The sequence below is a fragment of the Shewanella sp. YLB-07 genome, assembly GCF_009377275.1.
In genome coordinates this window covers 57672-115342 of the sequence record NZ_VOQB01000002.1, presented here as the reverse complement: position 1 = coordinate 115342, position 57671 = coordinate 57672, and the positions used below count along the sequence as shown (strand labels likewise).

At 46.2% G+C, this 57671-nt stretch carries 39 protein-coding genes (1 of these 39 only partly in view); 15 read left to right on the top strand and 24 right to left on the bottom strand.

From position 1 onward, the window contains the following. The first annotated feature begins 31 nt into the window (after positions 1–31). Complete coding sequence (locus FS373_RS04490; protein WP_144047604.1) at positions 32–700, top strand: glutathione S-transferase family protein; 669 nt, start codon at positions 32–34, stop codon at positions 698–700. A 26-nt stretch (positions 701–726) separates the two neighbouring features. Here FS373_RS04490 and yqfB read toward each other — a convergent pair whose 3' ends face one another. The 4 genes from yqfB to FS373_RS04470 all read right to left on the bottom strand — a co-directional run bounded on the left by yqfB (position 727) and on the right by FS373_RS04470 (position 4330). After that, positions 727–1044 (bottom strand): N(4)-acetylcytidine aminohydrolase, encoded by a 318-nt coding sequence (gene yqfB, locus FS373_RS04485; protein ID WP_144047605.1) that lies wholly within the window; start codon positions 1042–1044, stop codon positions 727–729. A 170-nt stretch (positions 1045–1214) separates the two neighbouring features. Next, positions 1215–3263, bottom strand: a complete 2049-nt coding sequence (locus tag FS373_RS04480) for a methyl-accepting chemotaxis protein (protein ID WP_194165800.1) — start codon at positions 3261–3263, stop codon at positions 1215–1217. A gap of 272 nt (positions 3264–3535) precedes the next feature. After that, complete coding sequence (locus tag FS373_RS04475; RefSeq protein ID WP_144047607.1) at positions 3536–4024, bottom strand: DM13 domain-containing protein; 489 nt, start codon at positions 4022–4024, stop codon at positions 3536–3538. 87 nt (positions 4025–4111) lie between these two features. Then, positions 4112–4330: a DUF3955 domain-containing protein gene (locus tag FS373_RS04470; RefSeq protein ID WP_229380965.1), complete on the bottom strand. Its 219-nt coding sequence runs from the start codon at positions 4328–4330 to the stop codon at positions 4112–4114. A gap of 366 nt (positions 4331–4696) precedes the next feature. On the opposite strand from FS373_RS04470, the gene FS373_RS04465 reads away from it, so the two are divergent. The 3 genes from FS373_RS04465 (at position 4697) to FS373_RS04460 (ending at position 9914) form a co-directional block, all read left to right on the top strand. Then, complete coding sequence (locus FS373_RS04465; RefSeq protein WP_322619442.1) at positions 4697–6088, top strand: RsmB/NOP family class I SAM-dependent RNA methyltransferase; 1392 nt, start codon at positions 4697–4699, stop codon at positions 6086–6088. A gap of 250 nt (positions 6089–6338) precedes the next feature. Then, positions 6339–6509: a hypothetical protein gene (locus FS373_RS31405; RefSeq protein ID WP_185976877.1), complete on the top strand. Its 171-nt coding sequence runs from the start codon at positions 6339–6341 to the stop codon at positions 6507–6509. Positions 6510–6761: 252 nt separating this feature from the next. Continuing rightward, positions 6762–9914 (top strand): NAD(P)-binding protein, encoded by a 3153-nt coding sequence (locus FS373_RS04460; protein WP_152828843.1) that lies wholly within the window; start codon positions 6762–6764, stop codon positions 9912–9914. Positions 9915–9989: 75 nt separating this feature from the next. Here FS373_RS04460 and FS373_RS04455 read toward each other — a convergent pair whose 3' ends face one another. Both FS373_RS04455 and FS373_RS04450 read right to left on the bottom strand, forming a co-directional pair. Continuing rightward, positions 9990–11654 (bottom strand): diguanylate cyclase, encoded by a 1665-nt coding sequence (locus FS373_RS04455; RefSeq protein ID WP_144047609.1) that lies wholly within the window; start codon positions 11652–11654, stop codon positions 9990–9992. A gap of 466 nt (positions 11655–12120) precedes the next feature. After that, positions 12121–12660 carry a YfaZ family outer membrane protein gene (locus FS373_RS04450; RefSeq protein WP_144047610.1) on the bottom strand — a complete coding sequence of 180 codons (540 nt, stop codon included), beginning with the start codon at positions 12658–12660 and terminating at the stop codon, positions 12121–12123. 280 nt (positions 12661–12940) lie between these two features. Here FS373_RS04450 and FS373_RS04445 point away from each other — a divergent pair, with 280 nt between their 5' ends. Further along, positions 12941–13423: a glutathione peroxidase gene (locus FS373_RS04445; protein WP_144047611.1), complete on the top strand. Its 483-nt coding sequence runs from the start codon at positions 12941–12943 to the stop codon at positions 13421–13423. 978 nt (positions 13424–14401) lie between these two features. Here FS373_RS04445 and FS373_RS04440 read toward each other — a convergent pair. Then, positions 14402–18619, bottom strand: coding sequence for a collagenase (locus FS373_RS04440; RefSeq protein WP_152828842.1), 4218 nt, complete (start codon positions 18617–18619; stop codon positions 14402–14404). Between the two features lie 484 nt (positions 18620–19103). On the opposite strand from FS373_RS04440, the gene FS373_RS04435 reads away from it, so the two are divergent. Further along, positions 19104–19583, top strand: coding sequence for an aminoacyl-tRNA deacylase (locus tag FS373_RS04435; RefSeq protein ID WP_152828841.1), 480 nt, complete (start codon positions 19104–19106; stop codon positions 19581–19583). 109 nt (positions 19584–19692) lie between these two features. Here the strand turns inward: FS373_RS04435 and FS373_RS04430 are convergent, their stop codons facing one another. The 7 genes from FS373_RS04430 to FS373_RS04400 all read right to left on the bottom strand — a co-directional run bounded on the left by FS373_RS04430 (position 19693) and on the right by FS373_RS04400 (position 34230). Further along, positions 19693–21510 carry a glycogen synthase gene (locus FS373_RS04430; protein ID WP_227992486.1) on the bottom strand — a complete coding sequence of 606 codons (1818 nt, stop codon included), beginning with the start codon at positions 21508–21510 and terminating at the stop codon, positions 19693–19695. Between the two features lie 63 nt (positions 21511–21573). Continuing rightward, the gene (gene glgC, locus FS373_RS04425) at positions 21574–22842 is read right to left on the bottom strand and encodes a glucose-1-phosphate adenylyltransferase (RefSeq protein WP_144047613.1); all 1269 of its coding nucleotides are present in this window, start codon (positions 22840–22842) and stop codon (positions 21574–21576) included. Between the two features lie 102 nt (positions 22843–22944). Further along, the gene (locus tag FS373_RS04420) at positions 22945–25449 is read right to left on the bottom strand and encodes a glycogen/starch/alpha-glucan phosphorylase (protein ID WP_152828840.1); all 2505 of its coding nucleotides are present in this window, start codon (positions 25447–25449) and stop codon (positions 22945–22947) included. Further along, the gene (gene glgX / locus FS373_RS04415; protein ID WP_152828839.1) at positions 25439–27577 is read right to left on the bottom strand and encodes a glycogen debranching protein GlgX; all 2139 of its coding nucleotides are present in this window, start codon (positions 27575–27577) and stop codon (positions 25439–25441) included. Before glgX ends, FS373_RS04420 begins: the two co-directional genes overlap by 11 nt. Beyond that, on the bottom strand, positions 27564–29945 hold the full coding sequence (gene glgB / locus FS373_RS04410; protein ID WP_152828838.1) for a 1,4-alpha-glucan branching protein GlgB: 2382 nt from the start codon (positions 29943–29945) through the stop codon (positions 27564–27566). The genes glgX and glgB overlap by 14 nt, the downstream gene beginning before the upstream one ends. Positions 29946–30058: 113 nt before the next feature. After that, a complete protein-coding gene (gene malQ / locus FS373_RS04405; RefSeq protein WP_152828837.1) occupies positions 30059–32254 on the bottom strand; it encodes a 4-alpha-glucanotransferase in 2196 nt (731 codons plus the stop codon). Positions 32255–33063: 809 nt separating this feature from the next. Continuing rightward, the gene (locus FS373_RS04400) at positions 33064–34230 is read right to left on the bottom strand and encodes a porin (protein WP_144047616.1); all 1167 of its coding nucleotides are present in this window, start codon (positions 34228–34230) and stop codon (positions 33064–33066) included. A gap of 607 nt (positions 34231–34837) precedes the next feature. Here FS373_RS04400 and yiaY point away from each other — a divergent pair. Further along, positions 34838–35986 (top strand): L-threonine dehydrogenase, encoded by a 1149-nt coding sequence (yiaY, locus tag FS373_RS04395; RefSeq protein WP_144047617.1) that lies wholly within the window; start codon positions 34838–34840, stop codon positions 35984–35986. A gap of 312 nt (positions 35987–36298) precedes the next feature. Here yiaY and FS373_RS04390 read toward each other — a convergent pair whose 3' ends face one another. From FS373_RS04390 to FS373_RS04380, 3 genes are all read right to left on the bottom strand, one after another. Then, positions 36299–38350 carry a cation:proton antiporter gene (locus FS373_RS04390; RefSeq protein ID WP_152828836.1) on the bottom strand — a complete coding sequence of 684 codons (2052 nt, stop codon included), beginning with the start codon at positions 38348–38350 and terminating at the stop codon, positions 36299–36301. Between the two features lie 154 nt (positions 38351–38504). Then, positions 38505–41624, bottom strand: coding sequence for an efflux RND transporter permease subunit (locus tag FS373_RS04385; protein WP_144047618.1), 3120 nt, complete (start codon positions 41622–41624; stop codon positions 38505–38507). Between the two features lie 200 nt (positions 41625–41824). Then, positions 41825–43003 (bottom strand): efflux RND transporter periplasmic adaptor subunit, encoded by a 1179-nt coding sequence (locus FS373_RS04380; RefSeq protein WP_144047619.1) that lies wholly within the window; start codon positions 43001–43003, stop codon positions 41825–41827. Between the two features lie 561 nt (positions 43004–43564). On the opposite strand from FS373_RS04380, the gene FS373_RS04375 reads away from it, so the two are divergent. The 3 genes from FS373_RS04375 to FS373_RS04365 all read left to right on the top strand — a co-directional run bounded on the left by FS373_RS04375 (position 43565) and on the right by FS373_RS04365 (position 45243). After that, positions 43565–43927: a cytoplasmic protein gene (locus FS373_RS04375; RefSeq protein ID WP_144047620.1), complete on the top strand. Its 363-nt coding sequence runs from the start codon at positions 43565–43567 to the stop codon at positions 43925–43927. A 222-nt stretch (positions 43928–44149) separates the two neighbouring features. Further along, positions 44150–44368, top strand: a complete 219-nt coding sequence (locus FS373_RS04370; RefSeq protein WP_144047621.1) for a hypothetical protein — start codon at positions 44150–44152, stop codon at positions 44366–44368. A gap of 68 nt (positions 44369–44436) precedes the next feature. Next, positions 44437–45243, top strand: a complete 807-nt coding sequence (locus FS373_RS04365; RefSeq protein ID WP_144047622.1) for a phosphate/phosphite/phosphonate ABC transporter substrate-binding protein — start codon at positions 44437–44439, stop codon at positions 45241–45243. A gap of 173 nt (positions 45244–45416) precedes the next feature. Here FS373_RS04365 and FS373_RS04360 read toward each other — a convergent pair whose 3' ends face one another. Continuing rightward, positions 45417–46889, bottom strand: a complete 1473-nt coding sequence (locus FS373_RS04360) for a BCCT family transporter (protein WP_227992484.1) — start codon at positions 46887–46889, stop codon at positions 45417–45419. A gap of 135 nt (positions 46890–47024) precedes the next feature. Next, positions 47025–47393 carry an acyl-CoA thioesterase gene (locus tag FS373_RS04355; RefSeq protein ID WP_152828835.1) on the bottom strand — a complete coding sequence of 123 codons (369 nt, stop codon included), beginning with the start codon at positions 47391–47393 and terminating at the stop codon, positions 47025–47027. A gap of 387 nt (positions 47394–47780) precedes the next feature. Here FS373_RS04355 and FS373_RS04350 point away from each other — a divergent pair, with 387 nt between their 5' ends. From FS373_RS04350 to FS373_RS04340, 3 genes are all read left to right on the top strand, one after another. Then, positions 47781–49286 carry an alkaline phosphatase gene (locus tag FS373_RS04350; RefSeq protein ID WP_144047624.1) on the top strand — a complete coding sequence of 502 codons (1506 nt, stop codon included), beginning with the start codon at positions 47781–47783 and terminating at the stop codon, positions 49284–49286. 27 nt (positions 49287–49313) lie between these two features. Continuing rightward, positions 49314–50945: an alkaline phosphatase gene (locus FS373_RS04345; protein WP_144047625.1), complete on the top strand. Its 1632-nt coding sequence runs from the start codon at positions 49314–49316 to the stop codon at positions 50943–50945. Positions 50946–51032: 87 nt separating this feature from the next. After that, positions 51033–51857: a hypothetical protein gene (locus FS373_RS04340; protein WP_152828834.1), complete on the top strand. Its 825-nt coding sequence runs from the start codon at positions 51033–51035 to the stop codon at positions 51855–51857. A gap of 124 nt (positions 51858–51981) precedes the next feature. Here the strand turns inward: FS373_RS04340 and ltaE are convergent, their stop codons facing one another. Beyond that, entirely contained in the window at positions 51982–52992 is a 1011-nt protein-coding gene (gene ltaE / locus FS373_RS04335; protein WP_144047627.1) for a low-specificity L-threonine aldolase, read from the bottom strand. Between the two features lie 371 nt (positions 52993–53363). Here ltaE and FS373_RS04330 point away from each other — a divergent pair, with 371 nt between their 5' ends. Next, a complete protein-coding gene (locus FS373_RS04330; RefSeq protein WP_144047628.1) occupies positions 53364–53996 on the top strand; it encodes a trimeric intracellular cation channel family protein in 633 nt (210 codons plus the stop codon). 312 nt (positions 53997–54308) lie between these two features. On the opposite strand, the gene FS373_RS04325 is transcribed toward FS373_RS04330, so the two are convergent. The 3 genes from FS373_RS04325 to FS373_RS04315 all read right to left on the bottom strand — a co-directional run bounded on the left by FS373_RS04325 (position 54309) and on the right by FS373_RS04315 (position 56504). Continuing rightward, on the bottom strand, positions 54309–55151 hold the full coding sequence (locus FS373_RS04325) for a mechanosensitive ion channel family protein (protein ID WP_152828833.1): 843 nt from the start codon (positions 55149–55151) through the stop codon (positions 54309–54311). Positions 55152–55303: 152 nt separating this feature from the next. Further along, entirely contained in the window at positions 55304–55876 is a 573-nt protein-coding gene (locus FS373_RS04320; RefSeq protein ID WP_144047630.1) for an OmpA family protein, read from the bottom strand. Between the two features lie 211 nt (positions 55877–56087). Then, positions 56088–56504: a PACE efflux transporter gene (locus FS373_RS04315; RefSeq protein WP_152828832.1), complete on the bottom strand. Its 417-nt coding sequence runs from the start codon at positions 56502–56504 to the stop codon at positions 56088–56090. Positions 56505–56587: 83 nt separating this feature from the next. Between FS373_RS04315 and FS373_RS04310 the strand changes: the two genes are divergently transcribed. Then, the gene (locus tag FS373_RS04310; RefSeq protein ID WP_152828831.1) at positions 56588–57487 is read left to right on the top strand and encodes a LysR family transcriptional regulator; all 900 of its coding nucleotides are present in this window, start codon (positions 56588–56590) and stop codon (positions 57485–57487) included. 56 nt (positions 57488–57543) lie between these two features. Here FS373_RS04310 and FS373_RS04305 read toward each other — a convergent pair whose 3' ends face one another. Further along, on the bottom strand, positions 57544–57671 hold the final stretch of the coding sequence (locus FS373_RS04305) for a DUF924 family protein (RefSeq protein ID WP_144047633.1). 346 nt of this gene lie beyond the right edge of the window; the window shows 128 of its 474 coding nt (coding positions 347–474); its start codon lies off the right edge, out of view; the stop codon is at positions 57544–57546.

Sequence of the window (57671 nt, the reverse complement as noted above, 5' to 3'; positions counted from 1 at the left end):
GTAAGCTGTTACTCAATCTTCAGGAGTTTTTATGATCGACTTATATACCGCCGCAACCCCCAATGGCCATAAAATATCTATCGCACTAGAAGAGATGGGATTGGAGTATAGTGTCCATCACTTGGATTTGATGCAAGCCGATCAGAAGCAATCTGAATTTATCGCAATTAACCCCAATGGCCGTATCCCCGCCATTATCGATAGAGACAATAATGACTTCGCTGTATTCGAGTCCGGTGCCATTCTTATCTATCTAGCCGAAAAATCTGGAAAACTCTTGCCTGCACATCCTGACAAGCGCTCACAAACATTGCAATGGCTGATGTTCCAGATGTCCGCTGTAGGTCCTATGATGGGTCAAGCTAATGTCTTCCACCGTTACCTGCCAGAGAAGATCCCAACGGCCATCGAGCGCTATCAAAACGAGAGCCGTCGATTATTTGAAGTCATGAATCATCAGCTATCCGATAACCGCTACCTGTCAGGGGATGACTACACCATAGCCGACATAGCCACCTGGCCCTGGGTACGTATCTTTGAGTGGAGCGGCGTCGATATCTCGGGACTCGGGCACCTGGAACGCTGGTTGAATGAGATAGCCAAACGACCAGCAGTTCAGATAGGCATAGTGACACCGCCGTCATCGGACTTAAGCGATGAGGAGCTGGCTGAGCAGATTAGAAAGATGGTGTCTAAATAACCTATATTATCCTTGCCTCCGCCTCGCTAAACCAACTTGTAGGAGATGACGTAGAGTTGTTCTGTATTTGGATAAACCTTACTGATTATCTCCTTTAGCTTTGGTAGCTCAAGGTATTCTTGCTGGGCGTGAAACTCGTTAATCTCGCTGAAGAGTATCGGCTCTACCGACTCAATTTTTATGTCACAAACCTTAATATTAGTTTCTAAGGTATACACCTCGACCTGGGTCCCTGGCACATAATGACACTCAGACTCATCCCTGATGGTGATGGTCTTTTTCCCTGATGCAACAAAGGGGGTGAGCATTTCAAAAAAGCTGATTTTAGTTGGTACATCTTTCATTAATAAATCCAAGTTATCCATCTGGTTATTTAAGCTAGCCTAGCCTGTAAAATTGCAGCTAGACCAGTTATTTTAAGGAACCAATTCTGTGCTCATTCCTCAGAACGATGCCTAAGCCATCATCTCAAATCAGTTGCCAACACTAAAGCTGTATTTCCCGCTTCTATGAGCTACTTAGTTTTAAATTTATTTAACTCGACTCGAAGATCCCCAGCACTCCCCTCCAGTTCAACGCTTGTGGTAACCGCAGAAGTCATGCTATCCATCACATCAATTGCCGTATCATTAATCACCACTACGTTACGATTAATCTCTTCAGCTACGGCGCTTTGCTCCTCTGCCGCTGAAGCGATTTGATTATTCATGTCATTTATAACTTCAATCGCCTGATTGATCTCTGCAAGTGCTTGCTGAGCAGCTTGCGTTTCCTCTTTCGTTCCTATGGCCTGCTGTTGACTTTCTTGCATCAAATCAACGATAGACTGGGTTTCAGTTTCCAAACGTGCAAGCATTTTACGGATCTCTTCGGTCGAACTCTGAGTCCGGGTTGCCAGATTACGAACTTCATCGGCAACGACAGCGAAACCCCGCCCCGCTTCGCCCGCTCTCGCAGCTTCAATAGCTGCATTGAGTGCGAGTAAATTAGTTTGATCTGCAATCCCGCCTATTTCCGATAAAATCCCCTGAATCGCAGCACTGGACTTTGCTAGATTTCGAGTTTGTCCCTGAGCACTGTTGATCTTTAATGCTAAATCACTCACTGCCGATACCGTGTTGCTCATCTGTTTCATGCCACTTACACTATTGGATTGCACCTGGCTTGCTGCCGCAGCCGCTTGAACAGCCGAACTGGCAATCTCCTGCGCCGTTGCGCTCATCTCATTGATAGCTGTGGCCAGAGAGTTAACTTCGTTAACTTGGCCAAGCAGCTTCTGCTTTGAATCTTCTGCTTGTAACTTACCCTTAGCAGAACTCAGTTCAACCTGTTCAGCCGTCTGCATGACAGTACCTAATGTCTCCTGTAAACGGATTAAGAAGGTATTAAACCAATGTGCTAGCTGCGCCGTTTCATCCTTACCACTTTTTTCAATCCGATAAGTTAAATCACCGTCTCCCTCGGCGACATCTTTAAAACGTTCAACCAGATTAGTGAGTATTCTTCCCAGAGAGTTACCTATCATGGTCATGGCGACAATACCGAGTATGACAGCGAAGAGACCTGCTAAAACCCCTTGTTTAATCGCACTCTCATTCTGTATATCACTCCAGGTTTCAAACTCTGTTATCCCTTGGATCAGTTTACTTCTGGGAACAGAGACCATCACGATCCAATGAGAGTCAGAGGTATTGACTGAGGTGATCGCATATTCTTGGGAACCTATGGACATCAATCCACTTTCTGCTTGACGGGCTAATGCTTGAATATCGGACCATTGAGAAGATAATTGCCTGGAAACTTTTTTACCGACTTGTGATGGTGCGCCGCTGTTGGCCAGCACCGCTCCTTTCCAGGATGAAATAATAATATTACTCTCACCATCAAATAATTTATACGCCAGCTTCTCACTCTGCCCCTGAAGCTCTGACAGGGATAAATCGAAACCCAAGGTACCAATAATGTGGCCGTTCACTTTTATGGGTTGGCTAATGGTAGTGATCAATTCATCTCTGCCACGAACCGGATAGATATAGGGCTCCATAACGAAGGTACGACCGGTTTCAAACGGCATTAAGTGCCAGTCATCAGTCCGTTCACCATTACTATTGAGCGCTGTGTTGTTGAAACTCTCCATCGCAACGGAATCGAAGCTATTATTGGAATTAGGAGAAAAGAAAGGAGCTAGATAGCCCTTACTATTGATTGCTTCTGCAACTTGAACTTCCGATTCTGTGGGCCAAGTTTTTTGATCCCATACCATATAGCCTGCAAATACTGCCTTGTCCTGAACCTCTAACGCGGCGATAAATTGTTTAACTATGGTATCGGCACCGACCGAATTTACACCGCTCAACTCTATGATTGATCGAACTTGATTTAAATTGGCAAGCACCGGAAACAGTTGAGTCTCTATTATTTTCCCCTGTTCCGATGCAGTGGATTTCAAATGGAAATTAATCGCATCGCTCAACTGAACCTTAACCTTATCGGTCACCTGCTGACTCACTGTCGTATACGCGTTAGTAGTCATACCCATAGCAATGAGTAACGTAAACGTCATTGCTATTCCTGCGCTTACAGCAATTCGAGTTTTGATGGTTTTAAACACAAAAAATCCTTCTTTATTAGTATTATGACTGGATTGAGAGTCTCCTTGAAAAGATGACCCTAAACCCATAATTATAATTTAAGAATATGAATAGAATGCATCAGAATATGAACGAGATGTGAACAGGCGTGTAAACTTTGTAAACCCGCGTAAAGTAAAAAAATGAAGGCAGGCAATAAGAGAAATAAAGAGAAGAGAAGAAAAAGAAGAAAGCGGAGCGAGTGCTAGTTGACTCTCCGCTCGTATTTAGCTGAGGTAATGTATTGCCCGAATGTTTCACACCAGACGATAACGGTATTATATTGAGAAGGGTCAATACTGACACTCATAGGCAGGATAAAATTCTCAAACGTCTTCACTTCACCGACTTGCACCATAGACGACTTCAATCGATTAAAGTCTGCTTCCGTTTCCACAAACTCAGGAGACAGATAAAGTTTATAATCCGGTCCGGGAGAGAGACTCCCAGAAAAAGAGACAGAATCGGGACCAATTGATACTTCCCCTTCCCCCCAATGCAAAGCATCGCTATCTTCTCTATCCCGAGAAAATTCAGCGACAAATAAACGGTTCTCTGCAGCCAATGCCAATACTTGGCTATCGGGCGCGGCGGGCGCTATCAGTATAGGCAAGTAATATATCCCCAAAACAAACCCACCGAACACAGCCAGAACATGAGAGAGTGCAAAAGATAAAACCAACCGTTTTTTCATGTTATTTCCTAACTCATCTATGCTGGTGAATCCTAAAGATACCTGACCAGTATGTAGTGATCATAACTCCATGTTGAAATTACCATACTATTTCTTAGTAAAGAATCGACTAATAAAGACCAGCAGCATGATGATTAACCCCAGGCATACACTGAAAAAGCCCAAGGGCATAAACAAGCTTTCATGCAGGAATCCTTGTTCATCAACATATTGGTAGAAAGTATTTTCCAATAAGAGAAAAATACCACCCAAAACTAATAATAGGACAGAAACAATAATCGACTTTATTCCAAGTTTATGACTCACTTCGCCTCACCATATGAATGTATATTTGCCAGTAATTCTAAGGCTGAGAAAACCATGGAGCAAGCGCCTCCTAGATTAAAGTTAATTAATACCATAGTTTATTGGTTATCAATTACCTGCTGTGGACTTTAACGCAAAACTTCAGTGAATCACCGCAAGCACATCTCCAAATACAACATAACCCCAGATAATGCCTCCAGGCTTCATTCTAAGGCTGTCCCACATCTGTTATAATTCGCCCCAGATAAATACCACCCTAGATAACTACCCATGGGCGACGCCTTGAACACAAGCCACACTGATTCAACTCTTGACTCGACTCTCCACTCGAGAATAGGCTCAACAGCTAATGATCACCTCTCAATCGTGACATTTTTAAACGAGATCAAAGCGACCTCTTTTGAAGCCTTGAACGCAGATACTCCTGCGCAAAAGCGGGCTCTTAGCTACGCCAATACCATACTTCACCTATTTACTCAGGTGATGGAAAAGAAGCTGCCGGCCGATCGCGTTGTGGGTGAGTACTTTAGAGTCAATAAGAAGCATGGTTCTAAAGACAGGCGTGTGATCCGTGAGAGTTTGTTTGCACTTTTTCGTTGGTGGGGATGGTTAAACAAGTTCAACACTAATATCGGTACTAGTACTGGCACTAGCACAGTAAATACAGGCACCCAAGCTTGGTTCACTATGTTGATGCTTAATGCCCGCCTGGAGTCCCATTCATGGGAACCGTTTATTGCAGCCTGGACAGGCTTTTCCAGTCAAGAGAAAGAACTCACTCTCGATGCAGACGCACCTTTAGAGACAGTATCGGCAAAATGTGACTGGCTGGCTAGCCAGTTTCCAGCTATCTCTTTTACCACCGATGACTTGGTACCAGAGTGGTTCTGGCAGACTTGCCCCATCCAAGATGCCGAGCAGCGCTTGGCTATGGTCCAGGCCCTCTCTTCTCGCCCGCCTATCTGGGCCAGAGTGCAAAACATCGAAACCAATGAGGCCATAGAGAAGCTAGCCCAATTAGATATCACTGCCACGGCGAGTGAGTATTTTAGCGATAGCATCAGTCTTGGCCATAAGAGTATCAACCTTAACGGCATGTCACTATATCGTGAAGGCGAGCTTGAGATACAAGACTTAGGCTCACAAGTTGTCGGGCAAATATGTGCTCCGAGCCCAAATGATAACTGGTGGGATACCTGCAGCGGTGCAGGCGGTAAGAGCCTGCAATTAAAATCTTTGATGTTAGCCCAAGACAAACAAGCTAAGGGGACTATTGTCGCCTCAGATGTGCGCCGTAAACCGTTAGAAGAACTGGCCAAGCGCGCTAAACGTGCTGGCTTTAAAGGCATCACAACCTCCCCTTGGAAATCCGATGATCTGCCTGTGCCTCATAATCACTTCGATGGCGTACTTGTCGATGCCCCCTGTAGTTGCACAGGTACCTGGCGACGCAACCCGGATATGCGCTGGATAGACATTATTGAAGCCGTTCAGGACATGCCAAGCCTACAGCTGGATATTCTCAGCCGCTCCAGTCAGGCAGTTAAAATCGGTGGCACCTTGGTATATGCCACCTGTTCACTTTCCCCTTTGGAGAATGAATATGTGGTCAATGCCTTCTTGGCCAAGCACGCCGATTTTACGCTGGAAGTCACTAGACATCCGTTTACTGGCGTAGAGGCCAGTATGCATCTAGTCTTGCCATATCAAGCCGATACCGATGGCATGTTCGTCGCTCGAATGAAAAGAAAGTGCTGAGACCCAAACAGCGCTAGCGAATCCAGCATATAGAGACGACCTTGATGGTCGTCTTTTTATTGCCCTAGGTTTATCGACTGCAGTATTTCAACATAAGTAACTATTTCAATATTTATAGCGACGAGTCGAAACCTTGTCATCTTCCTGTCACCTGGCTTTCCTAGAATCTGCTTTATAGTCCTGCTCATCCATTGGTATTAAGCACTAGTTATACCAAGCGGTATGAAGCACAAATAATTCGGATATGAAGATGTCAAATTTCTACGATAGTGATGATCTACTTTGGGATAGCCAAATCGGCACAGATAGTGACAATGAAGAACGTCAAGGTAAGCACAAGAGTAAGCGCAATAAACACAGGCGCAGACAGTTATTGGATCAAAAACGTCAACAGGGCGATTCACAATCCGAGCAGTACTAAGCTCAGATAGGCTAACAAGATTAAAGTTTATAGGTTCCAGGACCTAGTTCCCAGAACCTTTCCTTCATCCTTCAAGCTGATCATTTCAATCCTTAGCTAATTTTTTTATACAAAAATTGGATAAATCCCCAAATCCTTCATAGGCTTACCTGTAGCTTCGCGCAAACATCTACTATCAACTAATAGTTAAACAAAAAATAGTCTCTATCACAGATGCGCTTCACGACTTCTATGCCAAAAAGGAAATAGGCCATGGAACAACTTCGACCTGACTTCATCTATCCCCCAGGATCCATGTTGATGCACTCACCACTCGTGCTCAACAGGGCCGACATGTATGGTTTCTTCATGAAAGGGAAGGAGAAAAACTTACAAAAATCCATCGATACTAGTCTCAATCAGGTAGCAGGTAGCAAGATGTACTTTAAGGTGCTTTCGCCTTATATATTAACCAGTTTTACCCGAGTCGATAAGGCTTATTCAGAATATCCCGAGGACAGGGAAAAAGGTTGGATCCAGGAAACCGATATTATCACTTGGGTCATGATAGGCAGGCAAGAAAGTGCCGACAGCAACGACATCAGCCAGGTGTATTTTCATCCCTTGTTCACCTTCGTCAATGATGCCATGGCCCTCATAAATGGCCGTGAGCTATTCGGTTATCCCAAATACATGTGTGAATATGAGATGCCCCAGCCCGGTGAGCCCCTCACTAAACTCAGCCTGTCGGTCAAGAGCTTCAAGACCTTCTCTCCCGAGACTGAACTGGCGTTTCACCCCCTGTTAACGGTCGATTGTGAAGCTCAAGAGGAAGATCAGCTCAGCACATTAGAGGCCATCACCAAAACCTGGCAACTGTTTAAAGGCCAGACCGACTTCATTCCCGAACTCGACAGACTAGGTGAGAACCAGCTATTTAGCTTGCTGTTCAAACCCGCTATCGATCAGATTTTTCTCAAGCAGCTACCAGACTCGGCCGGAAAGAAGGCTGTCTATCAGGCGATTACCGCCTCACCCGCTAAGGTGAATCGAGTCCATTCCTTGTCACTACTGAAAAATGACCTGTTAGCCACAGTGTTCGACAATGCCAGCTTCCCCTTGAAAGAGTCATTGGGCCTCGAGTTAGGCGAGCAACACGTGCTGCTACCCTATCATGTTAATTTTGACTTCGAGGTACCTGAGGGAGAGGTCTTAGTCGATAACTCAGTGCTCAAGAAGGAAAAGATAGCCATACTCGGCGGTGGCGTCGCCGCAATGTCGGCGGCCATGTGTTTAACCGAGCAGCCTGGCTGGCAAAACAAATATGAGATTGATGTGTATCAACTGGGTTGGCGCATCGGCGGCAAAGGCGCCAGTGGTCGAAATGCTGAGCAAGGCCAGCGAATCGAAGAGCACGGCCTACATATCTGGTTTGGTTTTTATCAAAATGCCTTCAGCCTGATGCGCAAAGCTTATGAAGAGCTAGAACGACCGGAAGGTGCACCACTGGCAACTTTCTTAGATGCCTTCAAGCCCCACAGCTATATCGTACTGCAGGAGGACGTTGGCGGTGAGTCTGACAGTTGGCCCATAGAGTTCCCACTCAGAGAAGGGCTTCCGGGAGACAGTACGGAGATCTTAACCCTATGGAAAGTGGTCAAGGCCGCCTTTAGTTGGATAAGAGACTGGCTCAAGGAGATGGATGACCTGCTCGATGAAGCCGAAAAAGAAACCGCTAAGCCAGTCCATTGGTTTAGTGAGGACTGGTTTGAACGCCTCAAAGACAGAATAGAAGACTCGATTGAAGACACCATAGATGATACTAAGGAGAACCTTGCTTCTCTTGGCGACTCTATAGAATGTCATCTTAATCAACTCGTCGGTCGTGAGTGTGATGAACACGCCCACAGCCCAGATGAAGATGATGAAGGCTTTATCGAGTCTGCCGTCGACAGTTTCCGTGCGCGCTTAGAGGAGAGCTTCGCCGAGAAGTTAGAGACTAACGATGAGCTTCGCAGGCTGTATATCGCCTCAGATCTTGGCCTGACCATACTCAAGGGGATGTTCGCCGATGGCGTGTTTAAGCATGGCTTCGATGCCATCAACGATTACGATTACCGTGAGTGGCTGATTAAACACGGTGCGAATCAGACCTTTACGGTAGACTCTGCGCCAGTCAGGAGCTTCTACGATCTGGTATTCGCCTATGAGAAAGGCAATTTCGATAAACCCAATCTGGAGGCGGGTACCATCATTCGCTCCATGTTGCGTATCGCCCTGTGCTATCAAGGTGGCGTGATGTGGAAGATGCAGGCGGGCATGGGCGATGTGGTTTTTACCCCTTACTACCAAGTCCTTAAGCGCCGCGGGGTAAACTTTCACTACTTCAACCAAGTGGACAATCTTGTCTGCAATAACGGCACCATTGAAGCCATTGAGATCACCGAGCAGGTTAAACTTAAAGAGGGTTTAGAAAGCTACGATCCCTTAGTCGATGTTAAAGGTCTAGATTGCTGGCCGAGCGCACCACTCTATGATCAGCTTGATAGTGAGCAGGCTCAGCTACTAAAAGACAATAACATCAATTTGGAACACTTCTGGAGTGATTGGCAGTCTGTTTATCAAGATAGGTTTGGTGAGCCATTGCCGACAAAAAGACTCGTGAAAGGAGAGGATTTTGACCGGGTTATTTTCGGTCTATCCATAGGTTCGGTGCCCCATGTCGCCGCCGAGGTCATGGCCCAGAGCGAGCCTTTAACTAAGACTGTCGACAAGGTTAAGACTGTAGCCACTCAAGCCTATCAAGTCTGGCTCAATGAAGATCTGCATGGCATGGGTTGGCAATATATGCCAGAGAGTGGCGAGCAGCCTGTACTCTCTGGCTTCACCGAACCCTTTGATACCTGGGCCTCGATGGATCAGTTAATAGATAAGGAGGACTGGCAAGGGGGACAGCCCAAAAATGCCAGCTACTTCTGCTCGGCGCTGCCAGTAGAGCATTACCCTCCCCGCTCGGATATTGAATTTCCACAGCTTAAGGCGCTGCAGGCCAAAGAAGGCGCCATAGGTCAACTCAACAGTCAGATCCACAAGCTATGGAGCAATGTTGGAAACGAGTTCCCCTGGCAGTGGTTACACCTAGGAGATGAAGCGAGTGAAGCCGTGCAGGGGCAAGCCAGATTCGATAGTCAATACTGGCGCGTCAATATCGATCCCTCGGAGCGCTATGTGATGTCGGTTAAAGGTAGCAGCAAATTCCGTATCGATACCGACGGTACAGGCATAGACAACCTCTATGTCACTGGCGATTGGATTAATACAGGCATCAACGCCAGCTGCGTCGAAGCGGCGACAATGGCAGGCATGCACACCTCAAAAGCTATCTGTGGCTACCCTAAGGTAATTAAAGGAGAAAAGGACTTTTAGTCAGTTTACCTAAAGGTATAACACATAGAAAAAGCTGACAGTGCGAACTGTCAGCTTTCTTATAGTTGCAGTAAATTAGATAAAATCTAAACTCTTGGAATCATTAATGACCTGACTCAACTTAGCCTGCTTAACACGGCGTTTTTCAGTCTTATGGCGATACATATTCTTATCTGCGGTTCTCAACCAGTCACTGGCATCTTTAGCATCTCTGTTCAGAGCGAAACCATAGCTTATACCTGTCTCTCGATAGCCTTCCTTCTCAAATGCATTAGAGACTTGCTCGAGTTTAACCAGAACAGATTGAGTCTGTTCTATAGAGAGTAAAATGACAAAATTATCTCCCCCGATCCTAAATAACCTCAGCCTTTCATGGGCTTCACAGATAGACTTAAGCTGTTTAGCGGCAAATTGAAGTAAACAGTCTCCCTCATGATGGCCTAAGGTATGATTCACCAGAGTGATACCATCAATATCCAGCAAGATCAGGTCTTCATCCCGCTTAACATTTATACCAAACAGCTGAGTTTGCATGAATTCATCGAATGCATGTCGATTTTGTAGCTGTGTCAGTTCATCCTTACGGGCTTTCTCCCAGGCGATGCCCAACGTCTTGATGTAGGTTTGCCTCTCCTCGGACAATAACTTGATCTTATTTGCCAGTGCCAGGGACAGCATAAGGGCATCGGCGGTTCCGCCTATGAGTGTGGCAAGTTCTGCATATTCGATAAAGTCCGGAGTTAGCCCTAAATTACCCGGAAGAATTATCACGGCTGGCAACAATAAACAGGTGAAGGCAAAGATGAAATAACGAGCCGGAGAAAAACCTTTGAGCAAGCAGACGTTACCACAAGTAATCGCCAGGCCAATCCACAACATGATTAATACAGAGGCAATAATCGCGGTATAGGAGACCAAATAGATACTCGTCGGCAGTGCCAAGATACACAGCCACATCAAGTACTTGCTTAAACGCCACAGCTTTGGAGAATATTCAGGAAGCTGAAGAAAATGTTTGTAGAACAAGATATTAAATATAGGGAGACTAATAAAAAACAGATGGTGTAACTCTAAATTATGATAAGCCCATAGGTGAGCAGGAATGTGAAATGTCAGCGCCCAACCGAAGAAGTATGCCAATACATAGAGACCGTAATAGAGAAAAGCCCGGTCCTTGATAGAGAAAAAAATCAGTAAGTTATAGCAAGCAATAAAGATGAGTCCACCTAGACATAACATCACAGCCATGGCTTCAATATCTGCACTCTTCTTGTGCTCTAGCAGATGCTTTAACTCCACCTTAGGCACCGAAGAGAAATAGCGACTCTCCAGTTTCACGATAACCCAATATTCCACTCCATAGTTAAGCTCTACTTCCCGGCCATAATCAAACAAAAACTCATAAGGGGCATAGTAACCACTGTGAGAATCTTGCTTGCTGCCATCGTCACCTATCACCCAATAATCGAGAGATTCAACGATGGAGTTTCTGACACTGATTGCCCATTTAGTCTCTCTGTCGTACATAAATGTAGGCATTACCACCCAGTAGCTGCCCCCCGTTAAACTGATGCTGTCAGCTTTCTCCAGTGTCGCCATCCAAGGCGTCACATCGGCATGTTGAGAAGGAGGTGCTTGTTCGGCTTTAGCATGAAATAGGAAGGACTGATCGAAAGAGATTGCAGCTACTGCTGTATGGCTAAAAAAGATGAGTAATAACAAGAGTGTTCTTTGGATCATATCATTCGCCTTTTATCTAATTATTCGTTGACCTTAGGTCAACTACAAGCAGCTAGGCTCTATGATTTCCTCCTGATCCTTGAAGGAAATCATAGCCGCACATGCCATCAGCAGCTTGCAATATCGTTTACACATTGAGCATTATTCAATATAAGTCACAAAAAGATGAAGAGTGTGCTTTCCCCTTGAATAAACGCTAAAGATGTCTTTTTCAGCAGGACGCTGTGATATAGCAATATCTAATCGAAGAAACAGGCTGAGCCGTAGAAAATGGAGGGAGTTGCCTTCCGATGGCTTTAGTGTTCCAGTACGAGTTCAAGCGTCACTAACGATTAGTTTAGACTATTTTGACTGTAACGGAATGATATATCGGAGCAAATTTAATGGGGGTATGACAAGGTATTAAACAAAACATCAGTCGCTATAGCACCTGAGCGACTGATGTTATTGCGCATAGCAGGGAGAGTTAGAAACTGGCTTTGCCACCTATATAGAAACCAGAGTCGAAAGTAGAGTTATTGGTGTTGTCATACTGCAGACGAATATTTCTGTAGCCAGTATAAAGTGCAAGACTTGGATTTAACTGGAATTGAATTTTACTGTCTAACTCGTACATACCATCGACGCTACCAAAAGAGAGTACCGAAGGTGCATAATAACCAGACGCATGGAAAGAGAGGTTAGACCCCAGCGCCATAGTGTAACGACCACCCACCCCAATGGCACTGCCGTTAGCACTGTTTTCCGCCCAGGCATAGGAATACTTTGCTCCGATCTCAAAATGATGAATACCCGCATCATGGGCTACATGTATGGCACTCGATATGAGTTGTCCCCCATCATTTGAATAGATATATCCGAGTACGGCATTGGCATTATTTTTAAGATCTAGATTAATTTCTGTAGAAATAACGTCATCGTTAAGACCAATGCCAAAATCGTTGGCATTGGCTGCAACAGAAATACTCGATAGCAGGAGTAGGCTACTCCAAATTTTAACGCTCATATTGGCCTCTGAGAATTGGTTTTGCGGATAATAGCAAAAACGTCACAGACAACCACTATTCAATTGTTTTTAAAGAGTAATATAGTTTTATCGCACACACTTAAGCAACCAGAAAACCACAAAGAGTAAAAATAAGAATCATCTCCCCACTAAATGAAAAAAAAGAAACAATTCGTATCGTTCGAGCTCCAGTTCAAGCCTCATGTAAGTTGTGCGCAATTAGTTTGCTCAAAACTATACTTACTGCTAGATTAGCTGAAACCTTCAGGAGAGATTCAACATGACATCCATCTATGACTTTTCGGTAAATAATATCCAAGGAAAATCGGTATCCTTATCTGAGTATAAAGATAAGGTGATATTGATAGTCAATACGGCAAGCGCATGTGGCTTCACCCCTCAATATAAAGGGCTACAGGCTCTGTATGAAAAATACGGCCCTGATAATTTTGTCATCCTAGGGTTTCCCTGTAACCAGTTCGGAGCCCAGGAGAGTGGCAGTGAGAGTGAAATATCTTCATTTTGTGAACTGAATTTCGGCGTGAACTTCCCCCTCTTTGAGAAAATAGAGGTCAATGGCCCTGAGGCACATCCCCTCTATGAGTACCTCAAATCCGAGGCTAAGGGGATTCTAGGCAGCCAGGGGATCAAATGGAATTTCACCAAATTCTTAATTGATAGCCAAGGAAAGGTGTTAACGCGATTTGCTTCTACCACTAAGCCTGAAGCGATAGAAAAAGAGATAAATAGTTTGCTAGGCTAATCAACAAGATAGTTTTTTTCTTTACTTAAACACAAAAAATATCGTCTATTTTTTGAACTTATTCATTTTCAGGGCATCAAAGAATATGAACGCGAAGAAGGTTTTCATGTTCATCATTCTCCCTGGGACTTCTAGCGCGGTCCCCTTGATCTTAAATGATCATCAGGCAGCCCAATCTTGATAAAAGACTGGTGTTGCCCTTTTTTTGCTTCATTTTCATCAGTTTTCCAAGAGGTAATGATTGGTCGAAAAATAAAAATAACTTTATCTGCTTCCAAAATGAACTTTCGCTAAATTAATGACTCATACATAGTGAACCGAATTTCTGGCTTCGACTTTTCATACTCAAATGAGTCATTCACAGTCCCAGCCGTTTCACTGTTCATCATCATCTCCCTTTAGATACGCATTGTATCTACTGGAAACATGTTATCGACTGCTAGCGCTAATCGACATTATTGTTTCCAACTACAGATTCTGAATAAGAATTCTTATGGCTCCCCTTTTTAAGGCGGGGCCATTTTTTTATCTTCTTATCACTTTAAAATTCATAACAAGAAGTACCAATCGACACAAAACACAATAACAACAACCACTTGACTCAAGACAGATAATGATGAATTCTAATTAATCTAAGTTTTTATCCATAACGATGAACTAATTCAGATCCCATGACTCTTACTATATGTAGCGAGTGCTACATGTTTTCATCATGGTTCATCACCTCCCTTTAGGACGCTCATTTGAGCCTCCAAATGAAGAGTTAAGTTTGTTTGCTAGCGCTATGCAGCTTAATCATTCATATACAGATTCTTTATAAGAATTCTTGTGGCTCCCCTTAATTTAAGGCGGGGCCATTTTTTTATCTTCTATTCAAAGACTATCCTGCTTTTACACATAAAAAACGGGCCTTAGTTGCCTAAGACCCGCTTGTTTTATGAGCAAACGATATAAATAGCTTTTACTAGCGACTCAATGCTATTTAAGGGTGACCTTTAGCGTCACATCTTCGCTGCTAGGCATACTTTGCACCGAGACATAATACCAACCACTCTTTGGCTGATTCACAGTCACACTCTCTATGGTACCTGGGTTAGCTGATGCACCTGTGTTGCTGCTCGCATCGGGCCAGCTCTCGCCTACATATAACTCCAGCTCTCCGACGCCGTGTCCGGTTTCAGCCGTTAAGCTCTGAGTACCGGATGGCACATTGATATAGAAAGATGAGCGACCATTTTTGACACAGATAGAAACACCGTCACTGATACTGCCATAATCTTGCACAGTTTCAGTCGCGCACGTATCGGCTAATCCACTAGGTTGCTCTGGCTCAACTGGCGGCTCGACCGGTGTTGTACCCGAGTCAGTTAAACTCACCTTCACAGTGACACCTGAGTAGCTAGTGCCAGTGTCGATGGCAATATAACGCCAGCCACGATTAGCTACCACATGCAGACTCTCGCTGTTACCACTTAGCTCAGACTTAGATTGCGCGTTAGTCGATGACGCCCAAGTATCTGCATTAAAGTAAATGTTGGCATCTCCCTCACCACCTTGTGTAGTGATGTACAGATCTGTGTTATCCGCATCCACATAGACATAGAAACTGCCTTTGCCACCACTGATACACTCTTCATTTTCAAGGCTCAACTGGCCAGAGGTGATCGTCGCGACGCCACAGCTCTGCACTACACCATTGTTAGGATCGTTTGGATAGGCATCGGCATTATCACCTACACCGTCACCGTCACTGTCCAAGGTTTCCGTTGCATCGTTAGGGAAGGCATCTAAGTTATCACCTACACCATCACCGTCACTGTCCAGCGTTTCCGTTGCGTCATGAGGGAAGGCATCTGAGTTATTACCTACACCATCACCGTCGCTGTCCAGCGTTTCCGTCGCATCGTTAGGGAAGGCATCGGCATTATCACCCACACCATCGCCATCCGTATCGACAGATTCAGTTGGATCATTGGGGAAGGCATCTTGTGAATCTATGACGCCGTCCCCATCAGTGTCCACAGGAGTCGTTCCACCACCGACGAGTTCTTCAGTGATTAGGTAATCATTACTGACACCTTCTTCCGTCATCACAGCAACGCCTAAACACTGGCCGCCAGTATTGGTAATTGCCGCACGGCGGTTACCAAACCACTTCCAGGTGGTAGCACTGTCATAGGTTTCTCCGCTTGCCAAGGTCGTGAAACCAAAGCTCTCGCTAAGCTCACCGGTTTCATTGTCTACGCGGTAAACACGCACAGATGTGCTGCTGTTATTGGTAAAGGAGAAATCAGCCTCAAACGGACCCGTTAGATGCTTATTCATCAGATCACAACTGCCTATTGTATTGGCAGCTGGAATTAGCTCAGGCGCCGCCACATTAGCAATGGTAGCCGCGTCGATAATGAAATCGGCAGTTGCATTGTTTAGCACACCCACACTTAAACAATTCAAGCGGGCATCGGCTAGCATGATACGACGATCGCCATACCAGATATCGGATGTGTAGCTCTCCCCCTTATTGAGCGTACCGTAACCAAAATCAAACCCAGTTGCCGCACTGGCATACTTAGGTTTGCCTGTCAGGTTATCGACTCTGAACAGACGAACCGGATAGTCTGTGGTGTTAGTGATGGTAAAGGCATGGGACTCATCCTTGATAAGGTGAGGTCTCACTAACTCACAGCTGCCCAGCATATCTTGTTCGGGAATCGCCTCAGGCACCACATCTTTGACTAAATCTGCATCGATAGAGAAGCTGTTCTGAACCGGCTCCATCACAGCAACCCCTAAACAGTTCATGGCATTATCGGTCAGCATCAAGCGATCGCCTTCACTCCAGCTTGCAGCTGTGTAGCTTTCACCAAGATTTAACGTTTTATAGTTCTTGGCGAAGTTAGCCGTGCCCTTGTTGTTATCTATCCAAAACAGAGACACAGGCGTATCTGTGGTATTAGTGACCGTATATTCGGTCTTATTCGCGTCCACCTTACGCACATATTGCTGAGCCAAGGCGCAACTGCCTATGCTATCCGCTGCCGGAATCAATGCCGTGGCTGGTGACACAGTTTCAGAATTTGCTAACACGAAGGCTTCGAAACCAGCCTCTGTGCGCTCCGCTACACCTTTTAGTACTTCGATATAGGCGGCATTATCACCGGCCTGCAGCGCAGCTGTGATAGAGGCGACTTCATCCGGATGCTGCTCACCCAGATAGCGCATGGCAAAATAGCCCCATTGATACAAATCATCATACTCATAGGACATAAATAGCAAGTTATACAGAGGTGGAATCGTTTCGCCCTTTAAGGCATTAAGTGTACGGGTATGCTCGGCACCATTGGCCATATACTCGGCCATGCCCTCTGACCAGGAAACGTTATAATCGAATGAGCCATATGATCCCGCCTTGATATAGCGACCATCTAGATAGTGTACAAACTCATGTCTCAAGTTATAAATCTGGTCGATATACTGACAAGATGTTCCCACCCAAGAATCCGGACACTGCATGGCAATAAAGCGCGCCTGATTACCGACATTCTCCGGCGTACCTTCGAGGTACATACCACCGTTATTGGTGCTAATGCCGAAAAACTCAGGGGCGTACTTTTCATAATCTTCGGGGCTGGCGAACGCCACCACTTCTATGACATCGTTTTGATCACCAGTAACAGGCACGCCGCCGGTATTGAAGAAATTGTGGAACTCAGTCTCTTGCAACGCAATATCGGCGCAAGACTGGGTTAAGGTTGCCTGGCTAATACTTGATTGGGCGCGAATAACCACCTTATCGGTACACTGATGACGTACGGTTAAAATGTCTTCCTCTTTCGGTGGCACCACACAGCTACCAAACAAGGGGTCGCTCGCCTCACACTGACGACCCGCTGACTTTAAGTAATTCTTAGTCACTATGGTCTCAGTGGTTTCGACCGAGATCACCTGAGTCACCTTGCCATGTACCTCTAAGATGCTGCTATCGAAACGCGCCTTGGCCTCGTCGGTTGCTATACTCGATATCTTGCCCATAGCGATAAAGGTATGGGGTAAGATCCATTTTCTATCGGCTTCGGTGGACCATTTCATATCCAGTGACGTTTCCCCCAAGAAGGCAAAGGAGCGCATCACAGAAAGCACATCCAGCATATTGCTGTTGTAGGCAGATTTGACCGAACCATCACCATAGTAGGCAGCAGAACCAATGGCTCCTAGTAGCGCCATGGCCGCATCACCGGCATTGGTGGCGCCAAACGGGTTTGTCTGAGTAGAGTAGTATTGAATAGTCGCTAACAGGTGAGGCAGTTGGTCCTTAAAGTAGCTCGCACCAGCGCCGCGCTCAAAGTTATTTAGCGCCTTAGCATAACCTTCCTGGATAACGCCGCCATCAGTGCTCAAGAAGCCAGTCATACTCGCGACGGCTTGAAGTGCAATGCTCAGCTTAACGGCCTCTGCATCTGACATAGCAGGCGCGTAATACTTATATGAGCCCAAGAAATACAGCAGTTGATTGAGATCTGGGTCGGTCAGATCGTCAGCGCTCGCAAGATAGTGAACCGCATCGCTCACATCATCAATAGGGTCATTTACACCACTGGCAATACCTTCAAAATCGCTGTAAGTCGCGGCTAAGATGGTAGCAATCGCGTTGCCGTATTGTGCTTTCGATGAAATAGATGGCGTAGGAAGGTCGACAACAATATTCGTGTCGAAAACAATATAGTCACCCATAGGAGGTGGAATATCGCCACCAGTCACAGTCACTTGCAGTGTCGTTTCTTGTATGTTGCCGTTAATCTTGAAATAACGTGCTCCGGCGCGGGACACGAAAGAGATTGACTCATTATTAGTACCGACTGTGGCACTGGTCAGTTCCGCATTGCCACTCCAGTCATCACCATCATAGAGGACGATATCGGCATCACTGCCACTGAATGTTCCACCGGATGTAGTAATGGTGACATCACTGTTCTCATAGGGCACATTCACATAGAAATAATGACCATAATCGGTAATACAATAAGCTTGATTAGCGGGGACTTCCCCCTGGCGCTCTAAGGTTTTAGTGCCACACATCTCGGCCGCTTGCACTGAGGGAGCGTATAGCACACCTAGGTTAAGGGTAAGTAAGATAGCGCTAGCTAGAATAGACTTTTTGGAAGATATACTATTTATTGGTTTTATAATGTTTCTCATAGGGTTTACCTCATGCAACGGCGCCAGCTTATCGCTGGACATACTATTCATATAAGTAAAAAGACACTTTAGTTCTACGATGCGACCCGTAGATATTCCTTTGACTGCACACATGCAAGGTGGGCAGGTGTCTTTAATTATCCATCTCTATTTATTGATTTTTTCTTGGTGCTTTCACTAGACAGTACTTTTGTTAATAAAATGTTTCTTTTTATTTCTACTGTATATTGCATGCAATAATCAAGGGTAGATGAATATTAATCATGTTAAAGCTTGAGGGATATTTGAATAAGAATTGAATAAAAATAAAATAAGGATTATAAATCAGATAAATACGTCATGTAGTAACCTATCTTACGAAGGTTAATTATATGACTCAATGTTCAGTACATATTATTGAGCGATTTGAGTTCGTTCGAACCTAACTTTAAGCCTCTGGACTATAATTACTACTAACGCCATATTGGCTTCGAGAGGTAACACCATGGCTATTTCTACCCGGTTAAATGAGTATCTGCAGGATAATGAAGTGAACTATGAGCTTGTCTCTCATCCCCATAGCTTTAATTCCCTGAGCTCGGCCATAGCGGCGCAGGTCTCACCATCCCAGCTGGCAAAGGCGGTGATCTTAGAAGATCATGAAGGACGTAAGATGATGGCAGTGTTACCCGCTAACCATAAAATCAGCTTGGGGGCACTGGGGGACAAACTCAATCGAGACCTACACCTGATGAAGGAGCAGGCTGTCTATCAGATGTTTAATGACTGTGAGAATGGGGCTATTCCCCCCTTTGGAGGCGCCTACAATTTAGAAGCGGTTTATGACGATCTGTTAGTGGATGCCAAAGAAGTCTATTTTGAGGCTGGAGACCATAGCAGCTTAGTGCACATAAGCCGAAAAGATTTCGTCAAACTGATCAAAGATGCCAAACACTTAAGATTCAGCCATCAAAATATACATTAGGTTTGAGCATCATCGAGTCATTAGCAGATGCCTGATGACTTCGATGCTGATGTCGGTAGCTGATTTAGCCATTTAGTTCAATGCTAAATCAGATACCTAAGACGATGATTTAAAACTCATAGAGATCTTGCCTATACTTTAGCGCTGAGCTTGCCCAATCGAATCTCTGTTGACTGGCTAAGCGTTCCATACTCTGCCACTTTTCACTGTTATATTCCCCGAGGGCATCGGAAAAACGCCCCAACAGACTCTCAGCTTGCCCCGCTAGGCTATCACCAAAAAACAGATAGCCGGTTTCATTATCGGCCACAGTATCGCGCAGGCCACCCACTCCGTGAACCAAACAAATTTGTCCCGCCTTCATCGCGAGCATCTGACTTATCCCACAAGGCTCGAAAGAGCTTGGCATCATAAAGAGATCGCCGTTTCGATACAGGGCATCCGAAACGGCCTCATCATAGCCATTAAGGAATATGAAGTTAGCATATCCGGCTGCAATGGCACTGAATTCTCGGGCGATTTTAGCGTCGCCGCTGCCCAGCAGTATGAATACCCCCTCGGGATGAGTCTGAGCCAAAGCCTGTAATATAGACTCGAGCACTGAGACTCGCTGGCCATTAGCGAGCACGACTCTCTGACGCAAGATAAGCACCTTCTGATCCGTCAGTCGACCGACCGAAGTCACTAGCATATTTGGGCCTATGTGCTTATTCATCGACGGCTTGTCTGCCGATTGCAGCTTAGATAATTGTGTATCTTTAGATAGCCAGACACGTCGCCACAATCCTGCAATTCGCGTCAGGGCTATCTGATCACAACAGGCAACCCACTGTTTATCACCCTGCCAGCACAACAGCGCCGACTCCATCAGTTCCAACAGCCCGAGCCAGGTATCATCTTGTTCGACTATACCCTGCACAGCCCTGGGGTGATCCGGTTTATTGCCTAACTCCTGAGTGTTCGCTCTATTCTTAGCAGCCGTACCCCTGACGCCCTTGTCTCTGAGCTTATCCCTGACACTGGCTTTGGCACTCCCAAGACTCTCCTTAACACTCGCTTCATCGGCAAGCTCATCGTAGACACAGGCATTTAATATCCCCACCAGCGCACCCGAGTCTTGTTTACGCTGCAGATCTGCCTCCAGTCCTTCGCCACCAAAAAAACCAGCGCCATGATCTGAGGGTTTCAGCACTTCATCGGCGTAAGTCGGTGAAACCAGGTGAACCTTAGCGCACAGATTAATTCCGACTCTCATGGGGTTGATACAATGGGGATAGCGGGGGTCTATCACAGCTCTAAGCTGCTCAGGAGATAACTTTTCCAGTAGGTTCGGAAACCAGGCACTCAAGGAAGAGCTGTCACCTCTGAGTGGGCGTATCCCCTGTATGGCCAGATTGTGTATGGTATAGACACAGGGAATAGCCGAAAGCTTTTGGAAATCTTCATCGTATTGGCTCAAGAGGGAAAACATGGCGCTGTGCCAGTCATGGAGATGTATCAGCTTCGGCCAGGGTAACAAGTGCTCGTTGATCGCCGTCGCCACACAGAGGCAAAACAGGGCAAACTTATTGGCATCCTCGGCGAAGGGCCGCTCGTCACTACCTTGGCTATAGATCTCCTGAGCTTTCCCGCTAAACACGCCATCTTGAGCGTCGATGAAATAGATCACCGCGCCCTCAACTTCCGGATGAGGAGTACTTAACAGAGCGACACTCTGCCTGGCACCGCCAAAAGTCACACTAAATTCAGCAAGCTTAGTGGCGTTAACTGAGCCAGCGAGAAAGCCATAACTTGGCATAATCACATCGGTCATCACACCTTGCTCCGCCAAAGCGGCCGGGAGATCGCGGATAACATCCGCCATTCCCCCCACTTTAGCCCTTGGTATCGAGCCGTTCTCGGCGGCTAACATCAATACTCTTTTCAATGTTCTTTCCTTATCCACTACGAAATAAAGCGCAAAATAAAGTGCAGAATCAAGTACAGAGATTCACTCATAGCCTAATGGCAGTCCCAACATGTCTCTTGTCACTAACACCACGCCCTTCTCCGAGACCCTAAAGCCTCTTTTTCTGTCATGAACATGGTCATAACCAATCACAGTGCCTTCGGGAATGATGCAACCACGATCGAGAATGGCATTCTTAATTTTACAATGTCGCTGCACCACTACATCGGGCAGAATCACCGCGCCTTCGACTTGTGAATAAGAGCAGATTCTCACCTCATTAAATAACACACTCCTGCGCACCGTTGCCCCAGAGATGATGCAACCTCCGGATACGATAGAATCTAAGGTCATGCCTCGCCTGTCATCATCATCGAAGACAAACTTTGCCGGCGGAAGTTGCTCCTGATAGGTCCAGATAGGCCACTTTGCATCGTATAGGTTTAACGGCGGTGTTGGGGATAACAGTTCCATATTGGCCTGCCAAAATGAATCCAGAGTCCCCACATCACGCCAATAGGCTTTTTGGTCGTTAAAATCGCTGCAAAATGGATAGGCGAATACATTATGATCTTGGATAATGGAAGGGATGATATCTTTACCAAAATCTCGCTCAGAGTTTTCATTCAGAGCATCTTTTTTGAGCTGCTCAAACAGAAACTCTGTGTTAAAGACATAATTTCCCATGGAGGCTAGACAAGATTCCGGATTATCCGGCAGGTGTTTAGGCACTTCTGGCTTCTCTTCGAAGCCTAAGATGCGCTGGGTTTCATCGACCTGTACCACACCGAAGGCTCCAGCGGCCTCGGCTACCGGCACCTCTAAACAGGAAACGGTCATGTCCGCCCCGGACTCTGCATGGGCGGCGAGTATTCCCGCATAATCCATACGATAGACATGATCGCCCGATAAAATCATCACGTATTTAGGCATCTCGTGACGAATAATATCCATATTTTGAAACACTGCATCGGCCGTGCCTTGATACCAGTTTTCCGAGAAGCGCTGAGATGCAGGTAAGATCTCCACCGACTCGCCAAGCTCTTTCTTAAAATGGCCCCAACCTCGCATGACATGACGAATGAGCGAATGAGATTTATATTGAGTCACCACGCCCACACGGCGGATCCCTGAGTTGATACAGTTCGATAGTGGGAAATCGATGATCCTAAACTTCCCCCCAAAATAGAGCGAAGGTTTCGCGCGCCACTCAGTTAACTCATGCAAACGGGAACCTCGGCCTCCGGCCAAGATAATGGCATAGGTATCACGGGTTATATTACTGATATAACGTGGACTCGGATTAGGCATCTATACTCGCTCCTTGAGATTCATTGCTTAGGGTTAATTGGCTTTCACCGTTCAACGTTTGCTGTATTGGGTTAATGATTGCAACTTTAGGGTATTGCATGATTAAGCTTTCCATATTTCATCTCTGTAAGCAGAAATGGTGACATCACTCGAAAAACGCCCACTGCATGCTGTGTTGCGTATGCTCATCTTTGTCCAACTATCTGGGTCTCGATAGGCACTCGCAGCCCGCTGCTGAGCCTGTCGATATGATTCAAAATCCGCCGCCGTCATCCAGGGATCTGTTGGCGACTTGATACTCTCTATGATGGTGTCGAAAATACCGGATTCGAGTAGATTAAAATGGCCACTCTCCAGCAGCTCCATGACTTGCTTCAGCGCTGGGGACTCATTAATAAAATGCTCTGGCTGGTAATCTTCTTGCAGTGAACTGACTTGGCTGGCATTTAAACCAAACAGAAAGAAGTTCTCCTCTCCCACCTCTTCTAGCATCTCAATATTGGCGCCGTCTAAGGTGCCGATAGTCAGCGCGCCATTCATCATAAATTTCATGTTGCCTGTACCCGACGCTTCTTTACCTGCGGTGGAGATTTGTTGGGACAAGTCCGTTGCCGGACAGATCTTCTCCATGGCACTGACGTTGTAATTTGGCAAGAAGGCAAACCTGAGGTAGGGCGTGATTTGAGGATCGGAATTGACCATGTGGGCGACATTATTGGCAAGTTTGATCAACAACTTAGCCATGGCATATCCAGGCGCGGCCTTGCCACCGATCAAGACACACCTGGGCACTAATGCGTCTGTGTTACCTTGCAGGATCTCATGATACAAGTGAATGACATGCAGTATGTTGAGCAGCTGACGCTTATATTCATGAATGCGCTTAACCTGCACATCGAACATCATTTCAGGCTCAAATTCGACGCCACACTCTTTGGCTATCATCAAACTGAGTTCACGCTTATTGGCCTGCTTAACCTCACGCCACTCATTAATCAGTGCCTTATCCTCGGTGAAAGCGCTCAGGGCATGTAAGTGCTGCAGATCTCCGACCCATTGCCTCCCCAAGCGTTTTGTCAGTAAAGCGGCCAGCCTAGGATTACAGTGTGCCAACCAACGTCTCGGCGTCACACCATTGGTCTTGTTATTAAACTTTTCCGGCCAAAGCTCATAAAAATGTCTAAATAAACCCGATGTCAGTAGCTGAGTATGCAAGCCAGCGACCCCATTGACCGAGAAGCTGGCAACGATGGCAAGATAGGCCATACGCACATGAGGCTCACTGCCTTCTTCGATGATCGACATCTTGGCCAGCATGTCACCATCTCCGGGCCAGTGGTGAGCCACATGATCCAAATATCGCGCATTGATCTCATAGATGATCTCTAAAATTCTGGGGAGCATCTGCTCGAACATACGCACGGGCCAACGCTCTAACGCCTCGGGTAACAAGGTGTGATTGGTATAAGCCATGAAGTTGGTGGTAATTTCCCAGGCCTGATCCCATTCCAACGCATAATGGTCCAACAGCAAGCGCATCAACTCAGGGACGGCCACACTAGGATGCGTGTCATTGAGCTGCATCACATTGGCCTTAGCAAAGTCACTGAAGTCACTGCCATTGTGTTTTATCCAGTTATTGAGCAAGTCTTGCAGACTCGCCGAGGATAAAAAATACTGCTGCCTAAGCCTAAGCTCCTTACCGTTCTCGCTGGCATCGTTGGGATAGAGCACCATAGTGATCTGTTCTGCCAAGTTTTTTCTGGCAACCGCTTCGGTATAATCTCCCTGATTAAACTCGGATAAATCAAAATCATCTGTGGCTTCAGATTTCCACAACCTCAAGGTGTTAATGCGGCCATTGCGATAACCAGGTATCGGCATATCATAGGCTACCGCCTGCACATCTTGAGTATCCACCCAAGTGACATGCCGCCTGCCCAATTTATCGATATAACTTTCTGTGTGCCCAAAGAAGGGCACTGTGACATTATGATTGGGCACCCTGACTTCCCAAGGGTTACCATCTTTAAGCCAACGGTCGGGACCCTCTATCTGATAGCCATCGACAATTCTCTGGGCAAACATGCCGTATTCGTAACGGATCCCGTAGCCGGTAACCGCTAAGTCTAAGCTGGCACAACTATCGAGAAAACAGGCAGCGAGTCGCCCTAAACCTCCATTCCCAAGACCGGCATCATGCTCTAAACTCTCCAGAGACTCCAAGTCGACAGCATATTGACTCAGGGCCTCACGACTCTCATCGGTCAATTCCAGATTCAATAAGGCATTGCCTAATGCGCGTCCCATTAAGAATTCCAAAGACAGATAGGCGACTTGTTTAGTCTGATATTGACTGTCTTTGGCTCGGGTCTGTCGCCAGTTATCCAGCATCAGCTCTTTCACGCTACTTGCTAAGGCATGAAACAGATCGTGCTGAGCATACTCTTCCTGACCCAATCCATTATTCATATAACGACTCAAAGAAGCCGATAAGGAATTACATGGCTCGCAATCTTGCTGGAGTTCTTTAACTTCATCCTTAAGTGGCTTATCCGATGGCTTAGCTTTGGACACGCCTTGGCGTTTAGGGGTACTAACACTCATGAACAGGCTCCTTAAATTCGGCATAAAACAGCATCAAGCTTCGATCTTGTAGGCGATATAACGAATGTAAATTCGTAGCAAGTGAGACAGACTCAGGATTTAATTCACTGTCTTGAGTGTGTAACAGACAGCGCCAGGGAGACAGGTTCTCAAGCTCAGGCAAACAAAAATCCAAGCTTTTCTCGTCTGTGTTAAGCATCAAGAGGAGTGCCTGGCGACAGCCCTTTTGCGCCTCAAGCTCACCACTTATCACCAGACTCAGACTGCGAGTCTGGGTCTCACTCCACAAGGCTTTGGTCATCACGACCCCTTGACGACAAAACCAATCGAGTCCGGGTGCATCCACATTGACACCCTCGTGTATGTATTGGCGATGGCAAAGCAAAGGGAAACGTTTTCTGAGATGAATTAACTTGCGGGTAAACTGCAGCAGTGCATTACTGCTGATGTCTTGTTGCCATTCCCGCCAGCTCAGGGGACTGTCCTGACAATAGGCATTATTGTTGCCAGATTGGGAGTGACCGACTTCATCTCCGGCGAGCAACATGGGCACGCCTTGAGACAGAAACAGAGTCGTGAGTATATTGCGGCACTGTCTTGCTCTTAGGCCATTAATATCAGGGTCATCCGTGACACCTTCAACACCATAGTTATGGCTGAAATTTTCCTGGTGTCCGTCGCGATTGTCTTCGCCATTGGCCTCGTTGTGTCTCAGGCTGTAACTAACCAGATCCATCAAAGAGAAGCCATCGTGGCTGGTAACGAAGTTAATACTGGCGGCAGGCGCCCTGCCAGAATGTTCAAATAGATCACTGGAGCCGTGAAAACGTCTGGCAAATTCGGGCAAGATCCCAGCATCCCCACGCCAGAAACGACGAATGGTATCGCGATACCTGTCGTTCCATTCGCTCCAGCCGATGGGGAATTGTCCCAACTGATAGCCACCCGGACCTATGTCCCAAGGCTCAGCAATCAAGCGGATCTGGCTCAGCACAGGATCTTGAGCTAAGGCGTCGAAGAAGCCGGACCCGGTATCGAAGCCATGGGTTTCACGGCCCATACAAGTCGCTAAATCGAAACGAAAACCATCGACGCCCATCACTTCCACCCAATAACGCAGCGAGTCCATCACCAATCGCAGTACATTAGGGTGAGCAATATTGAGTGTGTTACCGCAGCCGGTATCATTGATGTAATACCTAGGTTCACTGGGACTCAAACGGTAATAGCTTAGGTTATCTATGCCCCTGAAACTGTAGGTCGGACCGAGACGATTGCCCTCGGCGGTGTGGTTATAGACCACATCTAAGATCACTTCGATGCCCGCCTTATGAAATTCAGTCACCATATGACGAAATTCAAACACATCATCACCACTCAAATAGCTCTGGTGCGGGGCAAAAAAACCTATGCTGTTATAGCCCCAATAGTTACTCAATTTCTTCTGTTGCAGGAAAGGCTCATCGAAGAAACTCTGCACTGGCATAAGCTCGACACAGGTGATGCCTAAGTTGGTGAGGTAGCTTATCGATTCAGGACTGGCGAGTCCGGCGAAGGTCCCCCTGTGATGTTTGACAATACCCGGATGCAACTGAGTGAAGCCTTTAACGTGCAGTTCATAGATGATGCTGCGCCTCAGAGACAGTGATACCTCCTCCTGGCTATAACTTTTTTGCACCGGGATCACGGGTCCAAGCTGGCGATAATCTACCACCCGACACTTTGGCATACTGGCAGCATTGTCTGTCGTGTCGAAGGAGAGATCTTGTTCACTATCTTCGAGTATGTAACTGTAATGGCGTGGGTTATCACTGCACTCGCCCACCAATTGCTTTGCATAGGGGTCGAGCAGGAGTTTATTGGCATTAAACCTGTGCCCGGATAGCGGTTGAAACAAACCGTCGACGCGATATCCATATAGCAGACCTTCCCTCGCCCCTTCAAGATACCCATGCCAGATATGTTGCGACTTTCTCGGCAAGATAAAACGCCCGATCTCATCATGACCATGTTCGTCGAATATACACAGAGTGACCTGAGTCCCATGGGCCGAAAACAGGGCAAAGTTGACCCCGCAATCATCGACACTCGCCCCTAATGGATAAGGCTTACCGTTAGTTAGCTTCATCAGGCTCACCAGTCTGCTCTAACCCTATGGTTAAGTTAGTGGTTAAGCTAGTGGTTAAGTTAGTAGCTGAATCAATGACTGAGTGACTGGTTAAATGAGATGGCGATAAGACTAAACATCCCAGAGGCGGTACAGTGATCAGACTGCTGTGAGGCATGTTCTGATAAGGCATATTCTCGGCTAATATCACCCCAGTATTACCCACCCCACTGCCACCATAATACTCACTATCGCTATTGAGCAGCTCTCGATACTCGGTGCCCAATGGCAAGCCGATGCGAAAGCCATGGTGAACTTGAGGCGTCATATTGATGACAAATATCAAGTGCTCGTCTGCGGACTCGCCATAGCGGATAAAGCTAAACACGCTAGCCTGGTGATTATCGCAATCGAGCCATTGAAATTTATCTGCCAGGGTGTCTTGGCTGTAAAGTGAGGGCTGACTGAGGTACAGGTGATTAAGGTCTTTCACCCAGGCCTGCAGCCCTTGATGCGGGGCATACTGCAGCAGATGCCAATCTAAACTTCGCTCATGACTCCACTCGTCTCTTTGGCCAAACTCATTGCCCATAAATAGGAGCTTCTTACCCGGGTGCCCCCACATGAAGCCGAAATATGCCCGTAGGCTGGCAAACTTCTGCCAGTCATCACCTGGCACCTTATGTAGCAATGATCCCTTGCCATGAACCACCTCATCGTGGCTCAAGGACAAGATAAATTGCTCACTGAAACAGTACATCAAGCTAAAGGTCAGCTCGTTATGATGATGACTCCTGTGGATTGGATCCCGGCCCAGATAGCGCAGGCTATCGTTCATCCAGCCCATGTTCCACTTGAAGCCAAAACCTAAGCCAGACTCATCGACCCGTTTCGTCACTCCAGGCCAAGCGGTAGACTCTTCGGCGATCATGACGATCCCCGGAAATGCCTGGTATAGACGCTGGTTAAGGCTCTGCAGAAAGCTAATGGCCTCTAGGTTTTCCCGCCCTCCCTCAGCATTGGGGAGCCACTGCCCCGGCTCACGGCTGTAATCGAGATATAACATGGAGGAAACGGCATCGATACGCAGGCCATCGAAATGAAACTCATCGAGCCAATAGCAAGCATTGCTCAGCAGGTAGCTTTGCACTTCGCCGCGGCCGTAATTATAGATCAAGGTATCCCAGTCAGGATGCTCCCCCCGCCTGGGATCTTGATGCTCATACAGGCTAGTGCCATCAAACTGGATTAGACCATGGGGGTCTTTGGGAAAGTGTGCGGCCACCCAGTCGAGTACCACGGCCAAGCCCGCCTTATGGCAGGCATCGACAAATGTTTTCAATCCTGAAGTATCGCCGAATCTATGGCTAGGCGCGTACAAGCCCACAGGCTGATAGCCCCAAGAGCCATCGAAGGGATATTCACTGATAGGCATCAGCTGCAGATGGGTAAACCCCATCTCTTTAACATAAGGAATGAGCTGCTCGATGAGATCTTGGTAATTCAGAAAAAGCTCACCCTCATCTCCCTTACGTCGCCATGAGGCGAGATGAACCTCATAGGTGGAAATTGGCTGGTGGTGCCATTGCTGAGCTTTACGGTACTCTAGCCACTCTTTATCTTGCCAGTTAAAATCTTGCTTAAGGGGTATCAAGGAGGCATTCCCCGGCGCAGCTTGCATGGCTTTAGCGTAGGGATCCGATTTCTCTATGCACTCGCCATACTCAGATATCAGCTCAAACTTATAATGTGCTTTCTCATTAACATCGGGAATGAATATCTCCCATAGGCCATTGGCCAAGTGCTGACGCATCACATGCCGAGTCCCGTCCCAATGGTTAAAATCTCCCACCACAGACACGCGCCTGGCATTGGGGGCCCACACACAGAAATTCACCCCATCGACTCCCTGGCTCTGCCGCCAATTAGCCCCCAACAGGTGATAAGCCTGCTCTAAGCGTCCCTCAGCAAACAGATAAATGTCGTCTCGATTTAACAAGCTTGGAAACTGATAGGGGTCGATGATCTCTTCGACGCTCAAGGGATATTCGACCCGTAATTTATAGAGGAAAGGTTTCACCCTTCGCCCTATCACCCCGGCAAACAGACCGGTTTCATTGACCCGTTCTAAGCTGGCAAGCTTACGTCCGTCCTTAAGGCTAAGCACCTCGACACTGAGGGCACCAGGTAATAAGCAGCGCACCACCAACCGCTTTTTAACCTGAACGGCTTTAGCTTCGGCTTGCTTGCCTTTGGTGTTTTTTGTCGGCGTACCGCTCGGGTTTTCCAGTAGATGCATGCCTAACAGAGAAAACACATCGCAATATTCACCATTAAGCAGCGCAATATCCGCGCCGTGATGAAAGTGAGGGGCATTTTGAGTCATCATTTATCTTCCATTAACGTTAAAATTTATCAGGCTAATCACCTGTTATGCCGATACACTGCTGTAAATACATTCCAGCTGGGCTTTGCGCATTCAGGCACCAATAGTTAAACTCCCTAGCCTTCTGAGTTTCTCGCCGCCCTTATCTGCTCTAGCAGGAGCTTCACTCGTGGAGATTCCTTTATAGCCGAGAGGCTAATAGGCAAGCGTCGCTGCCAATTGGGATACTCATGCCAGGTTCCAGGGATATTCACGCTGTGTATGTCGCCAATGAGATCGCTAAGCTGCACGCTAAATAAGGCCGAACGGCTCATGGCTGAGGCACTGATCCAGGCCTCAAGTAGCGCCTCAAACTCCAGACTGTCGACGGCGGTTTTATCGATACAACCAAGACTCATCAGCAAGCTAAGCAACTGCTGTTTCTCAAGCTCGCGGCCGTTCAGCGCATCGCCCAAGGCGTCATCATTATCGATAAGCTCAAGTTGACGTCTTAGATGCAGATCGCTGGTAGACCACCACGCGGCTAAGTTAGGCACATCGTGATTGGCCAGCATCATTAAACTGTCTTGTTTATGTTTACTGGGACTCATGAAACCATTGCTGTGCTTACAAAAATAGAACAGCTGATTGGAATAGATTCCCGAGGTTCGCAGGCGCTGATCCATCTCGGGGGGAACCAGACCGAGATCTTCTCCTATGATGCAGCACCTGGCTCGCCAGCTTTCCAGACATAGAATGGCAAAAAGACTGTCGACTGGGTAATACACATAGGCTCCCTGCCCGTTATTCTCATCCAATGGGCACCACCACATTCTCAGCAAAGACATCACGTGATCGATTCTCAATGCACCACAGTGACGCATGTTGGCTCGAAGTATGGAAATAACATATTGAAAATTATCTTTTTTCATTGATCGTGGTTTTAAGGGAGACAGGCCCCAGTTTTGTCCCTGAGGCGCAAATGGATCCGCTGGTGCTCCGATACTGGCACTGAGGCAAAATTGCGACGGGTTTTGCCTGACTTCAATCCCTTCTGGGTTAGCGCCCACGGCGAGATCCCGTATCAAGCCTAATGACATCCCAGCTTGCTTGGCACTCGCCTGGCAGGCACAGACTTGCTCTTCGGCAACAAACTGTAAGAAACGATAGAAGTTGAGATTCTTGGGTAAGTCATCGGCAGCTCTCGCCGACTCAAGCTCGACAAATTGAGTCAGTGCTTGCCCTTCTCTATGCACAAAATCATCGAATGCTTGCCTCCTGACCAATGTTTTTTTAGATTTTGACTGACTAAAGGATTGATACAAATGGATAAAGGCGCGATATTTAAGCTGGGTCAACTGGGGATAATCCAGCCAATTGTCAATATTGATTGCGCGCCTTAGACTCTCAAACTCATCTGACTGCAACTTAGATTTTACTTGGGCATACTCAGGAACACCTTGAATATGAATATAGAGGGGATTAATTCTGCGTCTGTCACTGGGACTATACGGGCTCACCTGTTCTGGCTCAGCGATATCTAAGGCATGCAGCGGGTTCAACTGAATAAAATCTCCCCCATGCGCGGCCACCAACTCGATAATTTCAGTTAAATTGCCAAAATCTCCAATACCCCACTGACAGTCACTGCGTAGCGAGTAGAGCTGAATACTGAGCCCCCAAGGACGAGGTTGAGCCTTCGAGACCTTGTCTTTATCTGGATTTATGTCTGAATCTATATCTGAGAGTCTAAATGCTTGTCTTGGGGCCATCATGACGATACCCGAATACCTGTGTATCCCCGCGATTAACTCGGCGCAGTGATAGCCTAAACCCAACCTCATCTCAGGAGAATCAGCTTGCGACCCGACACAGGGCTCTGTATTCACCTTGGCATCTTCTGAACTGACAGGTGTTAGCTTCAGCAAGGATAAGCGATAGTGTAAGTATTGAGTCTTGCCGATGTGATAATCACCGACTATCTGCATATCGGACGGCAGCACGCTAAGACTGAATAAGCAGCCCGACTCACTTAAGATCCTCAGCGTCAATTCATCTTGATAACCATAGGGCAGATACAAGCTAACCTCAGGCTCATCCAGATAGGTATGCTGAAAACCATGAAGCCCTAAGGTCCATGGTTTAGCATCGAGTTCATGAATACGCCGCTCCAGATACCCTGCATCGATTTCACCTCGAGTATCAACTAATTTATCCAGCATGCACCTCAATACTCCCTCCCTGTCCTGAGCAGGGATACGGATATTCTGACCACTGAAATTGATAAACTCGGCACCGACGCCCTGCAGATACAGTAACTTTTCCAGCCCCATACTCGTCGTCCTTATACGAAATAAACATACCAATACTCATTGACATTCACGGCAACAGAAAATACCAAGATGAGGTACATTCATGTCAAACAGATGACAGAGAGATTTTATTTAAAATAAATGAACTTAAACATAAGTAGACTACTTATAATATGTAAATAGTAGACAACTACTATTTACATATTATAAAAAGCACTCTAAAAACAAATCACCCGGCAATAAATAGAAAAACAAATTCAGAATCAAAGTACACATAAAGAGCATTGACCAATAAATAAAATTCATAGGCTATTTTTATTATCATTATTAAACCAAGTCAATGTATTTCTGTAATAAAATTACGAAAATACATTTTAAATTTAGAAGGGACAAGATTAAACAGCGAAGAAATACTTGAGCAACACAATTAAAATCAAAATCTTACAAGGTAAAGCATCAAGAAAAATCGAAGGTGGAAATTAATTTCAGTGCTAATACTGAATAAGGATTAAGTTAGTCTTATATTTACTTAAGCTATAAGCTTATAATTAAATATATATGAACTCACACCTAAATAAGATGAGAAAACTCTTTTCATTACAAAAAACAATACCACTTACAACACAGAACCAATAAAAATAAGGCTTATAATTAAAAGAGGGATGGGAGTATAACCATTTTATATGAAGTAGCGCCCCCTTAATAGATAACGCTATATATTAATACTAGCCATTAGTCGAACAATCTAGATATAAACTTAATAATACTTTAGCCATAAAACCGCTTACTTTTAATATAGCGAGTAGATAATTATTTATTTTAAGCAGACGTTAAAACTGCCAGTCTTTAGAAAAATCATATCTAAAACCTATACTCCATGAGTCAAAGTCATTTAGGTAATCATAATCTTTGGCTAGATACTCAAGGTGAAAACGTAAGCTATCATCTGGTTGCCACTCCAGAGTGGTGTTATAACCATCATACCTTTGACTCAACAGTGCTCCTCGACCATCGTCAAAATCAAAATAGCCTAGCTTCACTCTGAACTGCTCGCTAATTCGATAAGCCGTGGAGACATCGAGAGTGTGACCACTACGGTCTTTAGAAATGGCATCCCTTTGGTAACTTTTATCTTGATAGGCAGCGGCTAAATATAATCCATTATTAAAATCTTGAGCTAAAGATACCGCCCAGACTTCATCTTCTCCCGTTGTGAAATTACCCTCGATACTATCTTGCATTAGATAGGTCACAGCACCATGAAAGCCACTTTGGTCGTAACCTAAACCTAGGTTAACCAGATCGGCACCATTACTGCCGCTTTCACCATCAAATTGAGATGCAGCGAGCCAGCTAAATCCACCGGTTTGAAGTCGATATGTGACCATATTGTTGACAAAGAAAATACCTTCTGCATCATAAGAGAAAGGACTATTTGCATGATTGAAAATATCCACATACTCGGCGATTAACAGGTATTGTGGCGGTCTCTGTTTTCCCACAGCGACTCGGCCATAAGGACCACCGACTGCGACATAGGCTTTCCTGGCTGTGCCAAAGTCGCCATTATTGGAGATATCAATCCCCCACTCACCATGTAACTCTGCAGTCCAACCCGGCATAAACTCATTGGTTGCTTTTATCCCTGCACGGGAAAGTGCATCCCGAACATCCCAGAAGGTTTCAGCATCTTCATCAAAATAGCCGAGAGTGGGTCGCATGGTGGCATAGACACTTAATGTATTATTGAGTGGCTTCTCAGGCATGGTGGAAGGCTCGGCCTCTTCAACTTTTGTTACTTGCTTCATACTAGCTTGCTTGGCTTTTTCAGCCTCTTGGGCTTGCTGGGCCTTCTCAAGCGCTAACACTTGTTGCTGAAGTTGCTCTATTTGCTGCTTCAACATCTCTAAGCTACTGTCTGAATCTGCAGCTACCGCATTAGAGGTGATCACAGAGAAAAACGTTAAGATAAGGATAATCAGAAATATACTTCGCATAAAACCTAACCACGTAAGCAGGCGATAGAAAAAGTATAGACTATACTTTTGAACATAAAACCTAGAGGTTATCAGCTTATTTATATTCGTTTACACCCACCCTGCTCAACTAGGAATCGATACAATGAAAATCAGAACAACATTTTCTGTTGCCTCTGGCGTCGTCATCTTGATCCTAGTTTCCTTACTTTCAATATCTACCGATATCGCCGTGTAAGAACACCTTAGAGGAAAAACCCAAGCCTCTATCGAAGATAATGCTTCTTTACTCGCGGCAGGGATAAGCAACTGGCTTAGCGGGAAAAGTTCTCAGAGAACCAGATAGAGTCTAATATTCAACTTATCGAAGAAGTAAAACAGCGGCAGTTGCTGCTCAATAAGTTCACCGTGTAAGCCTTTCTCCTTTATCGATGTAATCACAGACAGACTAATTCACCACCTTTGTCATAAATTTACAGATTTAGTTGCCCAGATCTAAGTTTGTAACACTCCTTCCCCTGTCTAATCCACTTTTTAGAGTCAGATCACACCTTTCCCTGTTTAAGATTGGTAATTTGGTAACCAGAAATGATAACAACTTTTAACATTCGAGCATAAAGGTGATTTTATGGCTGCTAAATTTTATATCCCATCTGTCAATGTGTTAGGCAAAGATGCCGTCGACGATGCCATAGGTGATATCAAGACCTTAGGTTTTCAACGCGCACTCATTGTTACCGATAAACCCTTAGTAGAGATTGGCTTAGTCGGTCAGGTCGCAGAGAAGTTAGGCGCCGCCGGTATCGTGACAACCATCTTCGATGGCGTACAACCAAACCCAACTTGCGGCAATGTCGAAGCGGGTCTTGAGCTACTCAGAAGTAATGACTGTGACTTTGTCGTCTCTCTCGGTGGTGGCTCTCCACATGATTGTGCCAAAGGTATCGCCCTCGTTGCGACTAATGGTGGCAGCATCAAGGACTACGAAGGTCTGGATATGTCCGCCAAGCCACAACTTCCACTGGTTGCCATCAATACCACAGCTGGCACGGCGAGTGAGATGACACGTTTCTGTATCATCACAGATGAGGCCCGTCATATTAAGATGGCAATCGTGGATAAACACACGACTCCTATCTTATCTGTCAATGACCCAGAGTTGATGCTGGCGAAACCTGCTGGACTCACTGCGGCAACCGGTATGGATGCACTTACTCACGCCATCGAAGCCTATGTGTCTATTGCCGCAAACCCAATCACAGATGCCTGCGCCATCAAGGCAATAGAACTGATAAAGGCTAACCTGATCGAGGCGGTCGATAATGGTCAAAATATCGATGCCCGTGACCAGATGGCTTATGCCCAGTTCCTGGCTGGAATGGCATTCAATAACGCCAGTTTAGGTTATGTGCATGCCATGGCTCACCAGCTAGGCGGCTTCTACGATCTACCACACGGGGTTTGTAATGCCCTCTTGCTACCCCATGTTCAACAGTACAATGCACAAGTTGCCGCGCCGCGCCTAAAAGACGTAGCTAAGGCAATGGGCGTAGATGTATCAGCCATGAGTGATGAGCAAGGTGCGACAGCAGCAATTGAAGCCATTAAAACACTGGCTACAGCGGTTAAAATCCCAGAGAATTTGACTAAACTGGGTGTCAAAGCCAAAGATATCCCAACATTGGCTGATAACGCTCTGAAGGATGCATGTGGCTTTACCAACCCTAAGCAAGCAACACACGCAGAGATCTGCCAGATCTTCACCAATGCGCTCTAATGCGAGAGTGATTGGCTCGTAAGCAGTCAGTCATTTATAAGCCTATCTCCGGATGGGCTTTTTATTGCGAAAAACGGTCAGATACAAGATGACACGTATGATAAACATTCAGTGCCATTGTAAATAGGTGAGATTGATTATTCGAGATGGTAAATTTGTGACTTATCTCTAGCAAAGGCTTATACACTTGTTATAGAGTGGTGAAAGTTAGCTTTTTCCCTGCAAAGAATCAGCAAACTGCAAGGCCCGCTCACTTTTTAAGTGAGCGGGCCTTGCTTATTTTTACGGGCTAATACACTGAAATAATAAGGTTCAGACTAGCTGATTCAGTTTCTTGCTCTCATGCATCTTGAGCTCTACCTCTTCGATAAGCTTCTCGGCATCGACTTCCGAGATCATGCCTTCATGGGTCAACTCCTGGATCTTTTTACGTTCTGTATTGAGCAATATCCTTAAGGCCAGATAGGACTCTACCCGCTCAACCAGATGGGGCGAGTCCTTACGAAAATCATTTAAGGTTTTATCGGCAAATTGATTAACCAGGCTGACTTGCTGCAATACTTTTTCCAGCTGAACAGCCTCTAAAGACAAGCTAGGAGCGAGTTCAAGAATATAAGCACTCGCCTCATACAAGCCTCTGGCACTCTCGAAGGTAATGACATGCTGCTTGTAACTCGCGGCCCGTGCATAGCCTCCTATTATCGGCATTTTTGCACACTGATTCGCCCATTTAGGAATATGCCAATGCTTGGTAATGGACGGTCTGGGCCAAATCTGCGGCGTCCCATCTAGCGCCTTCTCTATTGCGCCGATTAAGATGTGGGTTGCATCTTGGCTAAGGAGACCCTTAGCAAATTGATTCCAATAAAATTGTCGCTCAGATTCCAGTAGCTTTCTTTGATACTCCACCTGAGTATCTATGCTTTCTTCCTCCTTATAGGGCGTCGCTACGGTGATAATATTGCGATCGACCATCGACCAATTAACCGCCTTCAGATGTTCATCTTGTTTAAGGCTCTCCCTTACCTTGGCTATTTCATCGGAGATCTTATGCTGCACCTTAGCAAAGGTCTTCTGCTTGGCCTTCGGCAGCTTGTCCAGCCCAAGTTTTGCCATCACAAAACGCATACTCGAGCCGTTGACCACTATGGTGAGGACCACTATACCCGCTGTGAGAAACAGCACCTGATCCCGTAGCTGAATGTCTAAAGATTCATTCGTCGCCACGATTAAGGCTAATGCTAATGAAACAGCCCCCCGCAAGCCCCCCCATATCAAGACGATTGATTTCTCCTTGGTCAAACCTATGCCTATTCTGGCTAAGATCGGCATAAAACCGACGATCACCATGGTCCTGATGACCAGTATTCCGGCAAAGATCACCGCTAAGTATTGCCAATTAGCGAGATCGGCGAGTCCGAGTCGAGTCGATATAACCAGACCCACTAAGATAAATATCAAGGTGTTAAATAGATAAGATAAGGTATGCCAGAAGTGATGCAGGTGCTCCATCACTTCGGGGGAGAAACGCGTTCGACCAGGGCCTGCGTATATGAGTGCCAGTGTGACCACACTCACCACACCCGATGCGTGAAATACATGCTCAGACAGATAAAATACCAGATAGGGCAAGACCAGCGTCAGTGCGATCTCTATTAGGCTGTCATTAAATAAGGAGCCGATAAACATCAGGCTGATTGCCGCGACAACGGCACCGATAAGCACACCTATACTAACGACCCGAGTAAATTCACCTATCACGTGCATGAAACTCAACTCGGCCTGTGCCTGAGTCGCTAGCCCCAAAAATAAGGTAAACAAGACGATGGCGGTACCATCATTGAGTAATGACTCCCCTTCGATCAGCGTTTGCAGCCGGGCTCTTGAGCACATCTCTTTTAGCAAGGACACCACAGCAACCGGATCCGTAGCGCTGACAATCGCACCAAACATCAAGGCTGTTCCCACCGACCAGTGCCAAGGTAGAACGCTGAGACTTAACAAGGCTGTGATCCCAGTGCAGAGCACCATTCCCGGGATCGCCAACAGGGCGATCTGGGAAAACATACGCTTAAACAGATGAACTTCTAACGAGAAAGCCGACTCGAATACCAGAGCCGGTAAAAAAATAAACATGATAAGGTTAGCGTCTAACTGACTAGCAAGCAGAAAGGATGATTTAAGTTCGTGCAGGAAGGGGCTATGAACTTCATAATCCAACACAGAGCCAATCAACATTCCTAAGACTAATAGGGCCACAGAGTATGGAATTGCCGTATTTTTCAATAGCCTGCGTAACAAGATCCCTAATATTATCGCTACCACAAAAAATACTAACAGCTGTAAGGTCATTTGCATGTGCATACGCATCACCTAGGCATTAGTACCGTCTATTAAAAGTAGCTCTAAATCATCAATTAATCACCCTAACCGCATATGCGGGCCCACAAAAAAAGGCTCAGGATTTGAGTCCCGAGCCTGTTGGCTTATCTTGTTGCCGTTTAAACTTAGACTTAGCCTATTCGGCCTTAGCCTTAGCTTTAAACTTCTCCCGCATCGTTTGCATCATCACATAAAAGACAGGAACTAATAGGGTTCCTACGATAGTGGCCGCTAACATACCGCCAAATACCGAATAACCCAAGGCACGTCGACTTCCCGCACCAGCACCTGTGGCGATAATCAGAGGTAAGACCCCGAGCAAGAAGGAGAAAGCGGTCATCAATACCGCACGGAATCTCAATTTTGCAGCCGTCTCACCTGCCTCGAGAATACTCTTGCCCTCTTCACGCAGCTGCTTAGCAAACTCCACGATCAAGATGGCATTCTTACACGCCAGCCCAATCAAGAGCACCAGACCTATCTGTGCATAAAGGTTCAAGTCTGAGCCCATCAACCAGATATTGAGGAAGGCCCCCAATATCGCAATTGGCACGGCCAGAATAACCGCGAAAGGTATAGTCCAGCTCTCATACTGAGCCACTAAGAACAGATAGGTAAACACCAACGCCAGGGCAAAAATCAAGGGCGCTAAGTTACCCGCCTTGATCTCTTGGTAAGTCTGACCTGTCCATTCGAAGGTATAACCCGTAGGCAGAGTCTCATTAGCCGCACGCTCCATGGCGGTAATGGCGTCACCCGAGCTGAAACCTGCTGCGGGGAAACCATTGATGGTGGTCGAGCTAAACATGTTATATGAGGTCATCACATCAGGACCCAATATCGGAGTCACTGTCACCAGTGTACTCAGAGGGATCATCTCCCCGGTGTTAGAGCGGACATAGAAACGCGAGATATCTTGATCAGAATTACGAAATTCTCCTTCGGCCTGCAAGATCACCCTAAATACCTTGCCGTAACGGTTGAAATCGTTGACGTACATGGAACCCAGCATGGTCTGCATGGTTGAGAAAATTTCGTTAAGGGAGATACCTAACGCCTTGGCCTTGTCTCTGTCTACATCCACATACATCTGCGGCACATCGGCACGGAAATTACTGAATGACATGGCAATTTCAGGCTGTTCATTGGCTTTCATGATCAAGGCTCGCATCACAGAAGCTAGCTCCTGAGGCGTTCGTCCCTGAGTATCCTGCAACACAAATTCGAAACCACCGACACTACCCACACCAGGAATTGGTGGCAATGAGAATGCCATGGCTTTCACCGAAGGATTAGCCGCATACTTGGCCTGCAACTTGGTCACTATCGCCGCTTCCACCATGTCGGGAGTATCTCGCTCCTCCCAGCTGGAAAGTGTCACGATCATCAAACCACCATTGGAGGCAACCGAACCGGATAGGATACTAAAACCACTGGCATGGATCACATTCTCGACCCCAGGCTCGGCTAATGTTAATTCAACAAGGTCTCTCATCACCTCTTCGGTACGGTTAAGTGACGCACCATCCGGTAGCTGAATATCCACCATGAAGGCCTTCTTATCTTCCATTGGCACGAAACCTGAAGGCAAGATATTAGCTACGCCTCCCGTTACGGCGAGCAGGCCTACATACACAACTAAGACTAAGGAAAGCTTACGAGTCAGGGATGAAACCAACTTCATGTACTTGCCAGTCACACGCTCAAAATGTTTATTGAAGGTGGCATGAAAGCCTTTAGTATGCTTCTTTGGCCGTCTAAGAAGGGAAGCACACAGAGCCGGGCTTAATGTCAGGGCATTGATCGATGAAATAAGTACCGAGATACATATAGTCACAGAGAACTGGGCGTACATCTGACCCGTGATCCCAGGCATCACAGCCGTAGGGGCAAACACCGCCAGTAATACTAAGGTGGTCGCAATAATAGGCCCTGTGACCTCTTTCATCGCTTTAGATGTCGCTTCTTTCGGTGACAATCCCTCATCTTCCATCAAGCGAGTGACGTTCTCCACCACCACAATCGCATCATCGACCACAATACCGATAGCCAAGATCAGGGCGAACAGAGATACCGTATTGATGCTCATGCCAAAAACCAGCAAGAAGGCAAATGTGCCGATAAGAGACACTGGGATCGCGATAGCAGGTACCAGAGTCGAGCGTACATCCTGCAGAAAGATAAACACCACTAAGACCACGAGTGCAATGGAGATAAACAGCGTTTGCACTACCTCCTTGATCGAAGTTTCGACAAACTCTGTGGTGTCATAGAGAACTTCATATTCCAGGTCTCTAGGAAACTGCTTCGACAATTTGTCCATCTCGGCCTTAATTGCCGCACCAACCTCTAATGCATTCGCATCGGGTGATTGATAGACGGCAATGATGGCAGAAGGTTTATTGTTCAGTCGGCCTTGGGCATCATAAGTCTGAGAACCAAGCTCAACACGAGCTACATCACCGACGATAACTTTAGATCCATCATTGTTGGCGCGGATCATCACCTCACGAAATTCTTGGGGATCCTTCAAACGTCCCTTGGTTTGCAATGTGTATTGGAACTGCTGCTCCGGATCCACTGGGGCGGCGCCGATACGACCCGCCGCTACCTGAATGTTTTGCTCCTGTAGTGAGGCTATGACGTCCGATGCCGTTACCCCAAGACTGGCCATCTTATCCGGGTTCAGCCAGATACGAATGGCGTAGTCCAGCGCTCCGATCACCTGAACTTTAGACACACCATTTTGACGCGCTAAAGAGTCGGTAATATTGAGTCCGGCATAGTTGGTGATAAACAGAGAATCGAACGTCTCATTGGGGGACACCAGATTCACCACCATCAAGATATTCGGGCTCTGTTTCTCAACCTTTACGCCCTGGCGCTGAACCTCAGCAGGTAGCCTAGGCATGGCCTGCTGCACTCGGTTCTGTACTTTCACCTGAGCCATGTCGGCATCGGTACCCACATCGAATGTCACACTCAAGGAGTAGCTACCATCGTTGGCGCTCTTAGACTCCATATAGAGCATGTCTTCGACGCCGTTCACTTCCGCTTCCAATGGCTGAGCTATGGTGTCTCTGACGATATTGGCGCTAGCACCGGAATAACTGGTCGACACATTAATCTGAGGTGGTGCTATCTCAGGAAATTCTGACACAGACAAGATCGGAATAGAGATCAGGCCAACAAGTGTCAGTACCGTCGAAATGACGAAGGCAAACTTTGGTCTGTTGATAAAAAATTCACTAATCATGACATCCCCCTGCCATCTTCAAGGCAAACATTTGATGTGGGCAAAGGCAAACATTTGATGTGGGCAAAGGCAAACTTAGGGCCAAGCCAATAAAAAATTCACTAATCATGACATTTCCCTGTTAGCCAGTGACAAAGGCAAACTTAGGCTAATTTTAGAGCCACCAATAAAAAATTCACTCATATACATTTAGTCCTACTTTACTTAGCATCGCTGGCAGTGGGTGTAGCTTGAGTATCTTGAAATGGCACGATTTCTTGTTCGACAGCATTCACCTTGATACCCGGACGGATCTTCTGTAAGCCATCGACTACGATACGCTCGCCATCTTCAAGACCGCTAAGCACACGCCAGTCGATACCGAAACGCTCACCAAGCTCGACGATGCGCTTTTCTACTTCATCTTGATCATTGAGCACCATGACGAAACGTCCCTGCTGATCTTCCTGTACTGCGGCTTGAGGAATGAGTAAGGCTTTCTCTTTGATGGGGGATTCGATTATCAGAGTCACAAACAGGCCTGGCAGCATTAACTTAACATCGTTCTTGAAAGTTGCTCTGATGGGTAAGGTTCCCGTCGCTGCATCGACTTTATTACTGATGAAATCGATATAACCCGTCTCGTTAAACATGCTGCCATTAGGCAGACGCAGGCTTATCACGATATCTGAGATCTTCACCTCATGTTTTGCCGCCTGTGAGAAATTCTGCCGTGCAGAGATAAGCGTCTTCTCTGCAACCTGAAAGTTAACCCACATAGGTTGCAGCTGAACCAGGTTCGCCATCTCTGAATTTGGCGTAATTATGTCTCCGGTACTGACCTTAGCATTACTGATACGACCGGAAATAGGTGCGTAGACCTTGGTGTAACTAAGTTGTAACTCGGCCCCTTGCACGGCGGCTTCGGCTTGTACCACACCTGCTGCAGTGGTGAGCTTACGTGAAGTTAACTCATCCATATCTTGAGCACTGATCATTCCATCGGGAAGCAGTCTTCTGCCACGTTCCCAATTCATTACCGCCACATCTCTCGATGCTAGTGCCTGCTTAAGCACCGCTTTTTGCTGAGCTAACTCGGAAATATAATTGGCAGGGTCGATCTCAAATAACAGATCGCCGGCACTAACGTCATCCCCCTCAATAAACGCACGCTTGAGTAATTGACCCTGGATTTGAGACTTGATGGTGACATCTTCAGATGCCCTGGTACGTCCTACTATCTCAGACTTTGACTGAATTTCTTTGGTATTAGCCGTATTGACTATCACACTAGGAAGCATTGGGGCTTGAGGCGCCGGAGCCTCTCCACAAGCCGTGAGTTGCACTGTGGCGATGAAAAGAGCGCACCACTTAAAAATTGAAACGGTTCTGGCCAGCATTTAAGCCTCCGGTAGAGTATAGAAATTTAATTTTTATCGAGAAATTATAAGCAGATAAATGCGGCATTAATAGCTATTTACAATTTTATTTCATTTGCATCACATTTCATTCATCACTAAGTGTTCACTCACTGCCTCCTTTGCAAATTGAACAACATATAGCAATACATATGTATCCAAAGATTTTGGATATATAGTCTGTGAATCAAGCAAATGATTTACTGATTATCATCTTTAAACATGAGATACAGAAGTTAGTTAGTATCACCTTTACTGATAGGTATTCATTCTTGGAGTAAAGGACCCGACAACACACAGCCCAATAGTCAATTAGCTGTTGCTTTATTAACCGAAGACGAAACAAGAGTGATAAATAGTTAAAAAGTGAGATCTAGCACAAGGTTATCTGGGTTTGAGTCATGCTAAAAAAGAGTTATAGCAAGTTCACTATTCTCGTTAGGAAGAGACAGTAAACTTATATGAATAAAGACGAATAAAGTTGACCGATCAGAAAAGCAATGTCTATGATGGCATTAGTACTCGCAAACAAGTAGGTAATATATGACAGCAATCTCACATGTATACAACTATACCGTTCGATGCCCACACGTTAAAGATCCTGCACACCCAACAACATGGCAAAATCATGTTGAATTTAATCAATCTTGCGAAATTGGATTAAGCCGAATCACAAAATGGCACGACCGCTCAGGTAACCGTATCTTCGAACTGGATGGATTCGTCGTTAGAGAGGCTGAGGCCGAGAGTGCTTATTTCTCGATGCAAAACAAACGAATTAAAGACGATGGTCATGTGCTGGTGACCTTTAAGATCTTCATGGATGAGTCGACTAAAGATACATCGGTACAAGAGATCATGCAGCACTTGATAGCAGATCTTGATGAAAAACTAGCTAAGCTCTAGTCTGCCAATTGGTATAGAAGCTGTGGGCTAAAACTCCAAATGCTTAATTTAAACTGCCTCTTTTATGAGGCAGTGCACATTTTAAGACTTAATAACCAAGCATTTTCCAAACTCCCGATAAAATACCTGCGCCCCCTAGTCCATAACAAGAAGCTTGTTTCTCTTTCGGCCACGGCCTTAAACCGCTAAAATAGCCCGGACATCTAACCTTGAGTATTCAAAATGAAATTATCCCTGATGGTTCTAGTGCTTTTTATCGGACTGACTGGCTGCGCTGACCTACAAGATGCAGGACGCACTATCGGCCAAACCACCAAGGAAGTCACTACTGAGATAGGTCATGCAACGAGAGATGCAACTAAGGCCATAGGCCACGCCTCTCGTGATGCGGTCAAATCGGTTAAAGCAGACTTAAGCGATGAAGATGAGAAAAAGAACTAAGTATATCGAATCGAGGCCTAACCCCTCTGTTTACATACCCAGACTAAAACCGCAGCCAAAATAGAAAAATGAACACATTGAAACTCACCTCCTGCATGGCCCCTAATGCCGATGATTTTGTAAAATCTTTGGCCGAATACCTGACTAATAGATTAAATATCCACATAGAAGCTTGTCTGGATATCCCCTGGCAAGAGCGGGAGCTCGGCTTCGATGCCGGCGATATCGAAATATGTTGGATCTGCGGCCTTCCCTATATCTGGAAGGTAGACAAACCTGCTCCCCAAGTTGAATTGCTGGCGACACCAGTATTAAAGGGCAGGCGTTACCGCAATAGGGCCGTCTACTATTCTGATGTGGTGGTGCACAAAGACAGTCCAATACGCAAGTTTGCCGATCTCGAAGGCATGCGTTGGTCCTATAATGAACCACAGTCCCACTCTGGCACTTATGTCGTGCGTGACCATCTGGCTAAGATGGGTAAGGATTGTCGATATTTTGGCAAGATTGTCGAATCAGGTGCCCACCAGAACTCGATACAGATGATCTTAGACAATCGGATCGACGCTTCGGCTATCGATAGCTGGGTACTGGAATTAGAGATGATAAAACGCCCAGAACTCGCTTCAAAGCTGCGCGTAATAGACACCCTTGGCCCCAGCAGTTTCCCGCCCTGGATGATATCTAGGCTTGTCCCGGTTGAATTACGTCGACGCATTAAACATCTCTTAGTGGAGATGCACCAAGATCCTATCGGCCGAAGTATATTGGACAAGGTTGAGATCTCACATTTCTCCGCGACCGAGGACAGAGACTATGATCCTATTCGGAAAATGGCTCAGAGCGCCGAAAAAATAGAGTGGGCCGAAATTTAAGCCAAGACACAAAATATCGTTCCGATTCAACTCATTACGTTATACTTACATCTATGACTTATGTTTTATCAGTTCTTTCACCATGATGCCTGCCTGAGCGAGTAAAATTAGCGAAAAGGGGAATCTGGACACAAAATATCATTCCAATTCAATTAATTCCGTTCTACTTACATCTATGACTTATGTTTTATCAGTTCTTTCACCATGATGCCTGCCTGAGCGAGTAAAATTAGCGTAAAGGGGAGCGCACCAAAAATCGCGATCTGCTTATTCAGGTCGATATTATTTTTCAATACCAGAGCCGCCGTGATCGCAACTAATACCAGACTCCACATCAACTTAGATTTCACCGCCTGACTCCCCGTCATCATGCTAGTGACATAGATAGCCGAATCGGCACTGGTAATCACAAAGGTTATCAAAAGCAAGATGGCGCTGTAGGTCAGGATTTTTCCAAAAGCCAGGTTATCGAAGAAAGTGAACAGGCCTAAGGTAAAATCTGTATTGGTCGCCTGTACTACATCAGGCAAGATACTCATCTCGAATACACTGCCGCCGAAGGTACTGAACCAGACAATGGAGGTCATAGTGGGTATGAGTATGGTGCACAGCAGATATTGACGTATGGTACGACCACGACTGATTCGAGCGATAAAGGGACCGACAAAAGGTGCCCAGGCAATCCACCAGACAAAATAGATGATGCTCCAACCTTCACTCCATTGTCGAGAATCCATATCAATAGAGAAAGAGACAGACGGTAAGAGTTGCAGATAAGTCAGAGTTGAAGTCACCACAGTACTGGCGACAGATAGAGGGTCGACCAAGGCTAACACCGCCACCAGCATGACGACAACCAACAGCAGATTAAACAGACTCATCCGCTTGATGCCCTTATCCAGCCCCATGGTAGATGAAAGGGTAAAGGCTAAGGTGATGGCCATTAGCAGACCGAGTCGAAAACTCAGTCCACCAATATCTGAGCCTATGCTCTGCTCCACGCCACTTTCCACTAAGGCTATGGTATTGGCCAAGGTTCCAGCCACGCCGAAGATCACCGCCACCACAGCCAGAAGATCGAATACTTGATACCGGCTTGACTCTGGTTTATCGGTGAAGCTTGCCGAGATGGTCATAGGTCTGGACTTATTGAAGGCAAACCATGCCATCACCAAACCTGAAATAGCATAGAGGCTCCAGGCATGTAGCCCCCAATGAAAATAGGTCAAGGCTAGGGCACTATCTTTACCTATGTTATCGACAGACACAAATGCGGGGGGGTGCGCATAATGGGCGATAGGCTCGGCCACGCCCCAGAAAATAAGTCCCGACCCCATACCTGCGGCAAATAACATGGCGGTCCAGCTGACAAAGCCAAATTCGGGTTTAGCACCTTTACCTAACTTAATTTTACCCCAAGGACTCAAGGCGATGGCCAGAGATAAAATCACAAATAGGGAGGGAATGATGATAAAAGCCAGGCCAAATTCGTGGATAGCATAACCCGTTACCCCGGCCACCAAAGATATTGCCGTCTCGGGGAAGATGAGGAAGGCGGCCGCCGCAATACAACAGCAGATAAGGCCTATGGACTCCCGACTCAATTGACTCATCAGGTTTCGAATGGAATGCGTTAATGTGTTCATAGGGCTGACAGGATTTTATTGTCCGGCATAGTAGCAAGGCACAGACCGGAAGGCATGAATTGGCCGCTAGCCTAACACACTGACAATAAAAAGGACTAAGCCTATGCCTAGTCCTTTAATTCTTCAGGCCTCGAGTCAGGCTGCGTTTGCACGAATTCCATGTGGAATTGGCAAGCCCTGCTCATTAACATTCACGAACACCATCTTATCTATGTAGACCACAGGTAGACGGGTCACCTTGTTTCTCACCTCACAGCGCACGGTTATCGAGCTAGAACCAGCGCTGACCATCTCTAGTCCAAACTCGATAACATCTCCCTGCCTGGCAGGAGTTCTGAAGTTAATCTCCGAAATAATCTTAGTCACTATGCTCTGGCTGTGCATCTGGCACCCGGCAAAAATGGCCGCCTCCTCATCTATCCAACTTAACAGCTGGCCACCAAACAGTGCATTAGCAGGATTTAGGTGCTCAGGTTTGATAAATCTACGGCTGTAATATTTCATTTATATCTCCCTTCTTAAAACTTAACAGTCAAAAGTTAATCAGTTTCAATGTCTGACTACAAAGATTCAGAGCCAGTAACAGGCCTTCATTTCGAATGACACTGAATACCTATTAATAGGTAGCAAGTTGAGGGCCAACTTTTAATTAGCTAATAAACAACAGCTTAATAAGATATTAAATGGAACTACCTCACCAATATCGAGTAAGTCTCGGTAGTTTGCACCGTAAGCAAACAGATTGAGCTCAGCAAGAAAAGAGTAAAGCCTCGTCGCCCCACAACAAAGTCACAAAACCTACACATACCCAACCCATTTCTGTCATGAAAAACACCGACAATCGTCGCGTCTAAAAATGAAATCCCAACATACCTCAATACAATAAGGGTGATGATAGTGATTAATATGAAAAAAGTAGCTGCACTCGTTTCATGCAGTTTAGTGACTATGGCGGCCAACGCCGCAGTTTTACCTGCCACGCAAACTGACAGTCTATGGTTCAAAACCAGTGCGCAAGTTGTCAACGATAAAACCCTGCAAACGAACAAGACCCAAGCCAAAAATGTCATTCTGTTTGTCGGTGACGGCATGGGTATTTCGACACTCACGGCGGCGCGCATCTATCAAGGTCAGCAGCTCCAAGGCAATGACGGTGGTGAAGAAAACTTTCTTAGCTTCGAGCAGTTTCCTCACACGGCCCTAGTTAAAACCTATAACACCAACCAGCAGACTCCGGATTCAGCTGGCACTATGACCGCCATGGCTACCGGGGTTAAGTCTAAAGCCGGAGTGTTATCTGTTTCAGATGCCAGCCTTCGCGCTAACTGCTTATCATCTAAAGGTAACGAGTTAATCACCCTAGTCGACTTAGCCAATGCCAAGGGGCTATCTACTGGCGTTGTCAGTACGGCTCGTATCACACACGCCACACCAGCTGCGACTTATGCCGCAACACCAGAGCGAGGCTGGGAAGCCGATAGCAATTTACCTACAGAAGCAATAACCAATGAATGTAAAGACATAGCGTATCAGCTAGTGATGCGTGATGAGGCTGACGCTTTGAGTGTGGCATTGGGAGGCGGCCGCCGCAATTTTATTCCTGATACCGTGACCGACGGTGAGAATAAATCGGGTCGTCGCAGTGATGGTGTGGATCTCACTCAAGCCTGGACAGAAAACTTCAGCAATGCCGCCTATGTGTGGGATAAAGAAGGTTTCGATGCCATAGATACCAGCACTACAGATCATCTGCTTGGCCTGTTTAATTCGTCACATATGGAATATGAGGCGGACCGTCTAGATGACACCGCAGGTGAGCCCTCACTCACAGAGATGACCACCAAGTCCATCGAGATCCTCAACAAGAATGAGCAAGGCTACTTGCTTATCGTTGAGTCGGGCCGAATCGATCACGCTCACCATGCGGGTAATGCCCATCGCGCCCTAGTGGACACGGTAGAATTATCAAATGCGGTAAAAGCCGCGTTTGAAAATACCAACCCCGATGACACCTTAATCATGGTCACCGCAGATCACAGCCATGTATTCACCATTGCCGGTTACCCGGAGCGTGGTAATCCCATTCTTGGTCTGGTCCATAACGTAGGTGGTGACTTAGCCATAGCAGACGATGGCAAGCCATACACTACATTAGGCTACACCAATGGCCCCGGCGCCATTATCGGCCAGCGTGATGATCTTTCATCAGTCGATACAGAGCAGAAAAATTTTATGCAACAGTCATTAGTGCCATTAAGCAGTGAAACCCATGCGGGTGAAGATATCAGCCTTCATGCAACTGGCCCCGGCTCTCATCTGGCTCAAGGTGTTATCGAGCAGAATGTGATCTTCCATATCATCAACCAGGCGCAATCGCTTGGCGGCACTAAATACTAATCAAACAGTACTCATCTGGAGCAAATCATGAATAAGAAATTTCTCGTACTGTCGATGGCAGCAATTTTAGGTTTGGCGGCGTGTGGTAGCGACGGTGACAACGGCACAAACGGCAGTGATGGTAACAATGGCAGTGATGGCAATAACGGCAGCGACGGTAAAGATTGGGCCGCAGTCAATGAGTGGTACATAGATGGCCAACGTCGTGTGACTCAAGCCAGTGAACTAGAGGTAAATAATCAAGCAGGCGCAGCTAAAAACATTATCCTTTTCGTCGGTGACGGCATGGGGGTTTCAACTGTGACGGCGGCGCGAATATTAGATGGTCAACTTAAAGGCAAGACAGGTGAGGAAAACTCACTTTCGTTCGAGACCTTGCCTTATCTTGGTCTGGCTAAAACCTACAATGTCGATGGTCAGACACCTGATTCTGCCGGCACCATGACGGCCATGGTCACAGGAGTTAAAACCGATGTTGGCGTGCTTTCACAGGCTGAAGGCGTGACTCGCGGAAATTGTGCGTCGACTCAGGGACAAGATCTAATGACTTCCATCGAACTTGCCTCTATTGCAGGCATGTCCACTGGGGTGATATCTACCGCCCGTATCACCCATGCAACCCCTGCCGCGACCTATGCCCATTCACCGGAGCGCAACTGGGAGAGTGATGCGGACCTGACGGTAGAAGCCGTGAGTAACGGCTGTAAAGATATCGCGGCTCAACTGCTGGATTACGGCTATGGCTCGGGTATCAACGTGGTGATGGGCGGCGGACGTCGCGCATTTATCCCTAATACAATGACAGATCCTGAAGGCAAGAGTGGTAAGCGACTCGATGGCCGTGACTTAACATCTGAGTGGACCGCTAAATATGCCAACTCAGCTTATGTTGCCGACAGAGACAGCTTCTTAGCATTGGATCCAGCAACCACAGACCATGCCCTCGGTCTGTTTAATTCATCTCATATGGAATATGACTACGACCGTACGACAGACGGCGCGACTGGCGAGCCATCCCTTGCCGAAATGACGGCCAAGTCTATCGATATTCTCAAGAAGAATGACAAAGGCTTCGTGCTTATCATAGAAGCGGGTCGTATCGACCATGCCCACCATGCAGGCAATGCGGCAAGAGCGCTACACGACACAATTGCTCTGTCTGAAGCCGTGCGCGTCGCCATGGAAAAGACCTCGAGCAAGGATACTCTGCTTGTGGTTACCGCAGATCACAGCCATGTGTTCACCATTGCCGGTTACCCGACTCGAGGCAATCCTATTCTGGGCCTAGTAAAGGGCAATGATTCCAGCGGCATCTCGGCCGTCACTAACTCAACCGATGCCAACGGCATGCCTTACACTACGGTGGGCTACACCAATGGTCGTGGCTACGCAGCTTTGGAAACTGGCGGAGATGAGCGCTATGGCCTACCAATCGCAGCCGGTCGTTTCGACCTCAACTATGTGGATACACAAAGCGCAGGATTCCATCAAGAAGCCTTAGTGCCATTAGAGTCTGAAACCCATGCGGGAGAAGATGTGGGAATTTTTGCCAGTGGACCCGGCGCGCACTTAGTGCAAGGGACTGTAGAGCAGAACCATATTTTCCATGTGATAAACCACGCCGCGAGCTTAGTCGTAAAAGCCGAAGCGGCTCTATAAGCCGCTGTTTATTGGCCGTCTAATCTTATACCCATAGGTACGACTTAGACGGCCTTCATTCAAACAATCCAAAGCACAGGAGTTGTTATGAAGTATTCTTTGCTGAGCGCCACCCTACTCATAGGTTTCGTTCACACAGTGTCGGCTCATTCGACAGCGAGTCATTCCACTGCAGCTAACCTATCAACAGCGAGTCAATCGACGCAGATTCAGCCAGCCTTGAGTGTCGAGCAGCCTGACAAGATACAGCAGGTATGCGACGGGATATCACCGAGCCAGCTCAGCGCAACTTATGTGATATTCAAGGGAGATGACTCAAGCAAGCTGGGTCATGAGCTGCAACTGACGCGCTACCAAGATACGGTTATCTACCAAAGGTCGCCGCAAACCTTCGAGGCTTGGCAGCGTAACGGCGAATATGTTCGCTACTTTCCAATGGATAAACGCTCTGTGAGTTATCGCACTGGCGACCTGCTATCCCTCAATATCAGCTACGATTTAGAACAGGTCTTTCATCTCGTCTCACCAGAAGTACGCTCTGAGCTTAAGCAAGCCGATGACATCGATCACACTTGTCTGACAGTTGAGAGTTTTAGCGGTGAACAGGGAGGGCAAGAGGTGAGCCTGCAGTGGGCAACATCACTCGAGCTACCCTACCGCCTCACTATGGGTCGAGGGGAGCAACGACTGACTTATCAACTCAGCGAGGTAAAGTCGGTCACACCTGCGGATTTTAAGATCTTGACTGCGGGATACAAAGATATCGATTTTGCCGATGTGGGCGACAGCGAGTCAGATCCCTTTATCGCCAAGATGATCACTCAAGGATTCATTCAACACGGCAGCTCAGGGTTTTATACCAGTGACGGACAACAGATGCCCGGCAGTAGTCATAATAACCACTCTCACTAGAGGCGCTAACTGTAGAAATACCTAGCCTTGGTATTCTTGGTTTTAATAAGAGTGAATTTAAAAAGTCTGCCTCGGCAGACTTTTTAATGATTACATTACTGGCTAATGAGTCACTATCAGACCATTAAGCCAGCAAGCCTTTTAGTTTAGCGATAAAGCTATCGATATCGGCTCGGCTGATATCGGCATGAGTCACTAACCTCAAAGTAGAACCCGGGCTGATTAATATCCCCAGAGACTTAAGCTCGGTCGCGATATGCTTGATGTCTACATCTTGCTTCACCTCGGCAAACAGCATATTGGTTTGCACCTGCTGAGCTTCTATCTCAAATTCATCAAGCTCAGACAAACACTCAGCTAAATAGCGCGCGTTGTCATGATCGATAGCCAGGCGATCGACTTGGTCAGTGATAGCAAGTTTAGCCGCTGCGGCTAAAATACCGGCTTGGCGCATGCCACCGCCAAGCATCTTACGCCAGCGCCTGGCTTTATGAATTAAGCGCTCATCACCTAAAAGCAAGGAGCCTACCGGAGCACACAGGCCTTTAGAGAGGCAGATAGAAACGGAATCAAAATATTGGGTGATGTCACCGATAGCGATATTTTGCGCAACGGCCGCATTAGCGACTCGAGCACCATCTAAGTGGATTTTCAGCTTATTGTCGAATGCTAACGTTTGCGCTTGTGCCAAATAGGCCTGCGGCAAGACTTTCCCCCCAATGGTGTTCTCGAGGCTGAGCAATTGAGTGTGAGCAAAGTGGACATCATCAGGCTTAATTGCAGCCTGAATGTCGGTGAGCAAGATACTGCCGTCTGCTTGGTTAGTCAGCGGTTGAGGCTGGATGCTGCCAAGTACCGCCGCGCCGCCTCCTTCAAACTTGTAGTTATGAGCCTGCTGGCCACAAATATACTCATCGCCACGTTCACAATGAGCCATCAAGGCCAATAAGTTTGCTTGAGTACCTGATGAAGTGAATAAGGCACCATCGAAGCCATACATCTCGGCGGCCATGGCCTCTAAACTGTTTACCGTAGGATCATCGCCATAAACATCATCCCCTACTTCGGCATTGGCTATTGCCTCGCGCATTGCAGTCGTTGGCTTGGTTACTGTATCACTGCGAAAATCGATCATCTTAGCCCCTGTTTATGATTTCGAGGCATGAATACTACTCCCTGAACATAACGAGTGCCAGTATTTATCTGCCAAAAATAAGAGTCGTTAGCTCATAAGATAAAGTCAGAAATCATCACGAGTAGAACTGCAGTTAACACAATAAAAACCCAACAAAACACTAACAATACTTCAAGGCAATGATAAATACATAATTAGTCAATATTGGATTACCATTACTAACCATATAAAAGCAAAATTACCAGCAACAAAGGGAGAGGAAAAAACTTAATCATTACAAATTCTAATCCATAAAATTAATTTTTATAGCTATCACTTCGGTTTTTTATCAGGCAAAATCCGTCTCCTTTTACTCAGCGGCACTCTATATCATGCAAGAAGTTCAATTTATTAGCCTTCTCTGGCTTATCGGTATCATAGCCGAAGCGATGACAGGTGCCCTATGTGCAGGTAAGAAGCAGATGGATCTCTTCGGCGTCGTCATCATAGGCTGTGCCACGGCTATCGGTGGGGGTACCTTGCGTGACATGATGCTGGGGAACTATCCCTTAATCTGGGTAGAGAACGTTCATTACCTTATCGCCATTGCATTTGCTTCATTGCTCACCGTAGTGATCGCCCCCGTGATGCGCTATCTGTCTAAGCTCTTCTTAGCCATAGATGCCTTAGGCTTGGCGGTATTTTCTATTGTCGGTGCCCAGAAGACACTATTACTAGGGTTTAGCCCGCTAGTGGCCATCGTCATGGGGCTAGTAACCGGGGTTTTTGGTGGCGTTATTCGTGACATCTTGTGTAATCAAGTGCCGCTGATCTTCAAGAAAGAACTCTATGCCCTAGTCGCCCTGCTCACTGCCGCACTCTATGTGGGTCTTAAGTCATACGGAGTCAGTGAGTGGGTCAACCTGGCCATCTGTCTGCCATTTGGTTTCGGCTTGAGAATGCTGGCAATAAAATTCCATTGGGGCATGCCAAAATTTGATTATCAATATGGTGAGGTACATTAAGACTTGAGATTCTAGTTCCTAGGGTCCTAGGGTCCTAGGGTCCTAGTATCTTAGTTGCATAAATGTTCCAGACATAGCGAAGATTTATACCTGTCCCTGGTAAATCTTCATAAGTGTTCCAGACACAAATACCACGCCTAACCACCCATAGGGTGTGGCATAAATGTTCCAAACATAGAAAAGGTCGGCAAATGCCGACCTTTTTCCTTTTTAACTTCCAGCAGTCTAACTTTCAGCGATCTAATTGCCAGCGGTCTCACTCGGTGCGCTAGCGTGTGAGTAAGATCTAGCAGTCACAATAAAAATGTAGACTTAAGCTGCTGCAGAAGATGCAACTGCTGGTGTCTCTTTCAAGTGAAGATCCATCTGAGGGTATGGGATACCTATGTTAGCTTCATCTAGTGCTAGTTTAATCTGCTCTAGAATTTCAAAATAAGCTGGCCAGTAATCGCTGCCCTTAACCCATGGGCGAACCACGAAGTTAACCGACGAATCGGCAAGCTCAGACAATGCGATAGTGTAAGCAGGATCTTTCAATACATACTGGTTGTTCTCAATAACGCGCGTCAGTACCTTCTTCGTTTCCAAAAGATCTGCATCATAAGAAACTCCGATAACGAAATCGACACGACGAGTATCCATCGCAGAATAGTTAATAATAGTACCGTCCATCATGGCTGAGTTTGGCGCCACAATAAGTTTATTATCCGGTGTCAGTAGCTTAGTTGAGAAAATAGTGATCTCATTGACTGTACCCGCGATACCGGCGGCTTCAACATAATCACCGACACGACATGGGCGGAACATCACCATCAAGACGCCTGAAGCGAAATTAGACAGTGAACCTTGTAGGGCCAAGCCAACCGCTAGACCCGCGGCACCGATAACAGCAACCAGTGATGCTGTCTGTACGCCAATCTGTCCAAGTGTTGCCACTATGGTGAACACAAACACGAGTGACCATGCCATATTTGAGACAAATGAAACAACGGTAGGATCAACTTTACGCTTGGTCATCAACTTACTAGATAACTTCTTAGCAATACCGGCACAATATTTACCGATAACAAAGATGACAATCGCAAAAATGATCTTCATTCCATAGGTCACGATAAGCTCTGGCGCTTGCTCGATCAAACCTTCCAAGTTTTCCATGTATTACTCCCTAAAAATTTCCCAAACAAATGTTTGAGTTAACGCAATTCAAATCTAACACCAAAAAACAGCTCATATAAATATGAACTGTTTAACCTCAGGTTTAATTCAAATCAAAATTCTAAGCGGACTCCCTGAGCCCTACTTGCTCGCTAGTGATCTAACTCGACTAAAAAATTGACCCGTCGATTCAGGGCCCTGCCTACTGGTGTATCATTTGTACTGATTGGAGAGCGAGTTCCCATCCCCCTCACGATAAAGCGTTCCGGATCGAAGCCATAATCTTCAACTAAGATACCCTTAACAGTTTTTGCCCTTGCCTCGGATAAGAGCTGATTGGCCTCTACACTCCCAACGGCATCAGTATGTCCAATGAGGCATAATTTAACGTCATTTAGCTGTAAAAATTGTTTTATTTGAGCGAGAATTTGCCATTGGGAGTAGAGTATCTCAGTCTTAGCGAACTCAAAATTTAACGCTAACTCAGTGGCCTGAATACAAGTATCAGGATAAACCCTGTCATCGGTTGTGATTAAACAAACCGGCTTGAATAGTCGACTCTTATCACAACCTGAAGCATCGACCAGTACACCCAAGGGCGTATGCGGGCAGGCATCCTTGATATCCGGTACCCCATCTTTATCACTATCATTCCAGCCAAATGCTACAGGACTGAGAATAAGCCCAATAAAGCATAATAAAATAAGCCAAAATTTATTCATCATTTGTAACCTATAATGGCCATTGACGCCTATAGCTTGTGCCTAAAGCTTATAATAGCTCATCGGCCCTGACGTGAAATACTAAAGATTATCCTCGCAGATTGGCGTATTTTATATCCTTCTGCAAATTTCGCAATTACTTAGCACTATAAACTTTAAGCGAGTCACGAAAACCTAACATTCACTAATTTAGCCAATCTAGTTTAATAAGTCACTAAACCGGTGTTGTTAGTAACCGCTGACAAACACGATCATAGACATAATTAAAAGCGATGGCGTAAAAGAAGAACAACACCAGAAACGTAAACTCGAGTATGAAGGCGGCGAATATTGAGATACCCAAGAACCAAGATACGATGGGTAATGTCGCAACTATGATGCCTCCTTCGAAGCCCAATGCATGGCCTATTCTTGTCCCTATACTGCGCTTATTTCTGTTATTGCCAAAATGCTTATCGAACCAGATATTATAAAAATAGTTCCAAATTACCGCATAGACACTAAGTCCTATGGCAACCAGGAGTAGTTCGGAAGTATCTTTCCCTGTGATAATAATAGCTAGAGGCACGACTATCACAAGGGCAAACAGTTCGAATAAAATGGCATGGGTAACGCGTTGCTTGGTTGTCATCAAGCGACTCCTCTAAAAGACTTGCAGCCATTATCAAGCCAAATTATGATAGAACAAAGTTAGTTACCATCACAAATACTGATATGTTAACACTCGAGCAGCTTTACTCATTCGTAGAAACCGTGGAAACAGGCTCATTTTCGGCCGCGGCCAGGAAACTGGGCAAGGTACAATCTGCGGTAAGTCAAAATATTATGAATATGGAGATCGACAGTGATCAGACACTGTTCGATCGCTCCGGCCGTTACCCTAAGCTGACTGCAGCCGGTGAGGCTCTTTTACCCCAAGCAAACGCAGTCATTGCCCAGCATAGAAGGCTCAACCAACAAGTTGAAGCCTTAAGTGAGGGGCAGCCACAAAAGTTAACCTTGGCACTGGATGAAGGGGTACCCTATAGCCAATTAACCCATTATCTGATCGAATTCACTGAATACTTCCCTCATATACAACTCGAATTTTTGAACGCTTCGAGCCAAGATATCATCCAGCTAGTCAGTGAAAAGCGTGCCGATCTTGGTCTGGTCTTCAGTGAGTTTATCTACCCTGAAAATATCGATTTCGAGTCCATAGGGACTATTGAATTTGAACTATTGATTAGCCCTAATCACCCATTAGCAAGTTCGAAATCTAAACATATGGATCTGCTAAAATTACATAGGCAGTTGATCATAGGTGGCAGAGACAGGGCTCCAAGCAATTATAATCAGCAACATTCACCGGATGTCTGGTATGCGGACAATTACTATGTTTTGCTTGAATTGGCTAAATCTGGATTTGGTTGGGGGCTACTCCCAACCCATCTTGCCCAAGAAGCAATAAATAGCAAACAACTTTGCAAAATTCCTGTAGAGTTTGAAGAGTTGGGTTGGGTGGCTAATATAGATGTCATTCAGCACACAGGCTCAGGTAATGAAGCCTGCACACTGCTACGTCAGCTCTTAAGAAAGATGATGAAATCGGAATCTACAAGTCTCAAAAATTAGAACTAACGATGCCTGCAATATCAATCCACGTCAGCACTTAAGAAAGATGATGAAATCTAGTCTAAAGTAATAGAACTTGCTGACCGACTAGCAGAAGCATGCTCATACCAATTCACCCAAGCGGGCCTATGAATCGATTCGACTTGAGATTGCATCCCTTCGAGGAGGCACAACAAGAGTTGAC

Coding starts and splice junctions, on each gene's coding strand:
- FS373_RS04490 (WP_144047604.1), top strand. CDS start 32: ATGATCGACTTATATACCGCCGCAACCCCCAATGGCCATAAAATATCT.
- yqfB (WP_144047605.1), bottom strand. CDS start 1,044: ATGAAAGATGTACCAACTAAAATCAGCTTTTTTGAAATGCTCACCCCC.
- FS373_RS04480 (WP_194165800.1), bottom strand. CDS start 3,263: ATGACGTTTACGTTACTCATTGCTATGGGTATGACTACTAACGCGTAT.
- FS373_RS04475 (WP_144047607.1), bottom strand. CDS start 4,024: ATGAAAAAACGGTTGGTTTTATCTTTTGCACTCTCTCATGTTCTGGCT.
- FS373_RS31405 (WP_185976877.1), top strand. CDS start 6,339: ATGTCAAATTTCTACGATAGTGATGATCTACTTTGGGATAGCCAAATC.
- FS373_RS04460 (WP_152828843.1), top strand. CDS start 6,762: ATGGAACAACTTCGACCTGACTTCATCTATCCCCCAGGATCCATGTTG.
- FS373_RS04455 (WP_144047609.1), bottom strand. CDS start 11,654: ATGATCCAAAGAACACTCTTGTTATTACTCATCTTTTTTAGCCATACA.
- FS373_RS04450 (WP_144047610.1), bottom strand. CDS start 12,660: ATGAGCGTTAAAATTTGGAGTAGCCTACTCCTGCTATCGAGTATTTCT.
- FS373_RS04445 (WP_144047611.1), top strand. CDS start 12,941: ATGACATCCATCTATGACTTTTCGGTAAATAATATCCAAGGAAAATCG.
- FS373_RS04440 (WP_152828842.1), bottom strand. CDS start 18,619: ATGAGAAACATTATAAAACCAATAAATAGTATATCTTCCAAAAAGTCT.
- FS373_RS04435 (WP_152828841.1), top strand. CDS start 19,104: ATGGCTATTTCTACCCGGTTAAATGAGTATCTGCAGGATAATGAAGTG.
- glgC (WP_144047613.1), bottom strand. CDS start 22,842: ATGCCTAATCCGAGTCCACGTTATATCAGTAATATAACCCGTGATACC.
- FS373_RS04420 (WP_152828840.1), bottom strand. CDS start 25,449: ATGAGTGTTAGTACCCCTAAACGCCAAGGCGTGTCCAAAGCTAAGCCA.
- glgX (WP_152828839.1), bottom strand. CDS start 27,577: ATGAAGCTAACTAACGGTAAGCCTTATCCATTAGGGGCGAGTGTCGAT.
- glgB (WP_152828838.1), bottom strand. CDS start 29,945: ATGATGACTCAAAATGCCCCTCACTTTCATCACGGCGCGGATATTGCG.
- malQ (WP_152828837.1), bottom strand. CDS start 32,254: ATGGGGCTGGAAAAGTTACTGTATCTGCAGGGCGTCGGTGCCGAGTTT.
- FS373_RS04400 (WP_144047616.1), bottom strand. CDS start 34,230: ATGCGAAGTATATTTCTGATTATCCTTATCTTAACGTTTTTCTCTGTG.
- yiaY (WP_144047617.1), top strand. CDS start 34,838: ATGGCTGCTAAATTTTATATCCCATCTGTCAATGTGTTAGGCAAAGAT.
- FS373_RS04390 (WP_152828836.1), bottom strand. CDS start 38,350: ATGCACATGCAAATGACCTTACAGCTGTTAGTATTTTTTGTGGTAGCG.
- FS373_RS04385 (WP_144047618.1), bottom strand. CDS start 41,624: ATGATTAGTGAATTTTTTATCAACAGACCAAAGTTTGCCTTCGTCATT.
- FS373_RS04380 (WP_144047619.1), bottom strand. CDS start 43,003: ATGCTGGCCAGAACCGTTTCAATTTTTAAGTGGTGCGCTCTTTTCATC.
- FS373_RS04375 (WP_144047620.1), top strand. CDS start 43,565: ATGACAGCAATCTCACATGTATACAACTATACCGTTCGATGCCCACAC.
- FS373_RS04370 (WP_144047621.1), top strand. CDS start 44,150: ATGAAATTATCCCTGATGGTTCTAGTGCTTTTTATCGGACTGACTGGC.
- FS373_RS04365 (WP_144047622.1), top strand. CDS start 44,437: ATGAACACATTGAAACTCACCTCCTGCATGGCCCCTAATGCCGATGAT.
- FS373_RS04360 (WP_227992484.1), bottom strand. CDS start 46,889: ATGAACACATTAACGCATTCCATTCGAAACCTGATGAGTCAATTGAGT.
- FS373_RS04355 (WP_152828835.1), bottom strand. CDS start 47,393: ATGAAATATTACAGCCGTAGATTTATCAAACCTGAGCACCTAAATCCT.
- FS373_RS04350 (WP_144047624.1), top strand. CDS start 47,781: ATGATAGTGATTAATATGAAAAAAGTAGCTGCACTCGTTTCATGCAGT.
- FS373_RS04345 (WP_144047625.1), top strand. CDS start 49,314: ATGAATAAGAAATTTCTCGTACTGTCGATGGCAGCAATTTTAGGTTTG.
- FS373_RS04340 (WP_152828834.1), top strand. CDS start 51,033: ATGAAGTATTCTTTGCTGAGCGCCACCCTACTCATAGGTTTCGTTCAC.
- ltaE (WP_144047627.1), bottom strand. CDS start 52,992: ATGATCGATTTTCGCAGTGATACAGTAACCAAGCCAACGACTGCAATG.
- FS373_RS04330 (WP_144047628.1), top strand. CDS start 53,364: ATGCAAGAAGTTCAATTTATTAGCCTTCTCTGGCTTATCGGTATCATA.
- FS373_RS04325 (WP_152828833.1), bottom strand. CDS start 55,151: ATGGAAAACTTGGAAGGTTTGATCGAGCAAGCGCCAGAGCTTATCGTG.
- FS373_RS04320 (WP_144047630.1), bottom strand. CDS start 55,876: ATGATGAATAAATTTTGGCTTATTTTATTATGCTTTATTGGGCTTATT.
- FS373_RS04315 (WP_152828832.1), bottom strand. CDS start 56,504: ATGACAACCAAGCAACGCGTTACCCATGCCATTTTATTCGAACTGTTT.
- FS373_RS04310 (WP_152828831.1), top strand. CDS start 56,588: ATGTTAACACTCGAGCAGCTTTACTCATTCGTAGAAACCGTGGAAACA.